At 47.4% G+C, this 46444-nt stretch carries 30 protein-coding genes and 1 pseudogene; 16 read left to right on the top strand and 15 right to left on the bottom strand.

Features of this window, described 5'->3' with window-relative positions:
- From C234_RS17810 to C234_RS0110250, 6 genes and pseudogenes are all read right to left on the bottom strand, one after another.
- A pseudogene (locus C234_RS17810) lies at positions 1–198 on the bottom strand (hypothetical protein); the annotation flags it as partial.
- A gap of 225 nt (positions 199–423) precedes the next feature.
- On the bottom strand, positions 424–3411 hold the full coding sequence (gene secDF, locus C234_RS0110230; protein ID WP_027325686.1) for a protein translocase subunit SecDF: 2988 nt from the start codon (positions 3409–3411) through the stop codon (positions 424–426).
- 515 nt (positions 3412–3926) lie between these two features.
- On the bottom strand, positions 3927–6011 hold the full coding sequence (locus C234_RS0110235; protein ID WP_027325687.1) for a M3 family metallopeptidase: 2085 nt from the start codon (positions 6009–6011) through the stop codon (positions 3927–3929).
- An 86-nt stretch (positions 6012–6097) separates the two neighbouring features.
- Positions 6098–7204, bottom strand: coding sequence for an endonuclease/exonuclease/phosphatase family protein (locus C234_RS0110240; RefSeq protein WP_027325688.1), 1107 nt, complete (start codon positions 7202–7204; stop codon positions 6098–6100).
- A 3-nt stretch (positions 7205–7207) separates the two neighbouring features.
- Positions 7208–8104 carry a rhomboid family protein gene (locus tag C234_RS0110245; protein WP_027325689.1) on the bottom strand — a complete coding sequence of 299 codons (897 nt, stop codon included), beginning with the start codon at positions 8102–8104 and terminating at the stop codon, positions 7208–7210.
- Positions 8085–8759: a rhomboid family intramembrane serine protease gene (locus tag C234_RS0110250; RefSeq protein ID WP_027325690.1), complete on the bottom strand. Its 675-nt coding sequence runs from the start codon at positions 8757–8759 to the stop codon at positions 8085–8087. Before C234_RS0110250 ends, C234_RS0110245 begins: the two co-directional genes overlap by 20 nt.
- Positions 8760–8976: 217 nt before the next feature.
- Here C234_RS0110250 and C234_RS0110255 point away from each other — a divergent pair, with 217 nt between their 5' ends.
- A complete protein-coding gene (locus tag C234_RS0110255; RefSeq protein WP_027325691.1) occupies positions 8977–9249 on the top strand; it encodes an HU family DNA-binding protein in 273 nt (90 codons plus the stop codon).
- A gap of 85 nt (positions 9250–9334) precedes the next feature.
- Positions 9335–11128, top strand: a complete 1794-nt coding sequence (gene argS, locus C234_RS0110260) for an arginine--tRNA ligase (RefSeq protein ID WP_027325692.1) — start codon at positions 9335–9337, stop codon at positions 11126–11128.
- A 154-nt stretch (positions 11129–11282) separates the two neighbouring features.
- Here argS and C234_RS0110265 read toward each other — a convergent pair whose 3' ends face one another.
- A complete protein-coding gene (locus C234_RS0110265; RefSeq protein ID WP_027325693.1) occupies positions 11283–13082 on the bottom strand; it encodes a DUF4091 domain-containing protein in 1800 nt (599 codons plus the stop codon).
- A 793-nt stretch (positions 13083–13875) separates the two neighbouring features.
- On the opposite strand from C234_RS0110265, the gene C234_RS0110270 reads away from it, so the two are divergent.
- The 5 genes from C234_RS0110270 to C234_RS0110290 all read left to right on the top strand — a co-directional run bounded on the left by C234_RS0110270 (position 13876) and on the right by C234_RS0110290 (position 18923).
- A complete protein-coding gene (locus tag C234_RS0110270; protein WP_027325694.1) occupies positions 13876–15402 on the top strand; it encodes a sulfatase in 1527 nt (508 codons plus the stop codon).
- Between the two features lie 165 nt (positions 15403–15567).
- A complete protein-coding gene (locus C234_RS16320; protein ID WP_051290242.1) occupies positions 15568–16218 on the top strand; it encodes a hypothetical protein in 651 nt (216 codons plus the stop codon).
- Between the two features lie 22 nt (positions 16219–16240).
- Complete coding sequence (locus C234_RS16325; RefSeq protein WP_244947312.1) at positions 16241–16816, top strand: Riean_0653 family protein; 576 nt, start codon at positions 16241–16243, stop codon at positions 16814–16816.
- A 93-nt stretch (positions 16817–16909) separates the two neighbouring features.
- Positions 16910–17695 carry a M15 family metallopeptidase gene (locus C234_RS0110285; protein WP_027325695.1) on the top strand — a complete coding sequence of 262 codons (786 nt, stop codon included), beginning with the start codon at positions 16910–16912 and terminating at the stop codon, positions 17693–17695.
- A gap of 49 nt (positions 17696–17744) precedes the next feature.
- Entirely contained in the window at positions 17745–18923 is a 1179-nt protein-coding gene (locus C234_RS0110290) for a THUMP-like domain-containing protein (RefSeq protein WP_027325696.1), read from the top strand.
- 342 nt (positions 18924–19265) lie between these two features.
- Here C234_RS0110290 and C234_RS0110295 read toward each other — a convergent pair whose 3' ends face one another.
- Positions 19266–21080 carry a mechanosensitive ion channel family protein gene (locus C234_RS0110295; protein WP_027325697.1) on the bottom strand — a complete coding sequence of 605 codons (1815 nt, stop codon included), beginning with the start codon at positions 21078–21080 and terminating at the stop codon, positions 19266–19268.
- A 323-nt stretch (positions 21081–21403) separates the two neighbouring features.
- Here C234_RS0110295 and C234_RS0110305 point away from each other — a divergent pair, with 323 nt between their 5' ends.
- The 9 genes from C234_RS0110305 to C234_RS0110345 all read left to right on the top strand — a co-directional run bounded on the left by C234_RS0110305 (position 21404) and on the right by C234_RS0110345 (position 32495).
- On the top strand, positions 21404–22384 hold the full coding sequence (locus tag C234_RS0110305) for a calcium/sodium antiporter (protein ID WP_027325699.1): 981 nt from the start codon (positions 21404–21406) through the stop codon (positions 22382–22384).
- An 87-nt stretch (positions 22385–22471) separates the two neighbouring features.
- On the top strand, positions 22472–23608 hold the full coding sequence (locus C234_RS0110310) for a hypothetical protein (protein ID WP_027325700.1): 1137 nt from the start codon (positions 22472–22474) through the stop codon (positions 23606–23608).
- Positions 23609–23637: 29 nt separating this feature from the next.
- Positions 23638–25512, top strand: coding sequence for a DNA topoisomerase IV subunit B (locus C234_RS0110315; RefSeq protein ID WP_027325701.1), 1875 nt, complete (start codon positions 23638–23640; stop codon positions 25510–25512).
- The gene (gene coaD / locus C234_RS0110320; protein WP_027325702.1) at positions 25509–25967 is read left to right on the top strand and encodes a pantetheine-phosphate adenylyltransferase; all 459 of its coding nucleotides are present in this window, start codon (positions 25509–25511) and stop codon (positions 25965–25967) included. Before C234_RS0110315 ends, coaD begins: the two co-directional genes overlap by 4 nt.
- A gap of 37 nt (positions 25968–26004) precedes the next feature.
- The gene (locus C234_RS0110325; protein ID WP_027325703.1) at positions 26005–27630 is read left to right on the top strand and encodes a S41 family peptidase; all 1626 of its coding nucleotides are present in this window, start codon (positions 26005–26007) and stop codon (positions 27628–27630) included.
- 158 nt (positions 27631–27788) lie between these two features.
- Complete coding sequence (locus C234_RS0110330) at positions 27789–28661, top strand: helix-turn-helix transcriptional regulator (RefSeq protein WP_027325704.1); 873 nt, start codon at positions 27789–27791, stop codon at positions 28659–28661.
- Positions 28662–28970: 309 nt separating this feature from the next.
- On the top strand, positions 28971–29675 hold the full coding sequence (locus C234_RS0110335) for a fumarate reductase (protein WP_027325705.1): 705 nt from the start codon (positions 28971–28973) through the stop codon (positions 29673–29675).
- A 48-nt stretch (positions 29676–29723) separates the two neighbouring features.
- On the top strand, positions 29724–31703 hold the full coding sequence (locus tag C234_RS0110340) for a fumarate reductase/succinate dehydrogenase flavoprotein subunit (protein WP_027325706.1): 1980 nt from the start codon (positions 29724–29726) through the stop codon (positions 31701–31703).
- A 36-nt stretch (positions 31704–31739) separates the two neighbouring features.
- A complete protein-coding gene (locus C234_RS0110345; RefSeq protein WP_021646381.1) occupies positions 31740–32495 on the top strand; it encodes a succinate dehydrogenase/fumarate reductase iron-sulfur subunit in 756 nt (251 codons plus the stop codon).
- A gap of 140 nt (positions 32496–32635) precedes the next feature.
- Here C234_RS0110345 and C234_RS0110350 read toward each other — a convergent pair whose 3' ends face one another.
- The 7 genes from C234_RS0110350 to C234_RS0110385 form a co-directional block, all read right to left on the bottom strand.
- Positions 32636–34426 carry a right-handed parallel beta-helix repeat-containing protein gene (locus tag C234_RS0110350; RefSeq protein WP_027325707.1) on the bottom strand — a complete coding sequence of 597 codons (1791 nt, stop codon included), beginning with the start codon at positions 34424–34426 and terminating at the stop codon, positions 32636–32638.
- Between the two features lie 274 nt (positions 34427–34700).
- Positions 34701–36314 carry a beta-N-acetylhexosaminidase gene (locus tag C234_RS0110360; protein ID WP_027325709.1) on the bottom strand — a complete coding sequence of 538 codons (1614 nt, stop codon included), beginning with the start codon at positions 36312–36314 and terminating at the stop codon, positions 34701–34703.
- A gap of 21 nt (positions 36315–36335) precedes the next feature.
- The gene (locus tag C234_RS0110365) at positions 36336–38828 is read right to left on the bottom strand and encodes a glycosyl hydrolase family 95 catalytic domain-containing protein (RefSeq protein WP_034538330.1); all 2493 of its coding nucleotides are present in this window, start codon (positions 38826–38828) and stop codon (positions 36336–36338) included.
- Positions 38829–39250: 422 nt separating this feature from the next.
- The gene (locus C234_RS0110370) at positions 39251–40516 is read right to left on the bottom strand and encodes a type II toxin-antitoxin system HipA family toxin (RefSeq protein WP_027325711.1); all 1266 of its coding nucleotides are present in this window, start codon (positions 40514–40516) and stop codon (positions 39251–39253) included.
- 3 nt (positions 40517–40519) lie between these two features.
- Complete coding sequence (locus C234_RS0110375) at positions 40520–40840, bottom strand: helix-turn-helix domain-containing protein (protein WP_021646388.1); 321 nt, start codon at positions 40838–40840, stop codon at positions 40520–40522.
- Between the two features lie 512 nt (positions 40841–41352).
- Positions 41353–43224: a RagB/SusD family nutrient uptake outer membrane protein gene (locus C234_RS0110380; RefSeq protein WP_027325712.1), complete on the bottom strand. Its 1872-nt coding sequence runs from the start codon at positions 43222–43224 to the stop codon at positions 41353–41355.
- A gap of 13 nt (positions 43225–43237) precedes the next feature.
- On the bottom strand, positions 43238–46444 hold a 3207-nt coding region (locus C234_RS0110385; RefSeq protein ID WP_027325713.1), incomplete at its 5' end, for a TonB-dependent receptor.

Consider the following 46444-nt stretch of genomic DNA (forward strand, 5'->3'; position numbering starts at 1 on the left):
AATAAATGTGCCGCTTTGTCCCAGTTCTATAAAATCGCCTTTGGAAGTATTGACGCAGGACTGTTCTTCTGCATAACGGGACTTGCTGTCATAAAATCTCCAGACAGGGATATTGAGTTCCGCCAGCCTTGATTTATAAGTTACTTTGTGTTCCTTGCAGTACATAATAATTTCTGCAACTTCTTCTCGTGTCATCATAAGTTTTATTTTTGGGCACAAAGATACTGGTCGAAGAGATTGCAGAAAATACGTGGTTTACCGGAGGCTTACCTTCTAAACGTAAAATCTTTTTAAGCAAGACAGAAGTTGCGAACACTAAAAACAAACTGCCGGACTGTGAAGTATGATCCAAAGTTGTTCGTACAACTTTCAGGGTTCACTTCACAGTCCGGCAGTTTGTTTTATGCCGTACAGGCTATCCGTTTAATCTTCTCCGCGTTTCTTTCCTTTCAGCATAGAATATGCAATGGGAGAAGCAATGAACAGTGAAGACATGGTGCCGATGACAACACCGAGTATCATGGCGAACGCAAAGCTGCGGATGGAATCACCTCCAAGGATGAAGATACACAGCAGCACGATCAATGTACTCAACGAGGTGTTGATGGTACGCGCCAGTGTCGTATTCAGAGAATCGTTGAAGAGCTGACGCTCGCTACGTTTCGGATAAAGTCCGAAGAACTCGCGCACACGGTCGAAGATTACCACCTTGTCGTTGATGGAGTAACCTATAGCCGTCAGAATAGCTCCGATAAATGTCTGGTCTATTTCCAGAGAGAACGGAACAACTCCCCACAACAGCGAGTAGAAACCGATAATCATGATGGTATCACTTGTCAGAGCCACAACAGAGCCTACGCTATAAGCAATATTGCGGAAACGAAGCAGGATATACAGCCCGATAGCGATCAAAGCCAACACGACAGAATAGATAGCTCCCGTCTTAATGTCGTCGGCAATGCTCGGACCTACTTTCTGCGAGCTTACGATACTTCCTCCGGTATAATTATCACGGTCGATGAACGTATCCAATGTAATATTCTGAGTCAGCACAGGCTTCAATGTTTCGTACAGATAAGCTTCGATTTCCGAATCTACCGTTTCGCTGTTATCATCGATGCGGTAGTTCGTACTGATGCGTACGGTCTTCTTGTCGGTACCTACAGCAATAACGCTTACGTTTGAATCACCGAACTTGCTTGAAATCAACTCGCGTATCTGTTCGGGCTGTACCGGATTCTCAAACTGCACCTTGAAATTACGTCCTCCGGTGAAGTCGATGCTCTGGCTCAAACCGCGGATGGCAAACGAACCGAAGCAAATCAGGATGAAAACACCCGCAATGATAAGCGCTTTCTTGCCGGCTCCCATAAAGTCGAAACGGGTATTTGCCATCAAGTTCTTCGAAATACCGGTGCTGAAAGTCAGGTTCAACCACTTATCTTTAGCCATGAAGTGTTCGTAAACCAAACGGGTCATAAACACGGCGGTAAAGAACGATACGAGAATACCGATGATCAACGTAGTGGCAAAACCGCGAATCGGGCCCGTACCGAAATTGAAGAGGATGATACCCGTAATGATAGACGTCAGGTTAGAGTCGAAGATAGCCGAGAAAGCGTTGGAATAACCGTCTGCCAATGCTTTTTGCAATCCCTTTCCGCTGCGAAGCTCTTCTTTGGTGCGTTCGTAGATAAGCACGTTGGCATCCACCGCCATACCGAGCGAGAGTACCATACCCGCAATTCCGGACATGGTGAGTGCCGCTTGGAACGAAGAAAGAATACCGAGCGTGAAGAAGAAGTTGAGGAACAAAGCTCCGTTGGCAACCATACCCGGAATGAAACCGTACATGGCGCACATGTAAATCATCAGCAATACCAATGCGATGACGAACGAAATGATACCTGCGTTGATAGACTCCTGACCGAGCGACGGACCCACGATGTCTTCCTGAACGATACGTGCCGGAGCGGGCATCTTACCCGATTTCAGTACGTTTGCCAAGTCTTTTGCCTGTTCGGGCGTAAAATGGCCGGTAATTTGTGAGCGTCCACCCGTAATTTCAGAATATACATTCGGAGCGGAGTATACATAATTGTCGAGTACGATAGCAATCGAACGGCCGATGTTCTGCTTGGTCAGCTGAGCCCAGCGACGTGCGCCGTCAGCGTTCATCCCCATGCTTACCGCCGGTTTGCCGAATTGGTCGTATTCATCTTTCGCGTCTGTCACCACATCACCTTCCAACGGGGCTCTGCCATTGCGCTCGGTAGATTTGATGGCATACAACTCAAAGATTTGTCCTTTTTTGTCGAACTCCGCAGGAGAAACGCCCCACTTCAAACGAAGGTCTTTCGGCAGCTGCGCCTTGATTTCATCCATCGACAGATACTTGTTAACCTCTGCCGTATCTTTGTAATTGGCATAACCGATCACCGGACCCTGCCCGCTGGAGTTAAGTTGCAAAATAGCCAATAGCGGATATTGTTTCTTGAATTCTTTCAGGTCGGCTTCTTTATCTTCTTTCGCGTCACCTTTCAATGCAGCGGCAAGGCTGTCTGCCGCACTGACGGTTTTCTTCACAGCTTCTGTCTGTTCTGCGGCAGTTGTATCAGCAACAGATTCTTCCGTATCCTGAGCAAGCAAAGAACGCAGTTTACTGTCGGCCGCCTGCATATAAGAAAGAAGTTCTCTGGCCGTATAAGTCTCCCAAAATTCCAGATTGGCAGAACCTTGAAGAAGCTTTCTCACACGTTCGGGTTCTTTGATACCGGGAAGCTCTACCATGATACGTCCCATCTTGTCTTCCAGACTTTGAATGTTGGGCTGAACCACACCAAAGCGGTCGATACGGGTACGAAGCACGTTGTACGAATTCTCGACAGCTGCTTTCACCTCTTCTCTCAGCACTTTCTCTACTTCCGCATCGGTTGATTTCTGATTGACTTTATCTTTCAACTGTTGTGTAGCGAAAAGTTCAGAAAGCTTTGCGCCCGGAGCAATCTTACGATACTCTTTAACAAAAAGAGAAATAACGTCTTCCTGACTGTTGATTGCTTGCTTGGCAGCTTCAGACAGCGCTTTGTTGAACGCTTCGTCCGGTTTGTTATCAGCCAAAGCTTTGATAACATCAGGCACGGAAACTTCAAGAATTACGTTCATCCCTCCTTTCAGGTCCAAACCTAAACTAATCTCCATTTCACGGCAATCTTTCAGTGTCCAGTTGCCCAACCACACCCTCTCGTTCGAAAGAGAGTCGAGGTAGTCTTGCTCTACTTTCGGATCGCCTTTCGCAATCTCTTTCGCCTTTTTAGTGTAATGGCGAGTTACGAAGGAGAAGGAGAGATAGAACGCGCATACTAGCGTGAGTGCTACCGCAAAAACCTTTACAAGTCCTTTGTTTTGCATTTTACTTTAAAATTTTTATGATGATTACTTTTTAATTTAAATTTCGGTTCCCATCGGTCGCATATAGTTTTGTCTTCTACATACAAGGCTGCAAATATAGTTTTTTTTTCACATTCAGGTATAATAAGCCCTCAAATATTTGATGATTAAGGCCTTTTTTGGGTTTCGAATCACGGTTTGGGCAACATTATTTAACAAGAAAGATACAATTCATAGTTCCGATGCCTTACATATATTTCGACACTGCGGTAGACATATATAGTCAGCACGGTGAATATATATGCCCAGCATGGTAGGCATATATGTACAGCACGGTAGGCATATATACCCAGCATGGTGGATATATATGAATTGTTTTCTTAAACAAATAAAAAACGGGAAGCGCCATTTAGCCCCAAAAAAGTAAGGCTTAGATGACGCTTCCCCGATTTTCTGTCAAAAGCAATATAGTAAGCATCTGAAAGCAGCACCGACGAACATACTGTCGTCATACACCGTGCTGTCGTTCATTATGACTATTTCATTCCCCTATTTTTCAGCAAAGGTTCCAGACTCGGCTCTGCCCCGCGGAAATTCTTGTAGAGCACCATCGGGTCGTCACTGTCTCCTTTTGCCAGTACATTGTTGCGGAACAGGTCGGCAGTGGTCTTATCGAAGATGCCGCGTTCTTTGAACGCCTCGAACGCGTCGTTGTCCAATACATTCGCCCAAAGATAGCTGTAGTATCCTGCCGCATACCCGCCGATGATGTGGTTGAAGTAGGTAGCTCGATAACGGGGAGCGATTTCCGGAATCAAGCCCAGCTTATCCATCGCTTGCTTTTCGAACTCGAGGATATCCAAATTGCTTACATCTTTCAGCATATGGAGATCCATATCGAGCATGGCAGCCGCAAGCAGTTCGGTAGTAATGAATCCCTGATTGAAAGTCTGCTGTTTCAATATTTTTTCGATAAGTTCATCGGGAATCGTCTCTCCGGTAGCATAATGCTTGGCATACATTTTCAGTACCTCCGGTTCGGTAGCCCAATGCTCGTTGATCTGCGAAGGAAGCTCTACGAAATCGCGCACCACATTGGTTCCCGAAGTTCCTTTATATTGGCATTTGGTCAACAGGCCGTGCAATCCGTGACCGAATTCGTGGAAAAGAGTTTCCACTTCATCGAGCGTAAGCAGCGAAGGCGTGTCGCCCACAGGTTTGGTAAAGCTGCATACGTTGCATACCAACGGACGTACATCCCCGTATTGCTCGCGATAGTTGCTCATCCATGCACCGCCACGCTTTCCGGGACGGGGGAAATAGTCGACATAGAAGATTCCGAGCTGTGAACCGTCGGCGTCTTTCACTTCGAACACTTCTACATCGGGATGATAGGTAGGAACACCTTCCAGCTTGGTCAGAGTAATTCCATACAGTTTGTTGGCAACCATGAACGCTCCGTCTCGTACATTCTCGAGCTTGAAGTAAGGCTTCGTCTCCTCTTCAGACAGGTCGTACTTCTCTTTCCGCAACTTTTCGGTGTAATACCACCAATCCCATGCAGCCAGTTTTTCTCCCTTGCCTTCCTTATCCATCAGCTTCTGCAACTCCACAGCTTCCGCTTTGGCTTTGGGCAAGGCATAGCTCCACAATTTATTGAGAAGTTGCATCACATTGGCGTCATTCTTGGCCATGGTCTCATCCAGCACGAAGTTGGCATAACAGTCGAAACCGAGCATCCGGGCTTTCTCAAGGCGCAGCGAAATAATCTTCCGAATATTTTCTTTATTGTCGTTCTTATCGTCATTGTTCCCACGGCAGATGTAAGCCGTGTACAGCTGCTCGCGCAAGGGGCGGTTTTCGGAATATTGCAAGAAGGGCAAACGGCTTGCATTGTGCAGGGTAAACAACCACTTGCCCGGTTGTCCGGCTGCTTCGGCTTCTGCCGCAGCGCTTTGTCGGAACCATTCGGGAAGCCCGGCAAGGTCTTCCTCTTTATCGACAAACAGTTTGAAAGTGTTGTTCTCGTTCAGAATATTATTGCTGAACGCAAGCCCGAGCGTAGAAAGCTCTTTGTTTATTTCGCGCAGGCGGTCTTGCTGCTCCGCACTCAGATTTGCGCCCGAACGTACAAACCTCTTGTAAGTCTTATCAAGCAGGCGTTGCTGCTCTGCGTTCAGTTGCTCCGGATTCCGGTTGTCGTACACCTCCTTCACACGTTCGAAAAGTTTCTTGTTCAACAGAATGTTATCTTCGTGTTCCGAGAGTACCGGCGCCATCTTCATGGAGAGGTCGGTAAGGGCATCGGTGGTTTCGGCACTCGTCATGTTGAAGAAAACGGCGCCTACGCGGTCTAATATCGGGGAACTCTGATCTAAAGCGACAATCGTGTTCTCGAAAGTGGGTGTCTCCGAATTGGAAACAATGTCCTTAATGAGCCGGTTTTGCTCCTCAATGCCTTTAAGAAAAGCCGGTTCGTAGTGTTCGATCTTGATTTTATCAAAAGGAGGAACACCATACTCTGTTTGAAAATCCGTAAAGAAAGGATTAGTCTCTGTTTTTGTTGCGCATGAACACATCATACAACTCGCTGCTAAAATAATTACTGTTTTCTTTATCATAATAAGGGATTTATGGGTTATGTTCTACATACGTTTTTCTTGCTTGATTATAACATCCACTCTATATTATTAATGAATTTCAATATCTATACATCGGGCTTCCTTACACTCTTTTTGTTTATATAACACCAGATGGGATAATGATCGGAATCGCTGATAGAACGGTCTACCGTACAATTATAAGCTTTCAAGTCGGGACTGATCAGGATATTGTCTATGCGGAAATAAAACTTGTTCCTGTTGTAGGAAATGCCTAATCCCCTACCCGATTTTGTGAAAGCGTCATCGAGCTTACGGGTAAGAACTCGATGAGTATAAGATATGGGAGCATCGTTGAAGTCTCCGCAGACAATCATCGTAGAGTATCGGCTCCGCTCTATGACGTTGGCTACCGAATCGGCCTGATAAGAGCGGATAGCCGAAGCCTCCGCCAACTTATTAAGCAGCAAGCGGGCGCCCCACTTCACTTTCTTCGCATCGGGGGCGTCGATCATATCTTCATACATCCCCCTGTCTTGCATGGTAAGCTTATTGGATTCCAAATGGTTGTTTATCAACAGAAGGGTATCGTTGTTCACCTTAAGAACATATTGCATAGAGCCATTGTAGTTGCTCTCATAGTCGACAGCCTTAGCCGATAATATGGGAAATTTGGAGAAACAAGCAAGTTCCGCATCTCCTTTGCCATGCTTTCCGATAAAATGGAACGGATACTCTTTCAGCGCTTTGAATATATCTTGCTTGGTGAGATACCTTTCATTTCCCGAGTATGCGTACTCTTGCAGGCAAATAATATCCGCTCCGCTGTTCGCCACATAAGACAAGATCGGGTTTTTCCCTTCTTTTTTCATCAGCCCGTTGAAGCCCATCACATTATAAGAAAGAAGTTTGATGCTTCCTTCCGGTATTTCTTCCGTACGGGAATTGATGGGGAAATAGGTCATTATCTGCGAAAAACAAATCAGCAAACCAAGCAAAGAAAACAAGGCATACCTGAAATTAAAAACAATCCAAAAAACAAGAAAGCACAGGTTGACCGCCAAAAAAACAGGAAAGACCAACCCTAAGCAAGAGGCGAACGAGAACGTTTGCGGATGCAGGTAGGGACTATATGCCGAAAGCACCAACATTATGACAAAGAAAACATTGATGCCCAGAATAATATATGATACGAATCTACCTATACCTTTCATACGTTATCTTTTACTTGCGTCGAACAAGCTCTTTTTTTCCTCTGTCGTGAGACTTTCATAGCCTGACCGCTTCAGTTTTTCCAAGATACGGTCCACTTCGTCAGACTGCGCTTTTTTACGTGCATTGTAATCGTAGTCTCTCGCACGGTCGGCATTAGGTCTGTAATGCATTTTCGGTTTACGCCTCCAAGTATCTTTGCGAAACAATGCCGCCACACCATCGATCAACTTGTTGATCCATCCCGTAAGATCGACACCTTTATTCAGAAAAGCGGCGAAACATAAACCGGACAGTGCGCCTCCAAGGTGAGCAATATGACCTCCTGCATTACCCGAAGTAATAAGAAGCAAGTCTGCACCGACAGCCACCAAAGCCAGATATTTCAGCCGGACAGCTCCGAAGAAAAGCAAATATACTCGATAATCAGGCTCCCTGTAAGCAATAGCAGCCACAATGGCCAATGTGGAAGCCGAAGCGCCTATCAGGACACTATAAATTACGGAATCGCTGAAAAACGGGAAAATATTGTAAGCAATCATGTAAAGCAAACCTCCGCATATTCCTCCCAACACATACACCCCCAACAAATGCCGGGCAGTAAAAGAGCGAAGGAACAAAATACCGAACCAGTAAAGCCACAGCATATTGAACAAGATGTGCAGAAAGTCGGCATGTATGAACATATAAGTCAGTATCGACCACGGTTGAAGGGCTAAACGAGGGAAAGAGGCGGGTAGCGCAAACCATTCTAAAAGGCCTGCGGGACTTTGGTTGAAAAGTTTCAAAAAGACATTTACCAACGCGCCGATGATAAAGACACCCGCATTGATGTATATAAGCCGGACAAGAAGATCTCCCCTCTTGAACTTCTCTCTTAAATCAGTTATAATACGTGCCATTGCTTTTGTCTTTTTTCCTCCAATACATAATCAAAATAAAACCGAACACCATTCCCCCCAAGTGGGCGAAGTGAGCAATGTTATCCCCTACATGGTTGGCAACCCCCGCATACAGTTCGATCAAAGCATAGCCGACAACAAAATACTTGGCTTTAACAGGGAACGGTATCGGGAAAACAAACAAACGATTGTTAGGAAACAACATTCCAAACGCCAGCAAAATGGCGAATACCGCTCCTGAAGCACCGATAGTGGTCATCAGGTTCAGATAATCTCCCATCGGAATGATTTCCGTACCGATATTCACTTGCGAATACCGGCTCAACTCCGTTGCATATTGTATATACTGAACACCTTCCTGTATCAGCCCTGCACCTATGCCGCATACCATATAATAAAAAAGAAAACGTTTGGGGCCCCAGGTTTGTTCGAGAATGGGACCAAACATAAAAACAGCGAACATATTAAAGAAAAGGTGGGCGAACCCTCCATGCATAAACATGTAAGTGACAAGCTGCGCAGGATTAAAATCGCCGGCTAAGAAAAAGTGCAACCCCAAATAGGTGACGAGATCTATTCCATAACGCTGGGCAACAAAAGTTCCGAAAAAGAATAATATATTGATAATTATCAAGTTCTTAGTAACAGTAGGCATACGTTTTACTTCTTATATTTTTATTAATTCCCGGCAAAAGTAAGAATATTTTCTGTTTTAAAGCATAAAATGACACTCTATTAGCTCTTTTTCAATAAATTGCTGTGATTTTTTGCTGTTTTTGTTTGATATGTTATTTTGTTCGTCTATATTTGTAAGGTTCTTATGAATGATCTTTTAATGTAATATAATTAATTAATCTATTTTATTTAGTATTATGAATAAATCTGAACTTGTTAGCGCAATGGCTGCAGAAGCTCAAATGAGCAAAGCCGATGCAAAAAAAGCACTCGATGCTTTCATCTCTTCCGTTACCAAAGCTATGAAAGCGGGTGACAAGGTTTCTTTGGTTGGTTTTGGTACTTTCTCTGTAAGCGAAAGATCTGCAAGAACGGGTATTAACCCTTCTACAAAAGCAACTATTACTATTCCTGCAAAGAAGGTGGCCAAATTTAAAGCCGGTGCCGAATTGTCTGCAGCAGTAGAATAAAATAGAGATCGTTGAAAGAATTTAGAAAGGGAGGCGCGGCGCGTCTCCTTTTTTTGTATCTTTGCGCGCAAGAAAAAACTTAATCATGAAAATAGAAGATAGACTTGTTGCATCCGTTGTCAACGGACTGAGAACACTCTATGGACAGGACGTGGCTTCGGAGTCGGTGCAATTGCAAAAAACAAAGAGAGAATTTGAAGGGCATTTAACCTTGGTGGTTTTTCCTTTCCTCAAAATTTCGAGAAAGGGACCGGAACAGACAGCGCAGGAAATCGGAGAGTTTCTAAAAGCGAATGAAGCTGCGGTAGCCGCTTTCAATGTGATAAAAGGTTTTTTGAATCTGACCGTCGCATCGGCTGCATGGATCGAACTTCTGAACGAAATTCATACAGACGGAGAATATGGATTGACAAAAGCCGACGAGAGGTCTCCGCTGGTTATGATCGAATACTCTTCACCCAATACGAACAAGCCTCTTCACCTCGGACACGTGCGCAATAACCTGCTGGGAAACGCTCTGGCGAACATTGTTGCCGCAAATGGCAACCGCGTGGTGAAAACCAATATTGTAAACGACCGCGGTATTCATATCTGTAAATCGATGTTGGCGTGGAAGAAATACGGAAATGGAGAAACGCCGGAAAGCTCGGGAAAGAAAGGCGACCATCTGGTGGGCGACTATTATGTAGCTTTCGACAAACATTACAAGGAGGAAGTAGCCGGACTCATAGAGAAAGGAATGACCAAAGAAGAGGCAGAGACCGCATCGCCATTGATGCAGGAGGCTCGCGAAATGTTGGTAAAATGGGAAGCCGGAGACTCGGAAGTACGTGACTTGTGGACCATGATGAACAACTGGGTATATGCCGGATTCGATGAAACGTACCGCAAGATGGGAGTGAGCTTCGACAAGATATACTACGAATCGGAAACCTATCTCGAAGGGAAAGAGAAAGTAATGGAAGGACTGGAGAAGGGGTTCTTCTTTAAAAAAGAAGACGGATCCGTATGGGCCGACCTTACTGCCGAAGGTCTGGACCATAAGTTGCTGCTCCGCGGTGACGGAACTTCGGTCTATATGACTCAGGACATCGGGACGGCGAAACTTCGCTTTGCCGACTATCCTATCGACAAGATGATTTACGTTGTGGGCAATGAGCAGAATTACCACTTTCAGGTACTTTCCATCCTGCTTGATAAGCTGGGCTTCGAATGGGGAAAGAGTCTCGTGCACTTCTCTTACGGCATGGTGGAGCTTCCCGAGGGAAAAATGAAATCGCGTGAAGGAACCGTAGTCGATGCCGACGACCTGATGGAAGAAATGATAGAAACCGCGAAAGAGACATCGCAAGAGCTGGGTAAACTGGACGGGCTGACTCAGGCAGAAGCCGACGACATTGCGCGCATCGTAGGGTTGGGGGCTTTGAAATACTTCATCCTGAAGGTAGACGCCCGCAAGAACATGACTTTCAATCCGAAAGAATCCATCGACTTCAACGGCAACACGGGACCGTTCATTCAATACACCTACGCTCGCATACAGTCCGTCCTGCGCAAAGCGGCCGAAATGGGAATAACCATCCCCGAAACGATTCCCGCCGGTATCGAGCTGACGGAAAAAGAAGAAGGGCTTATTCAGATGGTGGCGGACTTTGCCGCAGTAGTGAAGCAAGCGGGCGAGGATTACAGTCCGTCTGTCATAGCCAACTATACATACGATTTGGTGAAGGAATACAACCAGTTCTACCACGACTTCAGCATTCTGCGCGAAGAAAACGAAGCTGTGAGAATATTCCGTATCACCTTGTCTGCCAATGTAGCCAAAGTGGTCCGCCTCGGAATGGGTCTGCTGGGAATCGAAGTTCCTTCCAGAATGTAGCCAGGTAAAGACATTATTTATATTTATAGAGAGGATGGAGGATGATTGAACGGCAATCTTAACATCAGGACACTTTTTGTTGTTCAGAGATTCCGCTTCCGTTGCGATCGCCCGAAAGCGAGCAACGGAAGCTATCCCCATAGAGCAGAACCTCTTACAGCGCGTTCAACAGTCGATTCGCCTTCCTAACGGTAACGGCTGCCGGAACTTGTGGAAAGTCTTCTAACCGGAAAGCCGAAAGGATACGTTCCAACCGCTTCATGCCCGCTTTATTATTCTTTTCGGCAAACTCTTCGCGCAAAAGGGTTATCTTTTCGTGTGCCTGAATGCCTTCGACCAACCGCTCGAAGCGAATGGACGAACGGGAGCCCGGATAAACCAGATAAGTGTCTCCGGCAGCCCACGTTCTGAATCGTGAATCGAGCAAAGGCTCTTTCACCCAACTGTTGTACGCCCAACGCAGGTATCCGTCCAGATGGAATTTGGCCGAATAGAAACTCATCCATACCGCTTCGGAAGGATCTGAAAATGTGAACGTATTGGGAAAAGCCTCCGCACAAGAAGTATAGTAAGTGGTAGGCCATTTTTTTTCAGTGCGACGTTTCAGCACATCTTCAGGATAAGACGCGCTCATCGGGATGCAATAGTCATAAATATCCGCTTCCAACTCATTGTGGAAGTTGCCTGCCAAAGAGACCTTGAAATCGGGATCGGCCTTGCGGATTACTTCAAGCGTCTTGAGCATCACGTCCATCGGCCGCTCGTCCATCGCAATGGTGCAGATGTCAAACCATCCTTTTTCACGCAAATGCTTGGAAAAAGCTCGCAGCATAGCCAGCCACATCTCTTCATAATCCGGTTTGCCGGGAGCCGTGTTCACCACCTGCAAACGGTTGGTGGCCTGGTCGAAGTATTGGAATGAAAGCTTCCACGGAACCATCGAATAACAATTGATTTGTTTATCTATCCCCACGCTCATCATCATCTCCACCCAAAGATCGAACACGGCGAAATCGAACGCCCAAGTCCCGTCTATTCTCTTCGTCCACGTTACCATCGACTCGAAGGCATCTTCCGTTTGTGCATTCCAGGGGTGGTGCATGATGGAAGCCGTAATCACTTTCTGACCGGCATCTGCCAGCATCTTCATTAACGGGCGCATGGCCTCCATATGTTCGCGGCTCCATAGCGGGAGCTGATGGTAGCGGGGCACAGCGAACGGATTCTGCCACAAGTCGAGATGATACTTCCATGCCGACGGTTCGGGAAGCGTGCGTGAAGACACTTTGACATACATAGTGAGACTTCCTAACAAGCAACCTCCGTCTTTCACTTCCACCGTTCCTTTGTAGGTTCCCGGTGAGAGCGAGGCGGGGATGCGGCAATTGATCCATACGGGCTGCACGCTTTTTGCCTTCACGGGCATCGAAACTGCGAGATGGTCGATGGCATCCGCCACCAAAAGCGAGTCGTACAACGTATGGTCGGGACGCGCACCGCAAGCTCCGCGTCCGTCTTTATTCAGTTCGTCGGTCATCACGTAGCGGACGAAACCTCCGCTGAACGCCGAAGCCGGAAGCACTTCGCCCGAAGAGGATTTGAAGTCAGAGAAAGCATACGTCAGCTCATTCAAATCGGTCGGCGTACACACTACCGCCTGCGCGTTCAGCTTCTCGCCCCGCCATCCTTCCAGCGTGATGCTTTGTTGCGACGGCAATACGGGAACCGCATGCTTGGCATAGCGCACATCCGTACTTCCCCATCGTACTTGGGGCGATTTCACTACCGCCCACTCCTGCATGGAAGCCGACTTGGGGTCGGGCAATTCATGGTAAGACTGAAGCGGAAAAGGCGGTTGCCCAGTCGGCGTGCCACACTGCGTCACTCCTTCCTGAGCCATCAGGGGAGCGGAAGCAAGCACACAAGAGAAAAAGAATGCTGTAATTTTGTTCATATCATTATAATTTTAGGTTTCAATGTCAAAAAGCTCTTAGCAACGGGTACATGCTGAAGAACCGAATCCCGCCAGTGGCGTTCTCGCTTGTCCGTATTCACAAACATTGATTGCCAAACATCCGGTTATCCGTCACTTCGCTATCACTCAGCGGGTAGCGTTCTGCGGACTGTATCCGGGCAACCCGCTCGGTCCACATTCTGTTTTTAATGTTCCCGCTTGTTAGAACTCCCAAAGATAACTCTTTCGCCCCATAAAACATCAGAAGCACACCTCATTTCCGGAAGAAATATCGAATTTACCTCGACAGCAAACCGTAATTGCTGACAGCACCATCGAGCATGTGGCAGAAGAGTTATCGAAATTACGTTGACAGCAAAGTGGCATGCAATACATAGAAAACAGTGTAGTAATGAACACTTTAACTGTAAAAAAACGAAAGCGATTGATGTGAAAACGCATAAGCAAATCTGTAAAATATAGTCAATTGCCCTGACAGCCTGTTTCTACAAGCATTTCGCGGTAATAGACAAATCTGTAGAACATAACAAATCCGTTGCGAAATCCTTGAATGTGGGCGAAATGAAAACTTCACCGGAGCAGCAGGAAAGCAAAAAAACCGTTCGGAAACATTGACGAAGCGATATTATTCAATACCTTTGCCATTAAAAGCCTGCTTAGAACTTACGCACCGTTTTTTTATCCGTCACCGGTTACTATGCGGTGCATGATATATACGCGCAGGCCGGATATTTAAACGGTGTTTACATAGAAATTAATCCGCTAAAACAAGATGAAGAAATCGAACCCGTTACTGATCGGTACCTTGTTGCTGACACCCGCATGCTCTGTATGGGCACAAGAGAAACCCAATATCATCGTATTTCTGGTAGACGACATGGGGCTGATGGATACGTCCGTCCCTTTCATTATAGACGGACAGGGAAATCCGGTGCGTCAGCCGCTTAACGACTGGTACCGCACTCCGAATATGGAACGGTTGGCAGAGACGGGAATCCGTTTCTCCACGTTTTATGCACAAAGTGTAAGTTCACCTTCACGGGCTTCGCTGATGACCGGGCAGAATGCCACAAGGCATCGTACTACCAACTGGATAAAACCGACATCGAACAACCGCGACCAGTTCGGTCCCCATGCGTGGAACTGGAAAGGATTGACGAAAGATGAGCTGACTTTACCTCGCTTGCTCCGATCACAGGGCTATAAAACCATCCACGTCGGCAAAGCCCACTTCGGCTGCACCGGAAGCGAAGGAGAGAATCCTGAGAATCTGGGGTTCGACGTCAATGTGGCAGGCTCATCCATCGGACATCCGGGAAGCTACTACGGTGAGTACGGATACGGACACATCAAAGGAGGACGTGCCAATGCGGTTCCCGGTCTGGAGAAATATCACCGTACCGACACTTTCCTGACCGAAGCGCTGACCATAGAAGCCAAAGCGGAGATGGACAAAGCGTTGGCTGAGAAGAAACCTTTCTTCCTAAATCTGGCTCATTATGCCGTACATACTCCTTTTGAAACCGACAAGCGTTTCATCGGGCACTATACCGACCCTGAGAAAAGCGATGCCGCCAAAGCCTTTGCCACACTGATAGAAGGAATGGATTACTCTTTGGGAGAGATTCTGGATTATCTGGAACAGAAAGGGATTGCAGAAAACACGTTGGTAGTATTTTTAGGCGATAACGGCGGAGACGCTCCTTTAGGACCAGCCAGAGGCTACTCTTCCTCTGCTCCGTTGCGCGGCAAAAAAGGAGCGGAGTTTGAAGGCGGTATGCGAGTACCCTTCATCATCAGTTGGGCGAAAGCGAATGGCAAAAACAAATACCAGAAACAGATGCCTATCGCTCAAGGGAAAATACAGAAACAAATGGGAACCATCATGGATATATATCCCACACTTGCCTCTGTGGCTGGAGCGGCTATCCCTCAATCCCATATCGTGGACGGAAAAGATCTGCGACCTTTGCTGACGGGTAAACAAGACGCTACACGGGAAAATGTCTTCCTGATGCACTTCCCTCACAGCCACCGCGGAAGCTATTTCACCGTATACCGCGAAGGCGACTGGAAGTTGATTTATTATTACAATCCGGAACATCCCGAACGTCCGGACTGTGTGCTTTACAATCTGGCGGACGACCCCGAAGAACGGCATGAATTATCCGCCTCTCACAAAGAGAGAACCCTGCAAATGCTTGCTCGCATGATAGCGCGTCTGGACAAGGAAGAGGCTTTGTATCCGGTGGATATCGACGGGAAAGAGATCAGACCGGTTGTGGAACAACATCCATAAAGGCATAAGCAAATATCCGATCAGAATCAATAGTATATATATTATGGTATAGGCAAAGGTGTGATAAAGCCGGCTTTTATAGGCAGCCGCGATAGAAAAGCGAATGATAAACTCTGTTTAAACAGCCAAACAATGAATAATAACTTTTTTAATATGTTATAACCTATGAACCGCACATTAGCAAAAGCAATCTCATTATTGCTGTTGGCAACAATTAACCTCTCTCCGCTTTTTGCGCAAAAGAAAGAGCTCCGACATGAGCTTTCCGTAAACGGCGGATACGGCTTTACGTTGGGAAAGATGAATTGCCTGACGCAAAACGTGCACAGCTACGAGAATCGTTTAACGAAAGCTCCCAACTGGGGAGCGCAATACCACTACCGCTGCATTAAAGAGCTTTCCGTAGGTGCCGTTTACTCCGCATACGCCAAGCAAGACAGCCATCCGGAAGGAAGCGACAAGCTTTCGCAACATTATGCGGCTATCCAAGTCAGCGGATATATTCCTTGTTCCGACAGGCTGGACATCCGCATCGGACTGGGAGGTGGAGAGGTATTCTTCAGAAACAACAGCGCTGTGTTCGGAAAGCCGCGCACCGTAACGGGAAGAGCCGTTGCTGTACATGGCTGTTTAGGAGGGCTTTTCACGCTGGGTCCTCAATGGAAAATAGTTACGGAGCTGCAATACATTGCGGGCGGACTTCCCTCATACCGCGTGCGCTACCACAACCAATCGATCAAGGTAAGTACAGGCGGAGACAGGAAAGTCAGCGTTTCGCGTTTAAACTTATCGGCAGGAATCGCCTATTGTTTTTAATCATGAACAAAACTCGGATTATATGAAAAAGTACATCACACTCATCTTTACGACACTATGCGCATGTATCTTCTTCGCCGGCTGCGACGGAGAAGACAGCAGGGTAGATCCGACCGTCATGCCTCCCGCTACCAACACCGGAGCCAATACTTTCGGATGCCTTATAGACGGATGGATCTATTCCGGAGGAAGATATTCCACAGATTGGTTCTTCCCTGTCAAAGAGCCCGAACGCTCCATTAAATTCATTTATAAAGAAAAGAAAGAGGAGATGGAGGCGTCTGTTTATATAGATGGAGATGGAAACACCATCGACTTTAAGATTCTTTCGCCCGAAGAAGGGAAAGAGTGTCCTCTTACCGACTTTATGTTTATCAAAGAGGCATTGAAAGACGGAACGGCGCATATTACCCGCTTCGATCTGAAGAAGAAAATAGTCAGCGGAACTTTTGAAAACAACGACCGGCTTACCAAGGGGCGTTTCGACACGTATTTCGAAATCGACTCGTACGACTATCCGGAACATGAAGGGAAACAGCACGTTATCCGAACGAAACGGATTAAACCTGCGTTACTCGAATCTGCAAGCAACCAATGAAAGGAGTATACACCGTATTTGAACGGGCATCATTCAATGCAGACTTTTGCCGGATCGACTCTTATAATTAAGAATATTATCATTTGAATGAACATCATAAAAAGCAAACCGACCGCCGCTTTGTTTTTATCCGTACTTTTATCTGCCTGCACGCTGCATGGCAATAAAGAACGGAGACAGGAAGAGGAAGAGCGCATAGCGAAAGAAATCCGGTCCGAAACGGCGATTGAAGCAGAGGAAGAGAACGAAAACGGTCGAGCCGCACATCCGAAAAGCAGGATGGCGCTGTACATGGATTCTCTGGGGTTGAAGAACATAGCCGAAGCCGATACCTCCATCATAGTGCGGCTGATGTATGCCACTCCGGATAATTTCACCGGAAAAACACTGTATGAAGATCTGAAAGAAGCCTACCTGCACCCGGAAGCTCTCGAAGCTCTGCTACGGGCACACCGGGCGCTGAAGCAAAGGCATCCGTCATACCGGTTCATCGTCTACGATGCCGCTCGCCCTCTGTCCGTGCAGCAGCAGATGTGGGATGCCGTGAAAGGAACCTCCCGATACCGCTACGTATCCAATCCTGCGCGTGGAGGAGGACTGCATAATTACGGACTGGCGGTGGACATCGGCATTCTCGACTCGCTGGGGAATCCGCTGCCGATGGGTACGAAGGTAGACCATCTGGGCATGGAGTCGCACATTATGCAGGAAGACGTACTGGTTCGCCGGGGAAAGATAAGCGAGGAAGAACGGCAAAACCGTTTGCTGTTGCGCCAAGCCATGAAAGCCGGCGGTTTCCGACCGCTACCGAGCGAATGGTGGCACTTCAACTTTCGCAGCCGTGACGAAGCTCGCCGGAACTATCCGGTGATTCCTTGAGAGAATCGGGTGCATTCCTGCTTATTACTTTACATCACAATCAAGGCTTATGAAAGAATTATCGCCGGAAACCCGACTTTTCATCCGCGAACATCAGAACGACGATGTTCGCTCCCTCGCTTTGCAGGCAGGCAAATATCCCGCAGTAGACATGCCCGCAGCCATCACGCAGATAGCGGGAATACGTATCGCAAAAGAGAAAGTTCCCTCGTGGAGCAACGTCGAAGGCATACGCTATCCGCACCACCTCTCGATGGAGCAATGTTCGTCGGAACTCACCGCGCGGTATAAGTCGGAACTGGCAAAGGGAGAAAGCTTTGTCGATCTGACGGGAGGTTTCGGTATCGACTGTGCTTTCCTTTCGAGAAACTTCCGGCAGGCGACTTATGTAGAGCGGCAGGAAGAGCTCTGCGAAATAGCCGCGCATAATTTCCCGCTTCTCGGACTGCCGCACATAAGCGTGAAGAACGATGACGGTACGGAGTTTCTGAAGCGGATGGCGCGCGCGGACTGTATCTTTATCGACCCCGCCCGGCGCAACGAGTATGGCGGCAAAATAGTCGCCATCAAAGATTGCGAGCCCGATGTGGAGGAGCTGGAAGATTTATTGCTCGAAAAGGCCGGATGCGTCATGATCAAACTCTCGCCGATGCTCGACTTGTCTCAAGCGCTGAAAGAGTTGAGGCATACGCACGAAGTCCACATACTCGCCGTAAACAACGAATGCAAAGAGCTGTTGGTAATACTGAGACGCGACGCTTCTCCTGAAGTGTCCATCCACTGCGTGAATCTGACACCGAACGGCGAACAGCGGTTTTCGTTCACGCGCGAGCAGGAACAACAATGCGGCATCTCTTATGCCGGGCAGACAGGCAGCTATCTTTTCGAACCCAATGCCTCGATACTCAAGGCAGGCGCTTTCCGCCTGCTTACTTCGGCATTTCCGGTGAAAAAGCTCCACCCCAACAGCCACCTCTATACATCGGACAGTGCAGTGAGCGGTTTCCCCGGAAGATCGTTCCGCATCACAGGGCAATGCAGCCTGAACAAAAAGGAGATTAAGAGCTGCTTGGGAGACTTGCGGAAAGCGAACATCACCGTACGCAACTTTCCGGCGTCGGTGGCCGAACTGCGCAAACGGCTCAAGCTGTCCGAAGGAGGTGAAGATTACCTGTTTGCCACCACGCTCGGCAACGAGCAAAAGGTATTGATACGATGCCGCAAATAAGGGAAACTGAGTCTCTGCCACCCCATCATCTTCGGGAGTCAATTACCCCTCTTTCCTGCATTGTCGGCCGGGCTCACAGCAGTCCGATCGGCATATATATTTTCCTCCTCCGGTGAACATATATAGTCATGGGTGGTGGGCATATATAGTCAGCACGGTGAGTATATATAGTCATCCCCCATGAGTATATATAGTCACCACCCATGACTATATATGAATAACGCGGGAGGCAAATATGCACTTCCGGAGACAGATGGAGAGGGGCCACACCGCCGAAGTTTTCACCAAGGGCGCACGCCCTTCATGAACGGGAAAAGAGAACGATTTCCGGAGAATGAAAGACTAAATACGTTTCGACAAGTCGTCTTTCGGAACGGTCGACTCATTACCGTCGCGCATCGCCATGTAATGAGGAGACATGATTTCCACACCCTCCCGGTTGAACCGGTCTTGAATGTTCTGGTGCAAGTCCGAATAAATCTGTCCCATCTTCTCCGCCTCGCGGATGTAAGCATTCAGTTGATAGACCGGATACCAGTCGCTCAGCGAAGTTTCGAGCACGAACGGGCGCGGATCGTCCACCACTCCGGGCGTATTGAGGGCCGCCTCGATGAGCATCTGATGCACCTGACGCCACGGAACATCGTACCCTATCGTCACTTCCGTATGGATAATCAAGCCGTATTCGCGCGCCGAAGAACTGTAATTCACCGTATGCGAAGACATCACAAACGAGTTGGGTACTGTCACCACTTCATTCTTCGGTGTGCGGATGCGTGTCACCAGCGGAGTTTTTTCTATGATATCGCCGGTAGTATCGTTCAACTTGATGCGGTCGCCCAGCTTGAACGGGCGCATGTAAGTAATCACCAGTCCGGCGATGATATTGCCTATCACCGTACTCGAACCGAGCGATACGATCAATCCGACGAATACCGAAATGCCCTGAAAGACGCCGGAGTTGGAGCCCGGCAGGTAGGGATAGATCATGGCAATCATGAACGCGTAGAGCAGGAAGCGGATGATATGGAAAGTGGGCATTGCCCAATCGGGGTAGAATCCGTTTATCTTAAGGCGCCCCACTTCTACCTCACGGGCCAGATAAAGAATCAGCCGCACCAGATATTTCACGGCATACCAGATAACGATGATGGTAAACAGCTTGGGAATGTATTCCACAACGCTCACCAATATCGTCCGGATAGGGTTCCAGATATAGCCGAGCAACTGATAAGCCAGGCCTTCCGTCTGCGGGAAGATGATGAATATCAGAGGAACGGTGATGAGCAACTGCAAGCCCATCACGATGTAACGCCCTATGCCCGCCAGAAAAATCAGCAGATTGACTTGCCGCTGTGTGTTCAGCAGCTCATACCCCTGAATGGAAAAAGGCTTGAGGGCAGTGTCTCTCAGGCGTAAGATACGGACTTTCAGTTTGTGGAACAACCAGTTTGTGAGGCGGAACAGGAAAAACTGTCCGACAATAACGAGAAGGAAGTAAAGAATCCGTTTCGCCATCCGCCAGATACTGTGTTCGGCTTTCATCTGCGTCAGCTTGTCCACAACCAGCTTTTTTCTCTCTTTTATCAGCGAATCGCGCGGTATACCCGCCCACAACGCATCCTGGTCGGTGAGCGAAAGCAATACTTCGTTTCCGTACATCAAGTCGGAAACGGCATCCGAATATTCAATAGAAACCGAGTCAGGACGCAGGTTGAACCGTTTCCCCACTTTCTCAATAACAGCGGCAGTCTCCTTCGCACGCTTCTGAGGCGTATATCCCCCACGGTTGGCATAAAGAAAAAACAGCGTATCTCCCTCTACCACCACAGGAACCCCCTTGGTAAACTGCCGGAGCGAATCGATGCGCTGCCTCTGTTGCGCCAACTTTACGGAATCGGAAGAGAGCATTTGAAGCCTCATCTCCTCCATTTCCATGCGCATATTGGCTTCGTTCAGGCGGGCTTCTTCCAGCTCCTTCTGCAAATTGCTTAAACGGACTGAGTCCGAATCACGGTTTGATGCGGATACCTCTTTGCCAATGGTATCTCCCGACAGGATTTTCTTCACCGCCTTGTCCAATTGTGCGTATACATGTACATTCAGCAGCAACACGACGAATAGCATGGCTGCACGCTTCATAGTGGCAATTCTCATAATCGTATCTGTATTATCCGTCCCCGCAAATGCTTGGCAACGCCGAAGAATCTTTTTCATTAAACATCATCCGCGCTTCAAACCGGAACGGAGAAGCTTTGCGAGGATTTATTTTTCATTTTTCCGTACCAATTGTACTAAACGGAGCAAACATACAGAATGTTTTTGATATACACTACCCAAACAACCGTATTTTTTACCGCAACGCTTTCGTAGATAAACGAATCAAACACTCGACCGTCAATTCTACTTAAAAACCAGGCTATGCGTTTGTCGGATAAACCTTTATGCTTATCTTTGCAGGCAAAAAGAAAAAGAATCGTATGAACATATTGCTTCTTATCGGAGGACTGCTCCTGATACTTGTGGGGGCCAACGGACTCACAGACGGCGCCGCTTCCATCGCCAAACGTTTTCATATTCCGTCCATTGTCATCGGGCTGACGGTTGTCGCATTCGGCACTTCGGCTCCGGAATTGGCGGTCAGTGTAACCTCGGCTCTTAAAGGAAGCGCGGACCTCTCTCTCGGAAACGTGGTGGGGAGTAACCTGTTCAATACGCTCATGATAGTGGGATGCACCGCATTGGTAGCCCCCATCGCTATTACACGCAACACGCTGCGCAAAGAAATTCCGCTTTGCATCCTTTCCTCTATTGTCTTGCTGATTTGCGCCAATGACATCTTGCTGAATCAGAGCGCCAAGAATCAGCTCGACAGGGGCGACGGACTGCTGCTGCTATGTTTCTTCGCCATCTTCATGGGGTATACATTCGCCATCGCATTCTCCAAACCGGCGGAAGAAGACAAGCTGAAAGGACACCCGACAGAAGACGAAGAAGAGATACGGGCTTTTCCTTGGTGGAAATCGGTGCTTTACACCGTCGGAGGACTGGCGGCGCTTATTTACGGAGGTCAAATCTTCGTAAACGGAGCCATAGGCATCGCTCGCGGACTGGGAGTAAGCGAATCGGTCATCGGACTCACCCTCGTAGCCGGAGGTACTTCGCTTCCGGAGTTAGCCACCTCCATCGTGGCCGCATTGAAGAAGAATCCCGAAATAGCCATAGGCAATGTGATCGGAAGCAATCTGTTCAATATTTTTTTAGTATTGGGTTGCAGTGCCACCATCACGCCTTTACATCTCAACGGAATTTCCAATCTCGATTTGTTCGTTCTTATAGGCTCGTGCGTCTTACTCTGGTTCTTCGGACTTTTTTTTGCCAAGCGAACCATAACACGGATAGAAGGCAGCATCATGGCTTTGTGTTACGTGGGCTACACGTTATTCCTCATTCTGCGATAAGGCATATTTGCTTTGTTTTTTGGTATCCCGATATGGCAGTTTAAAGATTATCGACTATCTTTGTCTATTCAATCATAAATACAAAATATGGCTATTACAATCAAAAAAGTCTCCACGAAAAGGGAACTTAAAAAATTTATCCGTTTCAATTACTTCTTATACAAGGATAATCCTTACTCTGTGCCCGACCTTTACGACGACATGCTGAATACCTTCAATAAAAAGAAAAACGCGGCGTTCGAGTTTTGTGAGGCCGATTACTTTCTCGCCTACAGAAACGGAGAGATAGTAGGACGCGTAGCCGCTATCATCAATCGCCATGCCAATGAAAAATGGGGATGCAAGAACGTCCGCTTCGGATGGATCGATTTCCTCGACGACCTCGAAATATCTTCCGCACTCATCAAGACGGTGGAGGAGTGGGGAAAAGAACGGGGCATGACACACATTGTCGGTCCGCTCGGATTTACCGATTTCGATGCCGAAGGGATGCTCATCGAAGGATTCGACCAGCTCAGCACCATGGCCACCATCTACAACCATCCGTATTACCCCGAACACATGGAAAGGCTGGGATTCGGCAAAGACGCCGACTGGGTGGAGTTCAAGATATTTATTCCGGAATCGATTCCCGAAAAACACCAACGTATCTCCGAACTCATTCAGAAGAAGTACAACCTGAAGGTAAAAAAATATACTTCATCCCGAAAGATAGCCAAAGACTACGGCCAGGCTATCTTCGAACTGATGAACGAAGCGTACAGCCCTCTCTACGGGTATTCGCCTCTCACGCAAAGACAGATCAAACAATACGTGCGGATGTATCTTCCCATCGTCGACCTGCGGATGGTGACACTTATCACCGATGCCGACGACAAATTGATTGGCGTAGGCATATCCATGCCTTCTCTGTCCGAAGCGCTTCAAAAGTCACACGGCCGGTTGTTGCCCCTCGGATGGTTCTATCTGCTGAAAGCTTTGTTTATGAAACGCCGCGCCAAAATGCTCGATCTGTTGCTCGTGGCAGTAAAGCCGGAGTATCAGAACAAAGGTGTTAACGCGCTGTTATTTTCCGATTTAATTCCGGTTTATAAGAAATTAGGCTTTATCTTTGCGGAAAGCAACCCCGAACTGGAGCAGAACGGGAAGGTACAGGCGCAATGGGATTACTTCGAAACCCAACAACATAAACGCCGCCGGGCTTTTGTCAAAGAAATAGGTTAACAGGAAACTTTAAAAACAAGAAAAAGACTATGGAAGAGAACGAATTGATGCTTACAAACAACAACACAGTAGATTATACCGACGAAAACATCCGCCATCTGAGCGATATGGAACACGTGCGCACACGTCCCGGCATGTATATCGGCCGTTTGGGCGACGGAGCGCATGCCGAGGACGGAATCTACGTGCTCTTGAAAGAGGTTGTTGACAACAGCATCGATGAGTTCAAGATGCAGTCGGGCAAAAGAATCGAAATATCCGTCGAAGAGAATCTCCGTGTAAGCGTACGCGACTACGGACGGGGAATCCCGCAAGGAAAGCTGATTGAAGCGGTCAGCGTTTTGAATACGGGAGGAAAGTACGACAGCAAAGCCTTCAAGAAAAGCGTCGGACTGAACGGAGTGGGCGTGAAAGCAGTCAACGCGTTGAGTTCCCGCTTCGAAGTTCGCAGTTTCCGCGACGGGAAAGTGCGTATCGCCACCTTCTCGAAAGGCGAGCTGCAAAACGACAAGATGCAGGATACGGAAGAAGAAAACGGAACATACATCTTTTTCGAACCGGATCCTACCTTGTTCGTCAACTATTGTTTCAAGCCCGAATATATTGAAACGATGTTACGCAATTACACGTATCTCAACACGGGACTCTCTATCTTATACAACGGACACCGCATCCTGTCGCGCAACGGGCTGGAAGATCTGCTGAACGACAACATGACGGCTACGGGGCTCTACCCTATCGTCCACCTGAAAGGCGAGGACATCGAAATAGCTTTCACCCATACGGGACAATACGGCGAAGAGTATTACTCGTTTGTCAACGGACAGCATACTACGCAGGGAGGTACTCACCAAAGCGCTTTCAAAGAGCATATCGCACGCACCATCAAGGAGTTCTTCAACAAAAACATGGACTACACCGACATCCGTAACGGATTGGTTGCCGCCATAGCCATCAATGTGGAAGAACCGATATTCGAGAGCCAGACAAAAACCAAACTGGGATCTACAAACATGACTCCCGGAGGTGTAACGGTCAACAAATACGTAGGCGACTTTATCAAGCAGGAGGTAGACAACTTCTTACATAAGAATACCGACATAGCCGAAATCATACAGCAAAAGATACAGGAATCGGAGAAAGAACGCAAAGCCATTGCGGGAGTCACCAAACTCGCCCGCGAACGTGCCAAGAAAGCCAATCTGCACAACCGCAAACTGCGCGATTGCCGCATTCACCTGAACGATCCGAAGGCAAAAGGGCTGGAGGAGGAATCGTGTATCTTCATCACCGAGGGAGACTCGGCAAGCGGCTCCATCACCAAAAGCCGCGATGTGAACACGCAGGCTGTATTCAGCCTCCGCGGCAAGCCGCTAAACTCTTTCGGACTGACGAAAAAGATTGTATATGAGAACGAAGAGTTCAACCTCCTTCAGGCTGCCCTCAACATTGAAGACGGACTCGACGGGCTGCGCTACAACAAGGTGATCGTAGCCACCGATGCCGATGTGGACGGCATGCACATCCGCCTGCTGTTGATCACGTTCTTTCTGCAATTCTTCCCCGAACTGATAAAAAAGGGACATGTGTATATCCTGCAAACGCCCTTGTTCCGTGTGCGCAATAAGAAAAAAACAATCTATTGTTATAGTGAAGAAGAGCGGATCAACGCCATCGAAGAACTTAGCCCTAACCCCGAGATTACCCGATTCAAAGGATTGGGAGAGATTTCACCGGACGAGTTTAAGAACTTCATAGGCAAAGACATGCGGTTGGAGCAAGTGACCTTGAGAAAGACCGATGCCGTGAAAGAGCTGCTCGAATTCTACATGGGAAAGAATACAATGGAAAGGCAAAACTTTATTATAGACAATCTGGTAATAGAAGAAGATCTGGCATCATGAAAAAAGCAATATTTCCGGGTACTTTCGACCCTTTCACCATCGGACACTTTTCGGTAGTGGAACGCGCGCTCACCTTTATGGACGAGATTGTGATCGGAATCGGTATCAACGAAAACAAAGACACTTATTTCCCGATCGAAAAAAGAGAAAAGATGATCCGGGAACTCTATAAAGACAATCCGCGTGTACAAGTCATGTCATACGACTGCCTGACCATTGATTTCGCGCAGCAGGTGAACGCTCAGTTCATCGTAAGGGGAATACGGACTGTAAAAGACTTCGAGTATGAGGAAACCATAGCCGACATCAATCGCAAACTGGCGGGAATAGAAACCATTCTGCTCTTTACCGAACCGGAGCTGACTTGCATCAGCTCTACTACTGTAAGGGAATTGCTGGGGTACAACAAAGATATCAGTCAATTCATTCCCAAAGGAATGAATATCAACGATTAGCAAACAGAACCGAATGAACGGTCGCGGAGTAAACAATATGAAAAAAACAATATACGTATTATTTATTTGCTTATATGCGATAAGCATTCAGGCACAGAATCAAAAAGCATCTGCCATGCGCAAATTGCAAATGGCGGAATTCGCCATTGCCAATTTCTACGTCGACAAAGTAGATGAAAACAAATTGGTCGAAGCCGCCATCATCAAAATGCTGGAGCAGCTCGACCCGCATTCCACTTATTCCGACGCAGCGGAAGTAAAGAAGATGAATGAACCGCTGAAAGGCAACTTCGAAGGCATCGGCATACAATTCCAAATGATCGAAGATACTTTGTTCGTTGTACAGCCTGTCAGCAACGGACCTTCCGAGAAAGTCGGCATTCTTGCCGGAGACCGTATCATTGCTGTAAACGATTCGGTCATAGCCGGAGTGAAGATGAGCACGGAAGACATCATGAGAAGGCTTCGCGGCCCCAAAGGATCCAAGGTCGATCTCACCGTCGTCCGCCGCGGAGTAGCAGAACCTCTTGCTTTCACCGTGAAAAGAGACAAAATACCCATTCTCAGTATCGATGCCGCCTACATGATTCAACGGGGCACGGGCTACATTCGCATCAATCGCTTCGGAGCGACTACGGTAAACGAGTTCAAAGAAGCGATGAAGGGCCTTCAGAAAAAGGGGATGAAAGACATGATTCTTGATTTTCAGGGCAACGGAGGCGGATATCTGGATGCAGCCATCAACCTTGCCAACGAGTTTTTGCAACAGAAAGAACTCATCGTATATACGGAAGGAAGAAGAGACAAGCGGAATGAATTCTTTGCCAAAGGAAACGGCGGGTTCCGCAACGGAAGGCTTGTGGTACTGGTAGACGAGTACACGGCTTCCGCCAGCGAAATAGTGAGCGGAGCCATCCAAGACTGGGACAGGGGAGTTATCGTAGGTCGACGCACCTTCGGGAAAGGCTTGGTGCAACGCCCCATCGACTTGCCCGACGGTTCGATGATCCGCCTCACCGTGGCACGTTACTATACGCCTGCCGGGCGGTGTATCCAAAAGCCTTACGAAAACGCTACGAACTCCAAACAAGACAGAAGTTCCGCCAATATCGAAGAAAACATCAGGAAATACAATCGGGATTTGATCGAGAGATTCAACCGGGGCGAGTTAACCCATGCGGACAGTATCCATTTCCCCGACTCGCTCAAAGTGCAAACGAAGAGGCTGAAACGCACCGTATATGGTGGAGGAGGCATTATGCCCGATTACTTCGTCCCCATAGATACCACCCTCTACACCGATTATCACAGGAATCTGATAGCCAAAGGGGTACTCACCAAATATGCAATGACCTTTATAGACAATCACCGCAACACACTGGCAAGCAAATATAAAAAATTCAAAACATTCAATGAGCAATTCACGGTTGATTCTCTCATGATGAACACATTGAAAGAGATGGCAGAAAAGGCCGACGTTAAATTTGATGAAAAACAATACGAGACCTCTCTACCACTAATCAAAACGCATCTCAAAGCGTTGATAGCACGCGATATATGGGATATGAACGAGTATTTCCAAATCATGAATACCGCCAACCGGAGTGTGGAGAAAGCAATAGAGCTGCTCAACTCGAACGAATATGATAATATACTGAAATAAAAAACTTTTCTAAGAGTTTCGATGCGAGAGAAATTCTTTTTGAAAGCCAATATGGAATCTTGTTTCACGGCAATCGAATGTTCCCCTCCAAATCTTGAGGTTGGCTTTTTTTTAAAAAAGAACTATCTTTGTTGTCCAAATACTCAGAAATAAATTCCATGATGGGAGAACTTTTTTGCAAACCACATATAGATTGTTCGCATTGCCCTAAAGTAGATGAGAGTACCTTTATACACAGCAATCTACCGCAAGGGAAGCATTGTCCGAAAGACAAATGCGCGCAAAATTGCATGTTCTTTATCATCAAAGGCGAATTACTCATCAACAGCGAAGAATATCCCGGAACCGTCTTACATAAAAATCAATTCATCCTTCAGGCTATCGGATCGAAAATAGAGTTATTGGCACTCACAGACGTAGAATATATTACTTTCCGGTTTAACGAACTGCCATCCGGGTGCCAAGAACGGTATCACGAGATAATGAATCAGGCAGAAGCCCCGTTGACTTACACCCCGATGACGATGAATCCGCGAATTGAATATCTGATCAAAGACTTGGCAATGTTTCTGAACGAGCAACCCCCTTGCGGAAAATACATAGAACTTAAAGCGCAGGAACTTACCTTCTTGATCTTCAACTATTATCCGCTCTATGAATTGATATCCTTTTTCTACCCAATCAGCACTTATACGGAAAGCTTTCACTACTTTGTCATGCAAAATTACAGTAAGGTGAAGAATGTGGAAGAGTTCGCACATTTAGGAGGTTACAACACCACTACCTTCCGGCGTTTGTTTAAAAATCTATACGGAGTTCCCGTATACGAGTGGATACTTGAAAAGAAACGGGAAGGAATCCTTGAAGATTTGCAACACACCAAGATGAGGATTACCGAAATCAGCAACCGATACGGATTCGATTCTCTATCGCACTTTGCCCATTTCTGCAAAGACTCGTTCGGCGATACCCCCAGAGCTCTTCGAAAGAAAGTAACCGGTGGAGGCAAAATTCCGAAAAAAGAAAAATAACCTCCCCCTTCCCTTGTTTCTCCCTCCGGATTCACCCCGAATCTTAAAAAACAGACAACCCACCACAACCATGCTTGGCAGGCATCAAGATGAACATTCATGACCGCTCCGCGGGTATTATCAAAGCCCTGTTTTACCATACGGAAGCAGTAAATTTTCTCATGCGGCGGCGGATTGTACATTTATTACGGAATAATTTCTTTAATTCTTTGGACAATCAATCTATTTCTCCTATTTTTGCAGGATATAAGAGGTGTAAAATAATGAAACATTAGTTCTAACAATTAAATAATCTAAATTCAATCATTTATGTGGTTAAGTAATTCATCTGTAGGAAGGAAAGTGGTGATGAGCGTTACCGGTATCGCCCTTGTCCTATTTCTGACGTTTCACATGGCGATGAACCTTGTTGCTATCATCTCGGCCGAGGGATACAATATGGTTTGTGAGTTCCTGGGAGCAAATTGGTACGCGCTGGCGGCTTCGGTAATTCTGGCGGTCCTGTTCGTGATTCACATCATCTACGCATTCTGGCTGACAATGCAAAACCGCAAAGCGCGCGGTAACGAACGCTATGCAGTAGTAGACAAGCCTAAGAATGTAGAATGGGCTTCTCAGAACATGCTGGTGTTGGGTATCATCGTTATTCTCGGTCTGGTTCTACACCTGATTAACTTCTGGTCGAAAATGCAGTTGCCGGAATTGATGCACAACATGGGCATGCACGTCGATACATTAGCGTTGGCTTATGCCGCCGACGGTGTCTATCACATCCGGCAAACTTTCTCCAACCCTGTTTTCGTAACGCTTTATGTCATTTGGCTGCTTGCATTGTGGTTCCACCTCACTCACGGTTTCTGGAGCGCCATGCAATCATTGGGCTGGAACAACAAGGTATGGATCGAACGTTGGAAATGTATCTCCAACATCTATTCTACAATCGTTGTGCTCGGGTTTGCGCTGGTAGTAGTGGTGTTTTTCCTGAAATCACTTTGCTGTGGAGCTGCGTGCTAATTTAAATCAAAACTCGAAAACCTTGTCAACTAAAAAAACAAAAAGATTATGATTAAGATAGATTCAAAGATTCCGGAAGGCCCCGTGGCTGAGAAATGGACTAACTATAAAGCTCACCAGAAATTGGTGAATCCCGCTAATAAACGCCGTTTGGACATCATCGTGGTGGGTACGGGCCTGGCAGGCGCTTCTGCCGCCGCTTCACTCGGTGAAATGGGTTTCAGAGTGTTCAACTTCTGTATTCAGGATTCACCCCGCCGGGCACACTCTATTGCCGCGCAGGGCGGTATCAATGCTGCAAAGAATTACCAGAACGACGGCGACTCTATTTACCGTCTCTTCTACGATACTGTAAAAGGTGGTGACTACCGCGCCCGTGAAGCCAACGTATACCGCTTGGCAGAAGTATCCAACGCCATCATCGACCAATGTGTGGCTCAAGGAGTTCCCTTCGCGCGCGAATACGGCGGTACGCTCGACAACCGCTCGTTCGGAGGCGCTCAGGTTTCCCGTACATTCTATGCCAAAGGACAAACCGGGCAGCAATTGTTACTGGGCGCTTATTCGGCTCTGAGCCGTCAGGTAAACGCAGGTACGGTGAAACTGTACACCCGCTACGAAATGCAGGATGTGGTAATCATAGACGGTCGCGCACGCGGCATCATCGCCAAAAACTTAATCACCGGTAAACTGGAACGTTTCGCCGCCCATGCCGTAGTAATCGCTACCGGTGGATACGGAAACGCTTATTTCCTTTCTACCAACGCCATAAGCTGCAACTGTACGGCCGCCATCTCTTGCTACCGCAAAGGCGCTCTGTTTGCCAACCCGGCGTACGTTCAGATTCACCCGACTTGTATCCCGGTACACGGCGACAAGCAATCGAAACTGACACTGATGTCCGAATCTTTGCGTAACGACGGACGCATTTGGGTTCCGAAAAAGAAAGAAGACGCCGTGAAACTTCAGAAAGGCGAAATCAAGGGAAGCGACATCCCCGAAGAAGACCGCGATTATTACTTGGAGCGCCGCTATCCGGCATTCGGTAACCTCGTTCCGCGCGACGTGGCCAGCCGTGCCGCCAAAGAGCGTTGCGACAAAGGATTCGGCGTGAACAACACCGGTCTGGCTGTGTTCCTCGACTTCTCGGAAGCTATTAACCGATTGGGTATCGATATCGTGCTTCAACGCTACGGCAACCTCTTCGATATGTACGAAGAGATCACCGACGTAAATCCGGGTGAACTTGCCAAAGAAGTCAACGGAATGAAATATTACAACCCGATGATGATCTATCCGGCTATCCACTACACCATGGGAGGTATCTGGGTAGACTACGAATTGCAGACTACCGTCAAAGGTCTGTTTGCCATCGGCGAATGCAACTTCTCCGATCACGGAGCCAACCGCCTCGGCGCTTCCGCATTGATGCAAGGTCTGGCAGACGGTTATTTCGTATTGCCTTACACCATCCAGAACTATCTGGCAGACCAGATTACCGTTCCGCGCTTCTCTACCGACTTGCCCGAATTTGCTGAAGCCGAAAAAGCTATCCAAGACAAGATAGACCGCTTCATGAGCATTCAGGGAAAAGAATCGGTAGACACGATCCACAAGAAAGTGGGACATATCATGTGGGAATACATGGGTATGGGACGTACTGCGGAAGGCCTGAAAGAAGGCTTGGCCAAACTGAAAGAAGCCCGCAAAGAGTTTGAAAAGAACCTGTTCATCCCCGGTTCGAAAGAAGGTATGAACGTTGAGCTCGACAAAGCCATCCGTCTGTACGACTTTATCATAATGGGTGAGCTTGTGGCTTACGATGCGCTGAACCGTAACGAAAGTTGCGGCGGTCACTTCCGCGAAGAATACCAAACAGAAGAAGGTGAAGCAAAACGTGACGATGAAAACTTCTTCTACGTAGCATGCTGGGAATACCAAGGCGACGACGAGAAAGAACCGGTGCTGCACAAAGAGCCGCTCGTTTACGAAGCCATCAAGGTTCAAACTCGTAACTACAAGAGCTAATCGGTGAAGTTAAACATTAAAAAGAATTAGAAGAAAATGGATAAAAATATATCATTTACACTAAAGGTGTGGCGCCAAGCAGGGCCGAAAGCCAAGGGCGCTTTTGAGACCTACCAAATGAAAGATATTCCCGGCGATACTTCATTCCTCGAAATGCTGGATATTCTCAACGAACAGTTGATCAGCGAAGGGAAAGAGCCGATTGTATTCGACCACGACTGCCGCGAAGGAATCTGCGGAATGTGCTCGCTTTATATCAACGGACATCCTCACGGTCCGGCAACAGGAGCTACTACCTGCCAGATCTACATGCGCCGTTTCAATGATGGCGATACCATTACGGTAGAACCTTGGCGTTCGGCCGGTTTCCCGGTCATCAAAGACTTGATGGTAGACCGCACCGCATTCGACAAAATCATGCAGGCAGGAGGTTATGTAAGCGTACGTACCGGTTCTCCGCAGGACGCAAACGCTATTCTGATACCCAAACCGATAGCAGACGAAGCGATGGATGCTGCTTCATGCATCGGTTGCGGAGCTTGCGTGGCTGCTTGTAAGAACGGTTCGGCCATGTTGTTCGTTTCGGCAAAGGTAAGCCAGCTGAACTTGCTTCCGCAAGGCAAGCCCGAAGCATTGCGCCGTGCGAAAGCCATGCTTTCGAAGATGGACGAGCTCGGATTCGGCAACTGTACCAACACCCGCGCTTGCGAAGCCGAATGTCCGAAGAACGTATCTATCAGCAACATCGCCCGCCTGAACCGCGACTTTATCATTGCGAAGCTGAAAGACTAAGCGAAAGCTTGATTTGATTAATAAGCAGAATCCCCCGTCGGCGTAATGCCGACGGGGGATTCTTTTTTCGTTTCCTTATTCTTCAGATATCTGCACCCGGTTCACGAAGATCTTGGAGATCCTGCGGATGTTTCCCCACGCTACTCTTCAGATATCTGCACCCGGTTCACCCGTTCGAAGAGGAAACGGCTACGGTTCCAATGAAATGGCTTGTAGTCGACATTGGTGCGAACCGTATTGCGGCGGAACACCAGCCCGTCTACCGATTTGGCGTAGAGGATGGGAGCATCAAATGTCTCGAACTCGTTGTCTTCGATGATGATACCCGCATCCTTTCCCCCGTGGAAAAAGCCTTGTTGACCTTCCAAGTTCGGAATCTCCGGATAAATGGAGATAACGGCATTGGTAAACTGAAACATGTTGGTCAGCGCATTGACAAAACGATTCTTTCGTATCAGCACATTCCGGCAGGCTCCTGTTTCGTACCAGCCATTGCAGTCGCCACAAAGCAAGATGGCCGTACCCGAAGTGTGGTCGAACAGGTTGTTCTCCACAACCACTTGCTGCGGAGTGCTGAACAGGGTTCCTCTCGCCCGGTTGTTGCGAACGATATTGCCCGCGAAGACCACTTCGGGCGTCCAGGTAAGATTCTCTATGCCAAAACCTTCGCGTTCGCTGATGCGCTCATCCACCGGCTGTTTGAAGCGGATGAGAAATTCACGCGCGCCTTCCGTTTGGTCCGTTCCGTGCGGTTCGATGGCAGCCACCTCGTTCTCTCCGCCAGTTAAATCCATCGTTGCCGAACGTACGAACTGTATCCGGTCTCCCACTCGCCCCCATTCAAAGCCCCACGACTGTCCGTGCATATAACGTCCGACGAGCGTATGGTCGTCTATTCTCTTCACCACCTTCAAGTACGTGCCGTGCACATTAATGGCATCGTCCATCATTCCCTCGTACAAGCCGTTCACGGAGATAATCCTGCCTTTGCAGGCGGAGAAGTGCGTGGCATCCGCCTGCGTGGTAAAGTAGCGCGGATCTTCTTCACTTCGCAGACACACCCCGAAGCCGTCTAATGAAATGTTCTCGCACAGCTGCGCCAGCAATCCCATGCCTTCGGCATAATGCACCTTGACACGCTGAATGGAAGTGTTTTTGTTGTGCGACAAGAAGATACCCGGCGCAGGACGGAAATAGGTACGCATGGCTACCACAGTGCCCGGTACGAGACGTCCGTCTTTCCATTTCGGCGCATAAACCATTCCGGCAGAAAGTTCTTCGGCTTCGCGCGTATCGATAGAGAGGTCGCTGGTAAGGTACACCAGCCGCTTGGTCTGCCCTTCGAAAGCAATGCCCGTTTGCGGACGCCCCGTCCATCCCTCTCCATAACTTTCAAACCCTTTCTCTTTCGATATGCGGTATTTCACCCAGGGAGCCGCTTCGAAGGTAATCCCCTTCTCCCGTTCGTTCTTCACGATTTTCACCTGGCTGATATGCGGATTGGCGAAGTCGATGCTGAAATCCCGAAGCGTACAGTTTTCGGAATGAAGCAACGAGAGCGGCAGCATCCGCCCGTGAAAAACGAACTCCGCCCCTTGTCCGTCGAGCGTGAAGTGCTGCAAGCCTTCAATCGCCAGACCGACTTTCTTCGGATTCGTCTGGTCGTGGTTGGAGATGTAATATTCGCGCACCGTCGCTCCCTCTTCATGGAAATGATAGCGGCCGGGAGAAAAACGCAGCACGACACTGTCGCCCGGCTGATACTCCGCCTTTATCTTGTCCAACAGCTTGCGGACCATAGGAGCGGCATTTCGCTTGCTGTCGGCTTTCAGCCCGTAACGAGCCGCTTCATACACACGTTCTTTGGCCTCCATGCCACAGCAGAAAACCATACCAAAAAGAAAAAAGAGAATTGAATAGAAAGTTTTCATCATACAATCAATCGTTTTACAGATATTTCATAAATATATGCCATTCATAACCTTCGCGCCGATACCCAAGCCCTCAACCTGTCGATGCCGAACACCTATCCCGTCAATAACATATATCTCCTTGGGAAAGGATGTCTGACTTCCGTGCAAAAGGCTCTGAATACTTTCGCATCGAGCCATGAACGTATTCATGTCAGAGTCCCGGATGTTTGTCAGACTCCCGGCAATTTGGAAGCCGGCACGCAATAAAACTCTTTTCCGCCGAGCCGACCTTTCAGCGTCCTTCACCTGCAATCTCAAAAGGAACCCGAAACGACACTCCCCGCTTCATCAGTTCCAACAGATTCGGATAGAGCCTCTCCCTGAACGAATCCCAACTGCGGAGAGACATCCGCGTCCAACCCGCTTCGGACAATGCCAGCCCGCGCGGATAAGTCATATAGTTGGCACGGTTTATGTCTTTGATGGCCTCTCCCCAAAGTGTTCCCATCACACCCGCTATATGCTTTCGCTGTCCCGGCTCAAGCTTATAAGTAGGGTCGAACTCATACGTTTTCCGAAGCGTGGTGAGCGGCATTCCCCAGTTGTTGAACTCAGGCAGGTCGTTCGCATACTGCGGATAATCGAAGTACGTGTACTCACCCGGCGCCAGAATCAGCGTATTGCCCGATTCGCGTGTCAACTCGATGCATTTGGGTGTAAGTCCGTAGCGCCACGTAACGAGCGTCACATCTTGCGGATAGTCGAAAAGGTACTTATCGGCAGGCAGGCGTATATTGTCCAGCTCGCACCACAGCATGGCGTGGAGCCCGTATTTCTTGGCAGAAGCCAGCACCTTGCCGAAAAAGACATTCATCAGCTGGTCGGGGGATGTGTAGCCATGACTGCGCATCAGTTCCAGATTCTCGGGACTCTTCGCCCAGTTTCGCCCTATAGCCGACTCATCTCCTCCCAGATGGATCTTCTTCGACGGAAAGACATCGCCCACTTCACGGATAATATCGTCGAGCACCTCGTACACCTTCGGGTTGGCAACCGACAGCATCACATTATCCGTTTTCCCGAATACGAAAGCAGAATCTTTCAGAAAATCGCAGCGCAGATCGGGGTACGCCGTAAGAATAGCTGCCGTATGCCCCGGCACATCTATCTCGGGAATAATCTCTACGTTGCGCAGGGCTGCATATTCCACCAGTTCCCTGATCTGCTCCTGCGTGTAGTAACCATTGTCGGGACTGATTGCCGGCGCTTTCGGATTGCGGAACGCACCGACCTCCGTCAGTTTCGGATGGCTCTTGATTTCGATGCGCCACCCCTGATCATCGGAAAGATGCAGTTGCAACGTATTGAATTTGTAACGCGCCATGCAGTCGATATACCCCTTCACTGCCTCCACAGGCAGAAAATGACGTGCCGGATCGAGCATCAACGCCCGAAACGGATAAGCCGGCGCATCATCTATACGCACTGCTTGTATCCGCCCCTGCTTCGTATTCGCCACATCGCCCAACAAGAGCTGATCGAGCGTCATCACTCCGTAATACACTCCCGCAGCCGTTCTACCTTCAATGCTTATTCCTTTGGCATCGACTGTCAGGCGATACTGTTCCTCTCCCTCCATCCGGGGATTGAGCATCAGGCGGATTCTTCCGTTATCCGCCACAGCAGGCGCAAAGCCGAACCGCTGTTTAAAGACCTGTTGCAACTCTGCGGCGGCAAATCGCAAATCGCCGGAACCGACACCAATTGTTTCCTTATTCGACAAGCGGAACACCCCTTGCCGTTGTTCCACATGATTGGGGAAAGGGAGCAAAGCGGACAAATGCTCTTGCGCCGCAACCCCAAGCGCGAAAAGCAACATCACGAAAAGAACGATTGGTTTATTCATAGACAAAAACTTCTTAATCTATTAATTTATCAATTCCTTGAACCATTTTCCGGAATCATCACACAAAATCCGATAGCTCGCCCCCTTCACCGTTTTGAAAGAAAGCGTCTGCCCGGCGTACTTCAGTGTACACTGCTCTCCGGCATTGGAAAGAACGACAGCCTCTGTCAACTTCCCGTTTCTCCACTTCATAGACACTTCAAAGTTTCCTTTCGCGCGAATACCGTTCACCGAGCCTTCCTTCCACGCATCGGGCAAAGCCGGAAGCAACTGAATGAATCCCATGTGGCTTTGCAACAACATCTCGGTGATGCCCGCCGTACCTCCGAAGTTCCCGTCGATCTGGAAAGGCGGGTGTGTGTCCCAAAGATTATCCAGCGTACCGTTTTTCAGCAGGTTGCCGAAGAGTGTGTAGGCATGATTCCCGTCATGCAGGCGTGCCCACTGGTTCAGCTTCCATCCCATGCTCCATCCGGTAGCTCCGTCGCCCCGATGCCTGAGCACCACCTTAGAAGCTTTCGCCCATTCGGGAGTGGTGACGGGAGAGATGGTACGCCCCGGATGCAGACCGAACAGATGATTCACATGCCGGTGATGGTCGTTCGGGTCGTCAATGTCTGCCGACCACTCCATCAATTGCCCGTAACGCCCTATCCGATAAGGAGCCAGCCGGGCAAGCACATTTTCCCACTCCTTCCGCTCTTTGCGGTCTACATTCAGCACCTTACCGGCTTCGATGGCATCCAGCAGAATTTCACGAACCACGGCATGCACGAATGTAGCCCCCTGATCCACCGGACCATGCTCCGGCGATGTGGAAGGAGCCGCAGTATATGTGCCGTCGGGCTTATGCCACAAGTAGTCGACCGCAAACCGGGCGCTGCTTTTAATCAGTTCATAACCAATTTCCTTCAGGAACTTCTTGTCGCGCGTATAGTCGTAATATTCCCAGACATGCGTTGCGAGCCACGGCCCCGCCATCGGATTGAAGTTCCACGACATATCCTGACTCTCCAGCGGAGCGGTAAACCCGAAGATGTTGCCCGAGATAGAAGCCGTCCACCCCCTCGCTCCGAAGTAAGCGCGGGCCGTTTTCTCTCCCGGCTTCACCAGTGTACGGATGAAGTCGATGAGCGGAAGCATGCACTCGTCCAGGTTGGCGGAACAGGCAGGCCAATAGTTCATCTGCACATTGATATTATTATGATAGTCCACACGCCAGGGACCGTCCACATTGTTATGCCATATCCCCTGCAGATTGGCAGGCATATTGCCCGGCCGCGAACTTGCAATGAGCAGATAGCGTCCGAACTGATAGTAAAGCTCTTCCAGATAATAATCCGGCTGTCCTTTGCGGTAATTCCGCAAACGCTGGTCGGTAGGCACATCGGCAACTTGCATGCCGGGATTCAGGTTCAACTTCACCCGCCGGAACAAGGATGAATAATCCGCGTAATGCTCGGCAAGCAAGGCCGCATATCCTTTTGCTGCCGCATCATCCGCCCACTGACGGGTGGTTTCGGCAGGATTCACGCCTACATACGTCTTCGGGTCATTGAAGTCAGGATCGAAATTCATCTTATAGTCCGTATCCGCCGTGATATAAAACACGGCTTCATCGGCTCCCTCCACCCTTATCTTTCCACCGGCATTGCTCAACGTTCCGCCTTTCACCACCGCACGGATGCGCACCACATACTTCATCCCGTTATTATCCAACGCGGCGGAATATACCAGTCCGCTGTTCCCGTCGGGTTTCATCTCTCCCTCCGACACCGGATTGGGCGCATAGCTGAACGTAAGGCTCTGCTTACCCGGACGGTCGGCGGCAAAACGCACCGCCATCACATTGGCGGGATAAGAAATGAAAAAGTCGCGCTTGTATGCCACATCGTCTTTCTTAAACCGCACCACAGCCACCGCCGAATCCAGCGAAAGGCTGCGCCGATAGCCACTCATCCCCACAGCGCTCAGTCCCGTTTCAATGTAGAACTCCCCCATCGTAGTAAAGTTTCCGAAGCGGAAAGGATTCTCGCGCGACGCCTCGTACGGTACCTCGCTATTGAAGTTCTCCCGTGTCAGCCGCGCCGCCTTCTCCCCGTCTCCGTCAACAAACGCCCGGCGGATTTCATCCAGTATATGAGCCGACTGCTTATTCACATTCCAGTAATAAGCCGCTCCTTTAGACGTGTTAGGTCCCCCTCGCCACAGAGTTTTCTCATTGAAAGTAATTCGTTCGGCCTCCACCGAACCCAAAACGTTTGCTCCCAAGCTGCCGTTACCGATTGGCAGCGACCTCGATTCCCAAGCCGCATCAGGATTCCGCGCAGTGTCTCCGGCGGACTCAGGTTTATTCTCCCCCTTCCACATGTCGGGACGCCCGCCGTACCAGACAGCTCGTCCTTCCAAAGTATTCGGCTTGTCGAACCAGATGGAATAATTTCTCGTATGCTCACCGGCCCGGAGAGGGCATAGCATAATAAGTGCAGGTAGTAGCGAAAAGATTCTCTTCATCATTTCATTGTCGTTTTTCTAAAGTATAAAATATGTTTGCGAACTCTCTCTTCAAGCTATCGCTCTATGTACATGAAGGTTGTGCGTACAAAGATGCATTATAAATGCCACATCACATAAATATTTATCAAGTTTTTACACAATTTTCAAACTTCCGGAGTTCAATAATAAAAAGTTGATGAGATAACTGGCAAATCTCCCAAAAACGTCATAGATACGCGAGTTCGGGATAAGCAAATCTGCTATATAGGGTGAAAACGTCTCCAATTGGGAATTACATGGTTTAGTAATTTCTTTACCATGCTCATGAGTAGTAATTTCATCCGTTATAAATATGAAATTAGAAACATTAATGAACTCTTTTTCGAGACTCAAAAAAGCATGGACAGCAATAATTTACCAACAATATTCTATTTTGTAAATCAAACGCAATCTTTCCACCTTGCATCCAACACTCCAACAAACATTTCCATCTCTCTCTTGGAAATACTCAATCGTGTTGCCATTTCTCGCCATCCTTTTACAACTTCAATCACCTCGGAAATAATCTTTTCCGCTACTTTGCGATTAAGCATATAATCTTCGCAAGTATCAAGCAAAATACTCAGTTCTGCCTTATTGGAGGTTGATGAGACAAGCAGACTCTGATACTCATTCAGAGTAGGATTCATATCGTATGCAGGAGAAAGCGTCCAGCCTTTTGCGGTCAAAAGAAAACCATGATTGCGGAAATGGTCATCGCTATTGCCAATGCAAATGTTGAAAGCCACACGACGATAGAGTTCCTGCAGATTCCTTTCTACATTCGTACAGTTCCGGATTATAAAATCAACTATATCCAGATAACCATGCCCTGTTGTTGCGTTGTCTCCGTCATTGAGTCCCAATAAGGTCATGGCAGAAGCAAAGTGAATCCGTTTCCCCTCTTGGGTTCTGTCGAAGCGTTGAGAAAGCAAAGTGTGATATTTCTCGCCAGTAGCCGGCACTTTGGTTTTCGCAGCATTTATACCGGTTTTCACAGCAAGGAGGTGGCTAAAGTGTTCCCAAAGTCCTGCATCGTAATCATCTTTGCGAGAAGGGAACTTGGCTATATAAAGCGTTTTGTCCGTATCTATCACACTGGCTTTAGGCCTTGCGCCCCCCAATGAAGAACCCGGTTGTACGAGTTGGGCAACCCATTTCCTATCAGGAAGAACATTCCCCTCTTCGCTTTTCTCAATTTCCGCACTGGCAGCAATCAGCTCCCTTATATCCGTCAGAGGCGGGATTTTCAACGACTCACTTACATTTATAAATCCTCCGTCTTTTGACTCCTTGAAACGGAAAGCACCCATTCGGGAAAAGTCATCGATACCGGTCAAAAAGTCAAAGGAAGACAGTCTTCGTACCGGTCGTTTCTCTTCCATCGCAGCAATCTGCTCACGTCGCAACAACAGCGTTCGCCCCCAACGATCCGGCAACACATCCGAGAAACATCCGAATATATCTTTCTCCGGTTGCGTGTATTGCTGTCCCGGATAATTATTGAGGTCATCACTCAGGAACAAATTTCCGTGTTTCTTCAGCCATTCATCGCTGAAAGTAAAACAATAGCTGTCCGAGCCACGAAGAGATTCATAGCCTAACTCGCCAACGAGTTCTGTTTTCTTGAGCCAATCAAAATCTGCATAGACATATAACGTTTTCATAGTTTACTCCTTTTTTGAGGCACGTTCCCTAGTCTTCAGACTCAAATCCTGCAAGGCTTTTCCCAATTTATCTTCTTTGGCCAGCCACAGAATATCATCATCAAGCTGTAAAGCATACAGCACACGCAAATAGATTCCGATTGCTACTGTCGGTGCGCCTTTTTCTATTCGGGACACAGTCAACGGAGAACAGGTGGCACGTTCAGCCACCTGAGCCACACTCAGATTCCTGCGCAAGCGAGCCAATTTAATCTGCTCTCCCACAACAGACATCTTCTGCTCCAACTTTCGGGGCAACTTAGTCCCCATTGTATTCTTTGCCATATTAACTCATTATATAATATGCAAAGGTACTACTTTTTATATATTTAATGATGTATTATAGGTAAAAAAGCGTAATAAACATTTGGTAGGCTGAGAACCTCTCGAATGTCCTTTATTTATTACCTTTGCAGCATTTGAAAGCTTATGAATAAAAAAATGTATATTCTGTAACAGCTCAAATGTTAAATATACCATAGACACTGCTTTAGATAAATATTTATTAATTTTCACCTCTTTCACAAAAAATAGCCTATCTCGTTTTCTTCAGTAATATTTATCGGAAACCTCAACAATCCAAACAAACATAGATTCTGCACAAATTTCCGGCCATAGTAATTAAAAATACTCCACTTGAGAATCCGTTATACATATAAAATCCTACCAAATGAAGAAACTCCCAGTTTAAAAGCCTTCATTCAAACTTGCTTTTATGCAAAAAAAAGAACCATGACAATATTCAGAAAGAGTTTTGTCATGGCTCTATTAAATTTTAAAATCTATAAGAGGTTAGTCTAGTGCAAGATTACGTTACTGTTGTCCGTAGGATTCTGAGTCAGCGTGCCCGGATAAGAATTAATGGCATCCTGTGGTATATAATACACTACACGAAAATCGGTAGCAGGTACATCTTCAAACTGTTTTTGAGGTCCCGGATAACGACGCTGCAAAGATTTTCCATTACGGAAGACATCATAGCTACGCTCTGCCTGAAACGCCAATTCCAACTGACGCTCCTTATCAATCAACTCTCCAGCTTTATCAGCAGAAAGATCAGGATATTCTCCTCCTTCGATAGAACGTCCCCGAATCGTATTCAAATCAATCAACGCTTTCCCATACTCACCCATTTTGGCATACGCCTCGGCTCTGTTCAAAAATATTTCTCCCAAACGGCTAATGACCGGTGAATGTAAATGAGAGTCTTCTCCTTCACGAGAACATTTGGTAATATAAAACTGAGGATATGCACGATTCAAAATTATAAAATAATCTTGCGTTCCTACCAGATCGATAAGTATAGGGGTTACATTGTTACCGGCATTGTATTTTTTCACCTTGAAATAACCATCTTCTTCGGATACTAAATCAAGTTCATACTTGACATCTTTTACTTCCGTCTTGCCGTCAGCTCCTTTTTTAGCCACCAGTTTATCAGGATCATCCAAACTTCTTTCATATTGAGTTACCGCTTTTTCTATAGCATAAAACTTACCACCTTCTTCACTGAAATCGGCTTGTACATAGTTATATCCAATATTGTCATTCAACGTAATGTTCACTTTCGCCGGAAGAGTAGGCTTGATAAACCTGATTACTTTTCTCATCTTCCCATTTTCCGACTTATAGTAGGTAGGTTCGATAAATGCCGCCCTTGCATCAACAATTTTATAGCTGTCGGGACGCCAGTCATTACGTCCGGTTTCATTAAGCAGGTCTATATATTTCGCACTAGCATACATCTCACCCCATCCCATGCCACCGATATTGGCATACATACCTCCAACGCCATAGTAATGGTCGTAGCCCGAAAATTCGGATGCTACACGTTTCACTACGAAAATAGACTCTTTGTTATTCTCCGGCTTCATTTGATTGTATTTCATAAAATCCGCCCGTGGCAGCAATGTGTATTTATTCGACTTTATCACTTTCGTTGCATAATCTGCAGCCAACGCCGCATACTCTCGATTCGGCGACTCATAAGTACCACTCATATAAAGATAAATACGCGACAGCATTGCCCATGCAGCCTCTTTCGACGCATAAGCTACTCCTTTATCAATTGTCATCAGGCTTTCCGCCTTTTTCAAATCCTCGATAGCTTGAGCATAAGTCTTTTCCACTGTTGCTCTATCGGGCAGCAACATATCACCCAATACATTTTCCGGAGTTCCGTTAACAATGGGTACACCCAAGTTTTTATCCGGAGCCTGATAATAAGGACGACCGTAAGCGCGGGCGAGGTAAAAGTACAGCATACCGCGCACATAATAACATTCTCCAAGATTGTTGTCTATCTCGGCACCTTGTCCCTCTTTTATCATAGATATAATGTTAGACGCCTGGGCAATTGCCTTGTAGCCGTAGTCCCAAAAATTCTGCAAGCGATAATTCTTTGCCGTACGAGAGAACGAAATAAATTCATAAAACGCATCTGTAGAAGAACCGCGAATCATCATATTGTCGCCGGCATATTCACCGCAACGATGCATAGGATCAGACCAAGTTTTCAACTGCGCATACATTCCATTCATCAGTGCACCTAAAGATGTTGAAGGATCGCCTGTTATTTTACTTGCCGACATGCTATTACTCGGCAAACGCTCAATATCGCAGGCAGCCAAAGTTATTGCCGCCAATAATATCATTATTATCTTTTTCATATTCTCTTGCCAATTAGAAAGTTAGATTTAATCCAAACATATACTTACGCGTAGAAGGATAAACAGAAGGAAGTGCAGTACCCATAACACTTAATTTACCTTCCGCATCATACCCGGCTGCCAATTCCGGATCTACACCCGAATACCCCGAAATGGTAAACAAGTTTTCACCTGTAAAGAAAAAACGGAGGTTCTGGATACCGTATTGCTGCAGTTTAAAGTTATATCCCAACGTAAGAGAGCGCATTTTCAAAAAGTCATTGCTTTCCAAATAGCGTGAAGAAGGAGAGTTTCCTTTATCCTGATTATTATATTTAGCCACCGGATGTGTTGCCACATCACCCTCTTTCTGCCAACGACTCCATCCTTTTTTCAACTTCATCTGATTCCGGTCACTATAAGTACCATCCGCATCGTATTCCTGACGGGAGTAGTTATATATCTGTCCCCCGATAGAGTAGCCGAAAACCGCATTCAGATCAAAATTCTTCCATGTCAGCGAAGTTGAGAATCCGCCAAACAAATCAGGTGAAGAAGTGCCGCATTTAGTCTGCTTGGCTTCTGCATATTTGGAAGTTTTCTCACCGCTTCCATCGTTCTTATACCACATGGGCGCACCATTGTCGGGATTGACTCCCGCCCATTCCACCAGATAGTAAGTATCTACCGGCTCACCAACTTCCAAGACTCTCTGCGCCGTACCGGCAATAGAGGTGCCGTCGTTGATTATGACCGGTTGTACCACATATTCTCCCGCAGTATTCAGCTGTCTGTACAAGTCTTTGAGCTTATTTTTGTTGTATCCCATATTGACATCCATACTCCACACCCAGTCTTTATTACGGATGATATCTCCTCCAATAGCCAGTTCGATACCTTTATTTTCCATTTTTCCAATATTCCTCCAAACACTGGTCACCCCTGTCAATCCGGTGATAGGAACCTTATAAAGGATATTATCAGTTTTTTTGATATAAAAATCAAGAGCAAGCCGCAGACGGTCAGCAAAGAAAGAAGCATCCACCCCAACACCGGTAGTAAAAGTTTTCTCCCAAGTAAGTCCGGGATTACCGATCTGCGAGATTAACGCACCCGGGACACCGTTATAGCTTGCTCCCACAGCATATAAATCATATTGAGGATATAAATCATAAGGACGATTCCCCACTGTTCCATATGACAAACGTAATTTCAGATTGTCAACCCAATCGGCTTTAAACCAACGCTCCCGATGGATATTCCAACCGGCACTTATGGAAAAGAAATTTCCATATTTCACATCGTCTCCAAAGTTAGAAGCGCCGTCACGACGGAAAGAGAACTGAGCCAAGTATCTGTTGTCGTAAGCATAATTGGCATTAAACAAATAAGATTGCACAGCCCATTCGGTTGTATATCCTTTGGCACGTTCAGGCTTAGCAGTCACCTGCAGTACCTCAAATCCGGGAACGAAGCCTGTACCATATACATCTACGAAATTTTGGAGATAATCGTTAAACTCATAAGCCAGTAATCCGTTGACAGAATGCTTCTCAAAAACTTTATTGAAACGGAGTATCTGGTTGGTATACCTCCGTGTCCAGTCTTGCCTCCACTCTGTAATACGTCCGCCTACATTTTGAGCGTTGCTCGAACGGGGATCTGAGTAGCCATGAGTCGAAAGATTCGTATATCTGTAATTATTGACCGAAGAAAAAGTAAGCCAATCTGTAATTTTTACATCAAAATCCAAGTTACCGGAAAACTCATATTGCCTAGATTCCGAATGATTCCATTGCAAATCATACAAATAGTTTGTCTGCTGGCTATTTACCCAACCGCTATAACGATGAGGAACAAGGTTTCCTTTTTCATCATAAGGGCTATCCCAAGGCAACATGGAATACATGGCCGTCACCGAATACTGCCGATCATCAATGTCACGACGAGCGCCATTGATTGAAGGCTTAACCGTAATTCGTTCAAGAGGTTTATAGGTCGTCTTGAAACGGAAATTGTAACGTGAATAGTTATATCCTTTCACTGCACCATCCTCATCATAATATCCTAACGAAAGATAAGAGCGCAGCTTTTCTCCTCCGCCTTGCATAGAAACATTGTAATCCTGAATATATCCACTTTGAGTCGCCAAGTTCCACCAATCAAAGTTGCTGTTTCTCAAATCCGGATTCCAGCGGGAAAACGAGATTTCATTTGCATTTTGATAAGAAGCATAATAATCGTATAGCTCTGCTCCATTCATCATCTTCAAGTTTCCATTGTCCAGCCTGCTAAATCCCATTTTTGCCGATGCATTAATTGTCATTTTCTCCGCGCGCGGATTCTTTGTAGTAACAACGATGACTCCGTTAGCTCCTTGCGAACCATATATAGCTGTAGAAGCTGCGTCTTTCAAAATAGTCATGCTCTCGATATCCGCAGGGTTCAACTGGCCGGCACTGTTTCCTACAATCACCCCATCTATCACCCATAACGGATCAGTAATACCATTCAATGTCGTTTTACCACGAATCACAACGGCTCCGCTGGAACCGGGCTGTCCCGAACCCGGAGCAACATATACACCGGGAGCCTTGCTGTTTAAAAGGTTCTCAACCGACGGACTGGTCACATTCTGAAGTTTATCGCTTTTGATGCTTTGCATAGCACCTGTGAGACTCTCCTTACGTTGTGTACCATATCCCACAACCACAACTTCGTCCAGCGTTTTGGTATCTTCCTCGAGCGTGATATTCAATTGTCGACCGCTAACAGCAGTTACCTCCTGTGTCTTATATCCAATGAAGGAGACGATCAGCACAGAATTGCGCGGCGCATCCAACGAGAATTTACCATCCAAATCGGTAATGGTGCCTACTGTACCGCCTTTCACTGCCACCGAAGCGCCTATAATCGGTTCGCCGTTGCGGTCGAGCACTACACCTTTCACCGGTTCTGCCTGAGCCGTTTCCTGTATGCTGCGGCTGTCGTCGGCTACTTTGCGCTTGGTAAGCACAATATGGGTACCTTCCAACACATAGTGTACGTCATCTTTCTTGAAAAGAGCGGAAAGCACGCTGGTTACGCTTTTCCGGTCTGCGTTGAGGGATACCGGACGTGTGACATCCACGTCGTTGGAGTAAATAAACAAATAGTTGGTCTGATTTTCAATCTCGTTCAGGACTTCCAGCAAAGAAACGTTGCTCTTTTTGATGGTAACCTTCGACGACTGCGAATGTGC

The organism is Bacteroides pyogenes DSM 20611 = JCM 6294 (assembly GCF_000428105.1).
Taxonomy (GTDB): Bacteria; Bacteroidota; Bacteroidia; order Bacteroidales; family Bacteroidaceae; genus Bacteroides; species Bacteroides pyogenes.

Bases quoted from the DNA above. Each gene is read 5' to 3' on its own strand.
- C234_RS0110380 (WP_027325712.1), bottom strand. From the start codon at position 43,224: ATGAAAAAGATAATAATGATATTATTGGCGGCAATAACTTTGGCTGCC.
- C234_RS0110235 (WP_027325687.1), bottom strand. From the start codon at position 6,011: ATGATAAAGAAAACAGTAATTATTTTAGCAGCGAGTTGTATGATGTGT.
- C234_RS16325 (WP_244947312.1), top strand. From the start codon at position 16,241: ATGAAAAAGTACATCACACTCATCTTTACGACACTATGCGCATGTATC.
- C234_RS0110365 (WP_034538330.1), bottom strand. From the start codon at position 38,828: ATGAAGAGAATCTTTTCGCTACTACCTGCACTTATTATGCTATGCCCT.
- argS (WP_027325692.1), top strand. From the start codon at position 9,335: ATGAAAATAGAAGATAGACTTGTTGCATCCGTTGTCAACGGACTGAGA.
- C234_RS0110295 (WP_027325697.1), bottom strand. From the start codon at position 21,080: ATGAGAATTGCCACTATGAAGCGTGCAGCCATGCTATTCGTCGTGTTG.
- C234_RS0110315 (WP_027325701.1), top strand. From the start codon at position 23,638: ATGGAAGAGAACGAATTGATGCTTACAAACAACAACACAGTAGATTAT.
- C234_RS0110290 (WP_027325696.1), top strand. From the start codon at position 17,745: ATGAAAGAATTATCGCCGGAAACCCGACTTTTCATCCGCGAACATCAG.
- C234_RS0110310 (WP_027325700.1), top strand. From the start codon at position 22,472: ATGGCTATTACAATCAAAAAAGTCTCCACGAAAAGGGAACTTAAAAAA.
- C234_RS0110340 (WP_027325706.1), top strand. From the start codon at position 29,724: ATGATTAAGATAGATTCAAAGATTCCGGAAGGCCCCGTGGCTGAGAAA.
- C234_RS0110250 (WP_027325690.1), bottom strand. From the start codon at position 8,759: ATGCCTACTGTTACTAAGAACTTGATAATTATCAATATATTATTCTTT.
- C234_RS0110255 (WP_027325691.1), top strand. From the start codon at position 8,977: ATGAATAAATCTGAACTTGTTAGCGCAATGGCTGCAGAAGCTCAAATG.
- C234_RS0110265 (WP_027325693.1), bottom strand. From the start codon at position 13,082: ATGAACAAAATTACAGCATTCTTTTTCTCTTGTGTGCTTGCTTCCGCT.
- C234_RS0110325 (WP_027325703.1), top strand. From the start codon at position 26,005: ATGAAAAAAACAATATACGTATTATTTATTTGCTTATATGCGATAAGC.
- C234_RS0110270 (WP_027325694.1), top strand. From the start codon at position 13,876: ATGAAGAAATCGAACCCGTTACTGATCGGTACCTTGTTGCTGACACCC.
- C234_RS0110330 (WP_027325704.1), top strand. From the start codon at position 27,789: ATGATGGGAGAACTTTTTTGCAAACCACATATAGATTGTTCGCATTGC.
- C234_RS0110335 (WP_027325705.1), top strand. From the start codon at position 28,971: ATGTGGTTAAGTAATTCATCTGTAGGAAGGAAAGTGGTGATGAGCGTT.
- C234_RS0110345 (WP_021646381.1), top strand. From the start codon at position 31,740: ATGGATAAAAATATATCATTTACACTAAAGGTGTGGCGCCAAGCAGGG.
- C234_RS0110240 (WP_027325688.1), bottom strand. From the start codon at position 7,204: ATGAAAGGTATAGGTAGATTCGTATCATATATTATTCTGGGCATCAAT.
- C234_RS0110305 (WP_027325699.1), top strand. From the start codon at position 21,404: ATGAACATATTGCTTCTTATCGGAGGACTGCTCCTGATACTTGTGGGG.
- C234_RS0110245 (WP_027325689.1), bottom strand. From the start codon at position 8,104: ATGGCACGTATTATAACTGATTTAAGAGAGAAGTTCAAGAGGGGAGAT.
- C234_RS0110350 (WP_027325707.1), bottom strand. From the start codon at position 34,426: ATGAAAACTTTCTATTCAATTCTCTTTTTTCTTTTTGGTATGGTTTTC.
- C234_RS16320 (WP_051290242.1), top strand. From the start codon at position 15,568: ATGAACCGCACATTAGCAAAAGCAATCTCATTATTGCTGTTGGCAACA.
- secDF (WP_027325686.1), bottom strand. From the start codon at position 3,411: ATGCAAAACAAAGGACTTGTAAAGGTTTTTGCGGTAGCACTCACGCTA.
- C234_RS0110375 (WP_021646388.1), bottom strand. From the start codon at position 40,840: ATGGCAAAGAATACAATGGGGACTAAGTTGCCCCGAAAGTTGGAGCAG.
- C234_RS0110370 (WP_027325711.1), bottom strand. From the start codon at position 40,516: ATGAAAACGTTATATGTCTATGCAGATTTTGATTGGCTCAAGAAAACA.
- coaD (WP_027325702.1), top strand. From the start codon at position 25,509: ATGAAAAAAGCAATATTTCCGGGTACTTTCGACCCTTTCACCATCGGA.
- C234_RS0110360 (WP_027325709.1), bottom strand. From the start codon at position 36,314: ATGAATAAACCAATCGTTCTTTTCGTGATGTTGCTTTTCGCGCTTGGG.